Annotated in this window: 54 protein-coding genes and 9 pseudogenes (2 of these 63 running past the window's edge); 39 read left to right on the top strand and 24 right to left on the bottom strand. The window is 58.9% G+C overall.

Annotated features, from left to right (window positions below; translation table 11 throughout):
• The 5 genes from DVK06_RS12745 to DVK06_RS18330 all read left to right on the top strand — a co-directional run.
• A protein-coding gene (locus DVK06_RS12745) for a PQQ-binding-like beta-propeller repeat protein (protein ID WP_121600532.1) crosses the window boundary here: on the top strand, positions 1-663 show its 3' portion. Its footprint begins 513 nt before the window's first position; 663 of the gene's 1176 nt are visible here — the last part of the coding sequence; its start codon lies off the left edge, out of view; it ends in the stop codon at positions 661-663.
• Positions 664-827: 164 nt separating this feature from the next.
• Positions 828-1256 carry a hypothetical protein gene (locus DVK06_RS12750; protein ID WP_121600533.1) on the top strand — a complete coding sequence of 143 codons (429 nt, stop codon included), beginning with the start codon at positions 828-830 and terminating at the stop codon, positions 1254-1256.
• 206 nt (positions 1257-1462) lie between these two features.
• Positions 1463-1789, top strand: a complete 327-nt coding sequence (locus DVK06_RS12755) for a hypothetical protein (RefSeq protein WP_121600534.1) — start codon at positions 1463-1465, stop codon at positions 1787-1789.
• Positions 1779-2393 (top strand): hypothetical protein, encoded by a 615-nt coding sequence (locus DVK06_RS12760; protein WP_121600535.1) that lies wholly within the window; start codon positions 1779-1781, stop codon positions 2391-2393. Before DVK06_RS12755 ends, DVK06_RS12760 begins: the two co-directional genes overlap by 11 nt.
• A 117-nt stretch (positions 2394-2510) precedes the next feature.
• The gene (locus DVK06_RS18330; protein ID WP_147438082.1) at positions 2511-2909 is read left to right on the top strand and encodes a hypothetical protein; all 399 of its coding nucleotides are present in this window, start codon (positions 2511-2513) and stop codon (positions 2907-2909) included.
• 243 nt (positions 2910-3152) lie between these two features.
• On the opposite strand, the gene DVK06_RS12765 is transcribed toward DVK06_RS18330, so the two are convergent.
• Positions 3153-3803 (bottom strand): VOC family protein, encoded by a 651-nt coding sequence (locus DVK06_RS12765; RefSeq protein WP_121600536.1) that lies wholly within the window; start codon positions 3801-3803, stop codon positions 3153-3155.
• A gap of 146 nt (positions 3804-3949) precedes the next feature.
• Entirely contained in the window at positions 3950-4336 is a 387-nt protein-coding gene (locus tag DVK06_RS12770) for a helix-turn-helix transcriptional regulator (protein WP_121600537.1), read from the bottom strand.
• 174 nt (positions 4337-4510) lie between these two features.
• Between DVK06_RS12770 and DVK06_RS12775 the strand changes: the two are divergent.
• The 5 genes and pseudogenes from DVK06_RS12775 to DVK06_RS12795 all read left to right on the top strand — a co-directional run.
• A pseudogene (locus DVK06_RS12775) lies at positions 4511-4615 on the top strand (6-carboxy-5,6,7,8-tetrahydropterin synthase); the annotation flags it as partial.
• The gene (locus DVK06_RS12780; protein ID WP_121600538.1) at positions 4615-5391 is read left to right on the top strand and encodes a 7-carboxy-7-deazaguanine synthase QueE; all 777 of its coding nucleotides are present in this window, start codon (positions 4615-4617) and stop codon (positions 5389-5391) included. The pseudogene DVK06_RS12775 and the gene DVK06_RS12780, both read left to right, overlap by 1 nt.
• Positions 5392-5485: 94 nt before the next feature.
• Positions 5486-6175: pseudogene (gene queC / locus DVK06_RS12785) on the top strand (7-cyano-7-deazaguanine synthase QueC).
• Between the two features lie 69 nt (positions 6176-6244).
• Entirely contained in the window at positions 6245-6784 is a 540-nt protein-coding gene (locus DVK06_RS12790; protein ID WP_121600539.1) for a hypothetical protein, read from the top strand.
• Between the two features lie 3 nt (positions 6785-6787).
• Positions 6788-7243: a hypothetical protein gene (locus DVK06_RS12795; protein ID WP_121600540.1), complete on the top strand. Its 456-nt coding sequence runs from the start codon at positions 6788-6790 to the stop codon at positions 7241-7243.
• Positions 7244-7317: 74 nt separating this feature from the next.
• Here the strand turns inward: DVK06_RS12795 and DVK06_RS12800 are convergent.
• The 4 genes and pseudogenes from DVK06_RS12800 to DVK06_RS12815 form a co-directional block, all read right to left on the bottom strand.
• Positions 7318-8231, bottom strand: a pseudogene (locus tag DVK06_RS12800) (RNA-guided endonuclease InsQ/TnpB family protein); the annotation flags it as partial.
• Positions 8232-8236: 5 nt separating this feature from the next.
• Positions 8237-8536, bottom strand: a complete 300-nt coding sequence (locus DVK06_RS12805; protein WP_121600541.1) for a DUF6360 family protein — start codon at positions 8534-8536, stop codon at positions 8237-8239.
• Positions 8537-8538: 2 nt separating this feature from the next.
• Positions 8539-10329 carry a nitrite/sulfite reductase gene (locus DVK06_RS12810; protein ID WP_121600542.1) on the bottom strand — a complete coding sequence of 597 codons (1791 nt, stop codon included), beginning with the start codon at positions 10327-10329 and terminating at the stop codon, positions 8539-8541.
• A 92-nt stretch (positions 10330-10421) separates the two neighbouring features.
• A complete protein-coding gene (locus DVK06_RS12815) occupies positions 10422-10727 on the bottom strand; it encodes a hypothetical protein (protein WP_199718683.1) in 306 nt (101 codons plus the stop codon).
• Between the two features lie 215 nt (positions 10728-10942).
• Here DVK06_RS12815 and DVK06_RS19610 point away from each other — a divergent pair, with 215 nt between their 5' ends.
• Together DVK06_RS19610 and DVK06_RS19025 are read left to right on the top strand one after the other, a co-directional pair.
• Positions 10943-11068, top strand: coding sequence for a hypothetical protein (locus tag DVK06_RS19610; protein WP_255410369.1), 126 nt, complete (start codon positions 10943-10945; stop codon positions 11066-11068).
• Positions 11065-11238 (top strand): hypothetical protein, encoded by a 174-nt coding sequence (locus DVK06_RS19025; protein ID WP_199241437.1) that lies wholly within the window; start codon positions 11065-11067, stop codon positions 11236-11238. Before DVK06_RS19610 ends, DVK06_RS19025 begins: the two co-directional genes overlap by 4 nt.
• A 12-nt stretch (positions 11239-11250) precedes the next feature.
• Here the strand turns inward: DVK06_RS19025 and DVK06_RS12820 are convergent.
• Positions 11251-11697: pseudogene (locus DVK06_RS12820) on the bottom strand (CBS domain-containing protein); the annotation flags it as partial.
• A 486-nt stretch (positions 11698-12183) separates the two neighbouring features.
• Here DVK06_RS12820 and tenA point away from each other — a divergent pair.
• The 6 genes from tenA to DVK06_RS12845 all read left to right on the top strand — a co-directional run bounded on the left by tenA (position 12184) and on the right by DVK06_RS12845 (position 17149).
• Positions 12184-12849 (top strand): thiaminase II, encoded by a 666-nt coding sequence (gene tenA, locus DVK06_RS12825; RefSeq protein WP_121600543.1) that lies wholly within the window; start codon positions 12184-12186, stop codon positions 12847-12849.
• Positions 12846-13589 (top strand): TenA family protein, encoded by a 744-nt coding sequence (locus tag DVK06_RS12830; RefSeq protein WP_233561712.1) that lies wholly within the window; start codon positions 12846-12848, stop codon positions 13587-13589. Before tenA ends, DVK06_RS12830 begins: the two co-directional genes overlap by 4 nt.
• Positions 13583-15118, top strand: a complete 1536-nt coding sequence (locus DVK06_RS12835; protein ID WP_121600545.1) for a sodium:proline symporter — start codon at positions 13583-13585, stop codon at positions 15116-15118. Before DVK06_RS12830 ends, DVK06_RS12835 begins: the two co-directional genes overlap by 7 nt.
• Positions 15115-15279: a hypothetical protein gene (locus DVK06_RS18710; protein WP_158600086.1), complete on the top strand. Its 165-nt coding sequence runs from the start codon at positions 15115-15117 to the stop codon at positions 15277-15279. The genes DVK06_RS12835 and DVK06_RS18710 overlap by 4 nt, the downstream gene beginning before the upstream one ends.
• A 62-nt stretch (positions 15280-15341) precedes the next feature.
• Positions 15342-16598 (top strand): NRAMP family divalent metal transporter, encoded by a 1257-nt coding sequence (locus DVK06_RS12840; RefSeq protein WP_121600546.1) that lies wholly within the window; start codon positions 15342-15344, stop codon positions 16596-16598.
• Positions 16595-17149 carry a hypothetical protein gene (locus DVK06_RS12845; protein ID WP_121600547.1) on the top strand — a complete coding sequence of 185 codons (555 nt, stop codon included), beginning with the start codon at positions 16595-16597 and terminating at the stop codon, positions 17147-17149. The genes DVK06_RS12840 and DVK06_RS12845 overlap by 4 nt, the downstream gene beginning before the upstream one ends.
• Positions 17150-17268: 119 nt before the next feature.
• On the opposite strand, the pseudogene DVK06_RS12850 reads toward DVK06_RS12845, so the two are convergent.
• Positions 17269-17712 (bottom strand): annotated as a pseudogene (locus DVK06_RS12850) (zinc ribbon domain-containing protein); the annotation flags it as partial.
• 15 nt (positions 17713-17727) lie between these two features.
• Positions 17728-18348, bottom strand: a complete 621-nt coding sequence (locus DVK06_RS12855; RefSeq protein ID WP_077152443.1) for an archaellin/type IV pilin N-terminal domain-containing protein — start codon at positions 18346-18348, stop codon at positions 17728-17730.
• A 252-nt stretch (positions 18349-18600) separates the two neighbouring features.
• Between DVK06_RS12855 and DVK06_RS12860 the strand changes: the two genes are divergently transcribed.
• The 5 genes from DVK06_RS12860 to DVK06_RS12885 all read left to right on the top strand — a co-directional run bounded on the left by DVK06_RS12860 (position 18601) and on the right by DVK06_RS12885 (position 24520).
• The gene (locus DVK06_RS12860) at positions 18601-18807 is read left to right on the top strand and encodes a hypothetical protein (protein ID WP_121600549.1); all 207 of its coding nucleotides are present in this window, start codon (positions 18601-18603) and stop codon (positions 18805-18807) included.
• A 936-nt stretch (positions 18808-19743) separates the two neighbouring features.
• Positions 19744-20925 (top strand): PQQ-binding-like beta-propeller repeat protein, encoded by a 1182-nt coding sequence (locus tag DVK06_RS12870; RefSeq protein WP_342764965.1) that lies wholly within the window; start codon positions 19744-19746, stop codon positions 20923-20925.
• Positions 20926-21030: 105 nt separating this feature from the next.
• Entirely contained in the window at positions 21031-22419 is a 1389-nt protein-coding gene (locus DVK06_RS12875) for an ATP-binding protein (RefSeq protein WP_121600552.1), read from the top strand.
• A 271-nt stretch (positions 22420-22690) separates the two neighbouring features.
• Positions 22691-23935: an ethylbenzene dehydrogenase-related protein gene (locus DVK06_RS12880; RefSeq protein ID WP_121600553.1), complete on the top strand. Its 1245-nt coding sequence runs from the start codon at positions 22691-22693 to the stop codon at positions 23933-23935.
• A 165-nt stretch (positions 23936-24100) separates the two neighbouring features.
• Positions 24101-24520, top strand: coding sequence for a hypothetical protein (locus DVK06_RS12885; protein ID WP_233561715.1), 420 nt, complete (start codon positions 24101-24103; stop codon positions 24518-24520).
• A 318-nt stretch (positions 24521-24838) separates the two neighbouring features.
• Here the strand turns inward: DVK06_RS12885 and DVK06_RS12890 are convergent, their stop codons facing one another.
• Both DVK06_RS12890 and DVK06_RS12895 read right to left on the bottom strand, forming a co-directional pair.
• On the bottom strand, positions 24839-25075 hold the full coding sequence (locus DVK06_RS12890; protein WP_121600554.1) for a hypothetical protein: 237 nt from the start codon (positions 25073-25075) through the stop codon (positions 24839-24841).
• Positions 25076-25121: 46 nt separating this feature from the next.
• Entirely contained in the window at positions 25122-25304 is a 183-nt protein-coding gene (locus DVK06_RS12895) for a hypothetical protein (protein WP_121600555.1), read from the bottom strand.
• 711 nt (positions 25305-26015) lie between these two features.
• Between DVK06_RS12895 and DVK06_RS12905 the strand changes: the two genes are divergently transcribed.
• The 4 genes from DVK06_RS12905 (at position 26016) to DVK06_RS12920 (ending at position 31891) form a co-directional block, all read left to right on the top strand.
• Positions 26016-26423 (top strand): hypothetical protein, encoded by a 408-nt coding sequence (locus DVK06_RS12905; RefSeq protein ID WP_233561717.1) that lies wholly within the window; start codon positions 26016-26018, stop codon positions 26421-26423.
• 663 nt (positions 26424-27086) lie between these two features.
• Positions 27087-28190, top strand: a complete 1104-nt coding sequence (locus tag DVK06_RS12910; RefSeq protein WP_158600087.1) for an FIST signal transduction protein — start codon at positions 27087-27089, stop codon at positions 28188-28190.
• Entirely contained in the window at positions 28187-30670 is a 2484-nt protein-coding gene (locus tag DVK06_RS12915; RefSeq protein WP_121600557.1) for a GAF domain-containing protein, read from the top strand. Before DVK06_RS12910 ends, DVK06_RS12915 begins: the two co-directional genes overlap by 4 nt.
• Positions 30671-31015: 345 nt before the next feature.
• Positions 31016-31891 (top strand): MarR family transcriptional regulator, encoded by an 876-nt coding sequence (locus DVK06_RS12920; RefSeq protein WP_121600558.1) that lies wholly within the window; start codon positions 31016-31018, stop codon positions 31889-31891.
• 85 nt (positions 31892-31976) lie between these two features.
• On the opposite strand, the gene DVK06_RS12925 is transcribed toward DVK06_RS12920, so the two are convergent.
• The 4 genes and pseudogenes from DVK06_RS12925 to DVK06_RS12940 form a co-directional block, all read right to left on the bottom strand.
• Positions 31977-32411: a PIN domain-containing protein gene (locus DVK06_RS12925; protein WP_121600559.1), complete on the bottom strand. Its 435-nt coding sequence runs from the start codon at positions 32409-32411 to the stop codon at positions 31977-31979.
• Positions 32412-32663: an AbrB/MazE/SpoVT family DNA-binding domain-containing protein gene (locus DVK06_RS12930; protein WP_053772389.1), complete on the bottom strand. Its 252-nt coding sequence runs from the start codon at positions 32661-32663 to the stop codon at positions 32412-32414.
• Between the two features lie 91 nt (positions 32664-32754).
• Positions 32755-32985, bottom strand: a pseudogene (locus DVK06_RS19320) (hypothetical protein); the annotation flags it as partial.
• 80 nt (positions 32986-33065) lie between these two features.
• On the bottom strand, positions 33066-33425 hold the full coding sequence (locus DVK06_RS12940; RefSeq protein ID WP_121600560.1) for a universal stress protein: 360 nt from the start codon (positions 33423-33425) through the stop codon (positions 33066-33068).
• A gap of 12 nt (positions 33426-33437) precedes the next feature.
• Here DVK06_RS12940 and DVK06_RS12945 point away from each other — a divergent pair.
• The 6 genes and pseudogenes from DVK06_RS12945 to DVK06_RS12970 form a co-directional block, all read left to right on the top strand.
• Positions 33438-34094, top strand: a pseudogene (locus DVK06_RS12945) (arsenic resistance protein); the annotation flags it as partial.
• 142 nt (positions 34095-34236) lie between these two features.
• Positions 34237-36306 carry an assimilatory nitrate reductase NasA gene (gene nasA / locus DVK06_RS12950; RefSeq protein WP_121600561.1) on the top strand — a complete coding sequence of 690 codons (2070 nt, stop codon included), beginning with the start codon at positions 34237-34239 and terminating at the stop codon, positions 36304-36306.
• Positions 36307-36822: 516 nt separating this feature from the next.
• Positions 36823-38121: an MFS transporter gene (locus DVK06_RS12955; RefSeq protein WP_121600562.1), complete on the top strand. Its 1299-nt coding sequence runs from the start codon at positions 36823-36825 to the stop codon at positions 38119-38121.
• 449 nt (positions 38122-38570) lie between these two features.
• A complete protein-coding gene (tnpA, locus tag DVK06_RS12960) occupies positions 38571-38960 on the top strand; it encodes an IS200/IS605 family transposase (protein ID WP_121600563.1) in 390 nt (129 codons plus the stop codon).
• Positions 38957-40192, top strand: a complete 1236-nt coding sequence (locus DVK06_RS12965; protein WP_121600564.1) for an RNA-guided endonuclease TnpB family protein — start codon at positions 38957-38959, stop codon at positions 40190-40192. Before tnpA (DVK06_RS12960) ends, DVK06_RS12965 begins: the two co-directional genes overlap by 4 nt.
• Positions 40193-40399: 207 nt before the next feature.
• Positions 40400-40678 (top strand): amphi-Trp domain-containing protein, encoded by a 279-nt coding sequence (locus DVK06_RS12970; protein ID WP_121600565.1) that lies wholly within the window; start codon positions 40400-40402, stop codon positions 40676-40678.
• Between the two features lie 506 nt (positions 40679-41184).
• Here the strand turns inward: DVK06_RS12970 and ppk2 are convergent.
• Positions 41185-42075, bottom strand: coding sequence for a polyphosphate kinase 2 (ppk2, locus tag DVK06_RS12975; protein WP_121600566.1), 891 nt, complete (start codon positions 42073-42075; stop codon positions 41185-41187).
• An 832-nt stretch (positions 42076-42907) separates the two neighbouring features.
• Between ppk2 and DVK06_RS12980 the strand changes: the two genes are divergently transcribed.
• Positions 42908-44377, top strand: coding sequence for an orc1/cdc6 family replication initiation protein (locus DVK06_RS12980; RefSeq protein ID WP_369333404.1), 1470 nt, complete (start codon positions 42908-42910; stop codon positions 44375-44377).
• A gap of 871 nt (positions 44378-45248) precedes the next feature.
• Here the strand turns inward: DVK06_RS12980 and DVK06_RS12990 are convergent.
• The 3 genes and pseudogenes from DVK06_RS12990 to DVK06_RS12995 form a co-directional block, all read right to left on the bottom strand.
• On the bottom strand, positions 45249-45572 hold the full coding sequence (locus DVK06_RS12990; protein WP_121600567.1) for a hypothetical protein: 324 nt from the start codon (positions 45570-45572) through the stop codon (positions 45249-45251).
• A 203-nt stretch (positions 45573-45775) separates the two neighbouring features.
• Positions 45776-46030: pseudogene (locus DVK06_RS19685) on the bottom strand (RNA polymerase subunit sigma-70); the annotation flags it as partial.
• Positions 46031-46191: 161 nt separating this feature from the next.
• Positions 46192-47097, bottom strand: coding sequence for a hypothetical protein (locus tag DVK06_RS12995; protein ID WP_233561719.1), 906 nt, complete (start codon positions 47095-47097; stop codon positions 46192-46194).
• 82 nt (positions 47098-47179) lie between these two features.
• On the opposite strand from DVK06_RS12995, the gene DVK06_RS13000 reads away from it, so the two are divergent.
• The 3 genes and pseudogenes from DVK06_RS13000 to DVK06_RS13010 all read left to right on the top strand — a co-directional run.
• Positions 47180-47572 carry a hypothetical protein gene (locus DVK06_RS13000; RefSeq protein WP_147438083.1) on the top strand — a complete coding sequence of 131 codons (393 nt, stop codon included), beginning with the start codon at positions 47180-47182 and terminating at the stop codon, positions 47570-47572.
• Between the two features lie 166 nt (positions 47573-47738).
• Positions 47739-48131 carry an IS200/IS605 family transposase gene (gene tnpA / locus DVK06_RS13005; RefSeq protein WP_121600569.1) on the top strand — a complete coding sequence of 131 codons (393 nt, stop codon included), beginning with the start codon at positions 47739-47741 and terminating at the stop codon, positions 48129-48131.
• A gap of 2 nt (positions 48132-48133) precedes the next feature.
• Positions 48134-48783, top strand: a pseudogene (locus tag DVK06_RS13010) (RNA-guided endonuclease TnpB family protein); the annotation flags it as partial.
• Positions 48784-48850: 67 nt separating this feature from the next.
• On the opposite strand, the gene DVK06_RS13015 reads toward DVK06_RS13010, so the two are convergent.
• Positions 48851-49651 carry a hypothetical protein gene (locus DVK06_RS13015; RefSeq protein ID WP_121600570.1) on the bottom strand — a complete coding sequence of 267 codons (801 nt, stop codon included), beginning with the start codon at positions 49649-49651 and terminating at the stop codon, positions 48851-48853.
• Positions 49652-49766: 115 nt separating this feature from the next.
• Here DVK06_RS13015 and DVK06_RS13020 point away from each other — a divergent pair, with 115 nt between their 5' ends.
• Complete coding sequence (locus DVK06_RS13020; RefSeq protein WP_121600571.1) at positions 49767-50255, top strand: winged helix-turn-helix domain-containing protein; 489 nt, start codon at positions 49767-49769, stop codon at positions 50253-50255.
• Between the two features lie 242 nt (positions 50256-50497).
• Positions 50498-51070, top strand: coding sequence for a response regulator (locus tag DVK06_RS13025; RefSeq protein WP_121600594.1), 573 nt, complete (start codon positions 50498-50500; stop codon positions 51068-51070).
• A 93-nt stretch (positions 51071-51163) separates the two neighbouring features.
• Here DVK06_RS13025 and DVK06_RS13030 read toward each other — a convergent pair whose 3' ends face one another.
• The 4 genes from DVK06_RS13030 to DVK06_RS13050 form a co-directional block, all read right to left on the bottom strand.
• Positions 51164-52201 carry a HAMP domain-containing sensor histidine kinase gene (locus DVK06_RS13030; protein ID WP_121600572.1) on the bottom strand — a complete coding sequence of 346 codons (1038 nt, stop codon included), beginning with the start codon at positions 52199-52201 and terminating at the stop codon, positions 51164-51166.
• A gap of 593 nt (positions 52202-52794) precedes the next feature.
• Entirely contained in the window at positions 52795-53139 is a 345-nt protein-coding gene (locus DVK06_RS13040; RefSeq protein ID WP_121600574.1) for a winged helix-turn-helix domain-containing protein, read from the bottom strand.
• A gap of 147 nt (positions 53140-53286) precedes the next feature.
• Positions 53287-54831, bottom strand: coding sequence for a bacterio-opsin activator domain-containing protein (locus DVK06_RS13045; RefSeq protein WP_121600575.1), 1545 nt, complete (start codon positions 54829-54831; stop codon positions 53287-53289).
• Between the two features lie 322 nt (positions 54832-55153).
• Positions 55154-56409, bottom strand: partial view of an RNA-guided endonuclease TnpB family protein gene (locus DVK06_RS13050; protein ID WP_121600576.1) — the 3' portion only. It continues 58 nt past the right edge of the window; 1256 of the gene's 1314 nt are visible here — the last part of the coding sequence; its start codon lies beyond the right edge, outside the window; it ends in the stop codon at positions 55154-55156.

The raw sequence follows: 56409 nt of genomic DNA on the forward strand, positions 1-56409 counted from the left end.
TACATCTTCGTTGAGGACGCGACTGGCCCTGCAGTCCACTGCTTGAATATCGAAACTAACGAACTGAACTGGGTTCATGAGTTCGACCAACAGACCCCAACCGGCCTCGCAGTACTCGCGGGGCAGCTGTACGTGACAGTAAGCGACAGCACCGGCAGCACACTGGTGGCAATTGATGTCGAGTCGGGCGAGCGGAGCTTCAGTAGCGACGCTCTCCCTCGAACTGCAGTCCCGCCGGTCGTGTCCGGGGATCGAATCGTCGTTGGCCACCGCAACGGGACCGTCTCCGTGCTGTCTGAGACAGCCGATGTTCAGCAAACCGTTGCGATAGACTCAGACGAGAACGGCATCTTGACCCCGATGGCAGCGGACGCAGAGCGGGTCTTCACCACGAGTGAAAACAGCGGCTCCGTAGGTGCCATCGAAACCCAGACCGGTGAGGTTCAATGGGATGTACCGTTCCCACGGTCGGTCGTACCGCCGATTGTATGTGACGGTTCTGTGTATTTCTTTGCGACGGATGGTCAGGTGACAGAGCACGAAGTTGATACTGGTGAGATATTGTCTCAGGCCGAGATTGGTTCGGATCCGTCCATGGCTGCCTATCTCGGAGACAGTATTCTAGTGGGAACCTGGGATCAATTATCGATTATTAAACCGTGAATAGTTCTGTTGAAATCCTTAATACGCGATATATTTTGACCTCTCTGTAGTCAGTACTACAGGGAACTCACGAATCGCTCAGTACAGATGAACCATAGAAAGTTTAGTATAGATTATAGGTTTATCAGAAATCCTTTGTGTTCCTGTAGATCAGTGAAAAATAAATGTGCGATCCGTCACGCCGGCAATTTCTCAGATCTGGCGGTCTAATCGGCCTCATAGGGCTTGCTGGCTGTACATCAGTACCGTTCGTCGGGACACTTGGATTCCGGCTCCGTAATTATACAGACGAAGCCTACGAAGTTCGAATCGAGATCCGGGTTACCGGGCGGTCGGATTTCGAGAAGAGGTATGACCTGCCGAGTGCAAGCGGAGCAGACCCGTACGTACACACTGAATCAACTGCCATCTCAAACGTGCCGAAGGGAATGTCATATACCGTTTCCCTGTTTCTCGATGGAACCGAGGTAGAGACCCTTACAGCGACTATGGACTGTGTAGGCCGCGATAAACAGCAGATAGAGGAAGAAATTGACATTAATATTGGATTCGGTGGAAACGATACGGTGAAAATGGCTGATTCCCAGTGCTGAATTAGCACTGCCCGTTTCAGACGAGAATATGTCTGAAGAATAGGGTTTCAACAGAGCCGATTAAACCCATCTGCACGGTTCCTAACTCATATCGTACCCCCTTGAGAGAGGGTGACCTGTCTGGTAGTGCTACGTTCTTGGCCACTTGTAATTACAAGTAAGTACGCGTCATAACATATATGTCTCTCCACGTCGAACATCAATGTATGAGCGGATCAAGCTACGACAAGACGATTCAGTTCCGTGTCGGAGCCGAAAAAGAGGCCGCGGAGCTCCTCGATGAGATCCACATCGGTGGCGTCAACGTGAGCGAACTCGCCCGCGTCGGCCTGGTCGAAATGCTCCGACAGTCATTGGATGAACAGGACAAGATTGCGGTGTACGAACGATACAGTCGTGATGAGATCGGCGAGGACGTGGCCCATGTCCTTCTCGGTGAGAAACTCGATAGGATGAAAGAGGAGAAAGAGTCGTTCGAGTCAGCTATGGAACGAGACACGTCTGAATTCTTGACGGGCAGCGATGGCGAGTGAGGCTCGCTATCCGATACTGGCTGATACGAGTTCCTTGATCGCAGTTGCGAACACCACTCAGTGGAAACGACTGAAAGACGCGATTCACCTTACAACGACAAACGTCTGCAAGCACGAACTTCAAAACCACGTCAACTCGAACAAATACCCGCCTGAGGGCAGCCGTGAGTACTACTTGAAACGAGGGAGCCAACGTGTTCTTGAACATCTAGACGAGGATTCGTCGCCGTGGTCGTGTGTCACTGTCGTTCCCCGCCCGCATGGACCAGATGCAGGCGAGCAATCGCTCAAGCAGGAACTTTCTGAACACGGCTCGTCGTATCAAATCGTATCGATTCTTGACTCTGCTGCGAGACGGTCAATTCGGCGTCTCATCGATAACAACGGGTACGACATTGACGTTGTGGGGCCACCGTATCTCCTCTACATCCTGCTTGACAACGACCTCATCGAAAAGCCTGAATTCTGCGAGGCAACCGTGGGGATGATTCAAACGGAAGGGTGGACTGGGTACGAGGTTGTGAAGAACGCGTGGACCAGCATTCCTGTTGATTGTTCCGAAATCCTTGACGACGAATATGATGACGCTCTTCCACCGAAATAACCTGACTTATACTGCCAATCTGATCAGTAAAGATGAAGCACAGATCGCTCAGTACAGGGAAACCGTGTATCAATCCGACCAGAAAAGCTATGATTCTGTCTCTTAGTTTCAAAGATAATGGTTCTGCGAGGATGGTTTCCTGAGAGCCCTCCAACATGGACAGACATTCTGATGGGTCTGCTGATTCTGGTCTGGATACCACTCAACGTAGGATACCTACAGACGATTTATTGGGGCTGGTTACTTTTCGGATTCGTCATCGGATTGGTTTCGGTGGGGCCCCTTGCAAATTCGCCAATTGGAGAGCAGGTCGGAACATGGTTCCGGAAAATCGGAGTCCTCGGCAGGGCCATATCCATTCTTTCCTTTGCCGTCGTTGTTTGGATCATTATCGGGCAAGTTAACATACCAAGTGAAATCGTAACTAGTGTCGTTGGGGGATTCATGGTATCTCTCTTCCTCTATCTTCTCCTGTATCTACTGTATTCGGGCGAGATAAGCGGATGGAAACGATAAGTTAGCAGGCACGTGCTATCGGCTAATTCAGGATCTGTTTTGAGAAAATAACGCAGTCCCCGTGCTGACTACATCCTCTGTATCGGTCACGCTGGTACTGACAGACACTGAGTAGGTGGAGGGAGACCTGCTGAATACAGAGCGCATCTACAGCGCCAACGACGCGACGGAACAACAGTCGAAGCAGCTCTTTGCTGTTTCGAGACAACGGTGGGAGGTACATCAGTGACGGACTGGCTGTGATTAGTACCGTATCGTCAATGGCTCCGTGGGGTGAAGCTCAACTGTCTCTCCCTGTATTCCCTCGTCGAACACGAGAGTCATGTGATGGCTCTCTGCGTTTTCGAGACGAATTAGCCGGTTTATGCTTCGGAGCGCGTCAGAGGGCAGATTACTCGCCGGAGTGTGGACGATAATTTCGGTCAGTGTTCGCATTCCAGCATCGTGGCTGGAGGGGCCGTCCGGCGGTTGTGCCCACGGCAGAAAGAACAAAAACGGTTCTCCGAGGTTCGGGGCGTTGTCAGCGACTTTGATATCGAGGTCAGCCGGTAGGTACGGTGGCTCATAGCCCCACGTCGTGAAGGGTGGTGTCCCGCTGGTCTGTGGTGCTGGCCGGAAGCAGAGTCCGAACGGGGAGCCGCCAGTGTCACGTTGGCGCCATCGCTCGAGTAAGTGCGTCGGCCGGACGAGGTCACTCCCCGCCTCGTCAGTATCGTGGACCCAGAGGAACTCGAACATCACGTTATCGAAAACGAACCGACGGTTCGCCGTCCCTTGGCCAGGATGAACGCGGGAGGCTCCTTCAGTGATCCCCTCGTCCACGAATTCGTCAGCCGCAGGAGCGCCAGGAGTGGTCATGAGGAAGATGTGGTCGATTTCGACAGACGTGGTCATCAGTTCTTAGATGGTGCGGTACTGTAATCAGTCTCACGTGGCACGTACCAGTCTCGACGCGCCATGCTGAACTCATCTTCTGTATCTCGCACACCGATCCTGTCAGTTATTAATGATTTCAACAGAGCCAGTGAAACAGAAGTCTACTATACGGCTTCGGCGCGGGTGCTGATAGCCTCAAATATCTGCGGAACGAACGCCTCAGCGAGCGGCGACAGCTCGTAGACCCGCGTCTGTCCGTCGCGGAATTTACCGACGAGACCCGCATCTTCCAGTGTGTTAAGATGGTGGTACAGGTCGTTCTGGCGTCGATCAAGTAAGTCTGCAAGCTCTCCACTTCCGATCTGTCCCTCCTGAGCCAGTAGATACAGGAGCGTGAATCTGGTCGACTCGCCCATCGCTTTGAATCGCTCCGCCTCACGCTCGAGGTCGAGAGAATTTTTGAGCAGTTCCGATTCGATTCGGTCATATCCCTCTGGACGGGCTTCAACGGCCTCTTCTCGCTCATCTCTTACTCGTTCACGTTCACTCATACGTACTCGTTGAGCGGCGAGACTAATATACTTAATCGTTGTTAAGACATCTGGGAAACAGTATTGATATGATGAGAGGGCTTCGAGACGATGATAACGTAATGTCTGATCTCGAGACGTACGAAGGAACACCGGTTCGAGACGTCATCATTGAATCCATCCCGTGGGCAGATGATGAGTGTCCTCCTCGAGCAACGCATGCTCGATGCGTTCCCGGACACTGTCTCGGACGTGTCGGTGTCGGTGAGTGAAACCGGCGAACTCTGTGCGACCTACTGATGCCGGTCGCACACGATATCGAGGAACCCGCAACGGACGCTGACGGGACTGGTGAGGGCCTCCCGATCAACGAGGTGTTCTACTCGGTACAGGGCGAGGGAACGCTCGCAGGCGTCCCCTCCGTGTTTGTGCGGACCTCTGGGTGTAACCTCCGGTGTTGGTTCTGTGACTCGTACCATACGTCGTGGGAGCCGACCGGGGCGTGGCGCGATGTCGATTCGATCGTCGAGGAAGTGAAGTCCCACGAACGGGCTGGCCACGTCGTGCTCACAGGTGGGGAGCCACTCATCCACGAGGAGTCAGTCGAACTCCTCGAGCGACTCGCCGCAGAGGGGTATCACACGACGGTGGAGACGAACGGGACGATCTACCGGGACGCGCCGATCGACCTAGCAAGTATCAGCCCAAAGCTGGCGAGCAGCACGCCGACACCGGAGCGTGACCCGAAGGGAGAGGGCGAATGGGAAGAGAAACACGAACAGAATCGGATCGATATGGATGCGTTGTCCCAGCTGGTCGACGACTACGAGACCCAACTCAAGTTCGTCGTGACCGACGAGTCGGACCTCCCGGAGATCACGGACCTGGTTGACCGAGTACGAGAAGCGACGGCGACGACCGTCGCCGATGATGACGTCCTGTTGATGCCGGAAGGCATGACACGGGAGCAACTCGATGGGACGCGAAGCGAGGTCGCCGAGTTAGCGATGGAGTACGGGTACCAGTACACGCCGCGACTCCACGTCGATCTGTGGAACGACGCACCGGGGACATGAGTACATCACTCTCAGAGGCCGGTCGGAAGAGCGCGGTGCCGCGAGTGTGGTGTGGTGTACAGAACGACAATCGATTCGACGAGACTGACAATTCATGAGTAACAAGAGCGCGGTGATTCTGGTGTCCGGCGGGATGGATAGTGCGACGGCTGTCTACGAGGCGATGGAGCAAGGGTACGAGCCGTACTTCCTCCACACGTCGTACGGGCAGCGCACCGAAGATAAGGAGTACGAGTGCGCGCAGGCGCTTGCTGAGGAGGTTGATGCGGCGGACTTTCTCCACATCGAAACGGGGCATCTCTCCCAAATCGGGGCGTCGAGTTTGACGGACGACGAGATGGAGGTGGCCGACGCGGATATGGAGAGTGATGAGATTCCGACGTCGTACGTTCCCTTCCGAAACGCGAATCTGTTGTCGATGGCGACGTCGTACGCGGAGGCGACTGATTCAGAGGCGCTGTTTATCGGCGCGCACTCGGAGGACTTCTCCGGGTACCCTGACTGTCGCCCGGCGTTCTTCGATGCGTTTCAGAACGTGATCGACGTCGGAACGAAACCAGAGACAGAGATTGAGTTGTAAGCACCGTTCGTCGAGTGGTCGAAAACGGAGATCGCGGAGCGCGGGTTGGAGCTCGGGGTGCCGTACGACATCACATGGTCGTGTTACCGGGACGAAGAGCCGGCGTGCGGAACGTGCGATGCCTGTGCATTCCGGTTAGAAGCGTTCCGGAACGCTGGGTCACGCGACCCGATTACGTACGCTGAGCGGCCGGAGTTCTCATAACCTATGAGTTAATTCGATATAGGACTAATAGTCTCAACTTATATTAAGGTACAGTCCGAACGATGTGGTATGACCGGAGACGAATCGGACTCCAAGAGCCTGATGAAACGCCAAACCACGGGTGAAGATCGGGTTCGGATGACCGCCAGACAGCTGTCGGAGCCGCGGACGGCTAACTGGATCGCCTCCGAAGCGGACTGGTCACACGAGCCAACCAAACGCGTGCTTGAACGCCTCGTCAACGATGGTATTCTCCATCGTGACGAAAGCGGCACCCACACGACGTACTACCCTGATTATCGCCGCCAAGCGATGCAGGAGGCGATGCGGCTTCGAGACAGCGGGCACACTGTCGAAGAACTCACCGACCGTCTCGCCGAGATGAAGACGCAGATCCGTGACTGGGAGGGCGAATTCGGCGTTGAGTCACCGAACCAGCTTCGCGGAACGCTCGCTGACGAGTCCCTTGATGCTGACGAGGAAGACCGTCGCCGCGAGATCGCCCGTGAGTGGGAGCAGCTTCAGCGGCGTATCCAGATTGTCGGCTTCGCCATCCGTGAATGGGACTTCCTCGCTCCGACGACAGAGTCTGCTAAGGCCAACAGCTAACGGATGTCTGTCCCGCATCCCGGTGGTGACCCGAACGCGAACCTCTATGCGCAACTGAAGCGAGACGTCCTTGATCGCGTACCACAGATTTCGACGGTTGAGTTCGTTCCGGATGATATCGAGGCCACGCAGCTGCGAGCAATTTTCGATCCGGCTCGTCTTGATCCCCCGACAGGCCCTGAGTCACCAGCACTAACCGTCAAGTGGTATCGACAGGACCCAGACGATTGGTTCCGTGTCAACTACACGGACCCAAACACGGGCTTTCACGCCGGCTGGCACCAAGACGAGGATCATCCCGATCTCGGACAGGCGCATGTCCAGTACTCAACCGCCACTACTGAGGACCGATGGAGGATCACATTCGAACACGAAACTCCCTCTCTGATCCTCTGGGAAATCGTCGAGGAACTTCTCGAAGGTGTCCGTCCCACCTACCAATACGCGAACGACGATTGACCTCCTCCCGCGCCTAAAGACGCGGGAATCCCACCACGGGATTTCAGGCCGAGCGTCTGCCTGACCCTACGGTTTCAAGACGCATTCGTTCCACGCGTCCCTTGCTGGGTTTCAGCATCGGCGTGGGTGTCTTGTGGGGCGGTCAAACGCCCCCCATCCTCAGCCGAGTCATCGTCATTCTCGTGTTCTCTGAAACGACTCTCTCCGCTGAGGTAGCGGTCTACGATGTTCGCCGCTCCGTTCACGTCTGCTTGATACTCATCCATCCAGCAGTCGCCGTTTGTACACGTGAACGTCGCCTGTCGTGGGCGGCATCCTACCTCACCGCAAACGTGGCACTCCTTCGACGTGTGACGCGGATTCACCGTCTCGACGGGGATACCCTTCTCGACAGCCTTGTAGCGTATCTGCGCGTGGAGTTTGGCGAACCCCCATCCGTGGAGACGCCGATTCATATACTCGCCGTAGTCCATCGACTCCCGTATGTACGTCAGGTCTTCGAGAACGAGAACGGGATTCTCGACGGATTCGGCGTACACCACGACTTCGCGGGTGACGCGGTGGAACACGTCGTCGATCTGGTTCCACAGGTCGTCACCGAACGATTCAGCGATACGCTCGCTTCCGCGTGTCTGAAGTCGCCTCGTGGCGGTGAAGTAGGTCTTTCTGAGCCGACGAACGGTCTTCCCCTCGTCGGCCCACAGTTCGGGAGCGGTCGGGCAACCGTGGTCGTCGCGGTGACACACCGTGACGAGCGACGCTTCCCCAATGTCGACACCGATGGGCGTCCGTTCTTCAGTGGACACCTCGGAACCATCCTCCACGTCGCGGGTGGCGGTGACGTGGAGATACCACGTTCCACCCCGCTCGAACAGCCGACTTTTACCCATCTCGGCGTCGCCTGCGTTTACGCTTCAAGCCAATCCCGCTGGTCGGGATTGGCGCGTGCCGGTATCCAGAGGTGGTAATCCTCGTGGTGCGGGAGTTTATTTATCATGGGTCGGCGCCGTTACCGCTTTTCGCGGCCTCGACCCGGTCCGCCGTCGACTCCAGGGCCTCGGCCAGCGTTCTCGCTTGCGCGGGCGAGAGGTCGAACTCGTCGGCGTGGGCGGCGAGGTCGTCGATCTCCGTCCCGTCCAGTTCGACCGCCAGCGTGACCTGTTCGGGGTCCTCCCGCGGCGCGGTGACATTCACGACGCCGGGCGCGTCGGTTTCGAACTCGTGGCCGCGGGCGCGCCCGTCGACGAGGTCCAGCGTCGTGTATGCGTTGACGCGGAGCAGGCGATTCGGCATCGTCAGTCGTCCGCCGGCGTCGGCGGCGCGTCCTCCATCGCGTCGTCCTCGGCGTACGGGTACCATGTGCGCTTCGTGTTGTGCATCATCGGGTCCTCGTAGTCGGTCTCCTCCGGCTCTACGAGGGCGTCGAGCTCGTCCTCGTCGTGGCGGGCGACGAACGCCCGGAACGACTCGCCCTCGTCGCGCTTGGCGGCGAACGAGTCGATCAGGTTCGCGATCGCTCCGGGGACCTCGTCGACGGGCACGCGCTGGGTGACCCAGCGGGCGAACCCCGGGTTCTCCCCGAGCCCGCCGCCGAGACCCACGTCGAGCGCCTCGACCGGGTCGCCGCCCTTGCGGGTCTTCATCCCGCGCAGGCTCACGTCGGCGATCTGCGGCTGCGCGCACGAGGCCGTACACCCGGAGAGGTGGACGTGGAACTCGTCGACGCCGTCGGGGAGGTCGACGTTCGACTTCAGCCAGCGCGCGAACCGGACCTGCCGGTTTTTCGTCTCGACGATAGACAGCGAGCAGAACTCCGTGCCGGTACACGCGACTGAGCCGCGCATGAACGGCGACGGGTCGGGCGAGTAGTGGTCTAAGAGCGGCTCGTCGAGTAACCCGCCGAGGGCCTCGTCCGACACGTCGGTGACGATGACGTTCTGCCGCTGGGAGAGCCGGACCTCGCCGGAGCCGTACTCCGCCGCGAGGTCGGCCAGTTCGAGCACGTCGTCGGCCCCCATCCGCCCGACGAGCACGTTCAGCCCGACGAAGTTCCGGCCGTCTTTCTGGTCGTGGACGCCGATCAGGTCGTTGCGCTCGCCCTCGCCGGCGTTGTAGGTGTACTCCTCCCGAACGTCGCGGCCGGCGGTCGCAAGTTCGAAGTCGACGTATTCCTCCTGGAGCGTCTCGCGGACCTCCTCTTGGCCCCACTCGTCGACGAGGAACTTCACGCGGGCGTTGTACCGGTCCTCGCGGTCGCCGTAGTCGCGGAACAGCGCGGAGAGCCCGCCGGCCACGTCTGGGACCCGCTCCGGAGGGACCCACACGTCGATGTCGCGGGCGAACCGCGGCTCGTTGCGCGCGAGCCCGCCCCCGACCCTGACGTTGAAGCCGACCGCGTCCTCGCTTTCGTCGCCGCCGCCCTCTCTCCCGCCTTCACCGCCGTCCCCGCCGACCGCCTTGTACGCCGGCTCGAAGGCGAGGTCGTTGATGTCGCCCTGTCCGGAGCCGTCGGCGGAGCCGGTGACGGACACCTTCCACTTGCGCGGGAGGTTCGTGTGGTCGTCGTTCCCCTTGAACCGCTCGTTGAGGTCGCGGATGACGGGCCACGCGTCGATCACCTCCTGCCCGTCCTTGCCCGCGACAGGGTTCCCGACGATGTTCCGCCACGAGTCCCCGCAGGCCTGCTGGGTCGAGAGCCCGTTCGCCTCCAGCTTCTCGAAGACCGCGGGCACGTCCGACAGCTCGATCCAGTGGAGCTGGATCGACTGACGGGTGGTGAAGTCGGCGTACGCGTCGCCAAAAATCGGGTTCGTGCCGGGACCGCGGGCGTACTCGTCGGCTATCTCCCCGACGACGCGGAGCTGTCCCGGTTCGAGCACGCCGTTCGGGGTCCCGATCCGCAGCATGAAGTACCCCTCCTGTCCGTTCCGCTGGTGGTACAGGCCCCACCACTTGAACCGCTCGAACCACGCGTCCCGCTCGTCGTCGGGGATCGAGTCGTACCCCTCCTCGGCGAACTCGAACAGGCGGTCGCGCACCTCGTTGCCGTACACCTCCGATTTCCAGTTTTCGACGTCCGTCGGCATCGATCCGGCCTACAGCCGACATCCACATAGCTGACGGCGTGGCGTCAACGTTCCCCGGTGCCCCCTCGATGTGGCACGTATTGCCGCTACTTTTACCATCGAACCCGGCGAACGGCGGAGCGGTCGAATTCGACGAAATCGCCCCCGCGTACCCGTCCGATAGGTATCCACCCGGTGATCCCGGTCGCCCCGCACGAGATACACTGGCCATACACCTTCGCCTCCACGGTCGAGCCGTCGACGCCGACCGACTGGAAGTTCTCGACGACCAGATCCGTGAGCGCGCACTGACACAGATCCGGCGTGTCGAGCCGCCACAGTTCGCTGACACTCACTTCCCGGCTGTCGTTGACGGAGATCCACGCACCGTCGTCGAGGACGCGCAAACGAGTGGTCACGCCTTGGGTTCGGCCGCGACGACCCAATGGGTGGCGCTGCTCGCAACCAACGACAGTACCGATGACGGCCGGATATCGGAAAACCGGCAGACTACACCGAGATACATGTAAAATTAGTCTCCGATCTACCGGACATGAAATCCGGTATCCGAGAGTAGTGGTTCGATTTACGCACGTGCCGACGCTTATGACTCCCAGGCGCGCACATCGGTGTAATGACCGATTCAGTTCCTGACACCACCGACGATCGACTCGTCGACCCGCTCGACGGGACACACCGACAGCACGCGTCCGCGGACGTGGCGCCCGAACTCTTCGAGGACGCCTCGGAGCGACGATGACCGAGCGAGGCGATTCCCGAGCGACGAACGACGACGAGCGGAGCGGCGCCAGGGACGGGACCGAGGGAGAGCCGGACGCCGAACCCGACGACGGCCACCTCGACGACGTCGAGGACGGCGCGGGGTGTACGGAGATCTGGGAGCGGCTCTCCGAGCGCCGGGAGGAGTAGTAAGCGCGGGGGTTACGACAGCTGCGCGGCGATGTCGGCCTCGGTGATGATCCCGACCGTCTCGCCGCCGTCGGTGACCATCACGGCCTTGTAGTTGTCGAGGAGGTTCGGACCTCGTCGACGGTTGCGGACGGCGCGACCGTCGGGAACGACTCGCTTATCACCTCGCTGACCGGGTGGTCACCGACGTTCTCGCCCTCGTGGACGATGATCGCCCTGGCTGATCGAGCTGACCGACACGGCGTTCTGGAGAACGGGGAGCAGCGAGTACGCCTCCGCCTCCATCAGGTCGACCGCCTCGCTCACGGCGTCGCCGGGCGCGACGCTGATCACGGTCTCGTTCATCAGGTCCGTCGCGCGCACGACCTCGCCTTCCGCCTCTTGGAGGGCGTTCACGATGCGGCGGAGCGTCGAGAGCCGCGGGTCGATGTCGCCGCCCTCGATCCGCGCGATGAGGGGTGTCTGAGTGTAATTATACGGGCTTTCCGCGTTTCTACATAAACAAAACCCGCCTTACTGCCGGGTATTCGTTGCTACAGATGAGCGTTCTAGCGTTTGGACCCGTCTACACCTCACGAACCACGAAGCGCATCCACTGGTGATTCATTAGCAGCCTTCCATGCGGGATAGATCCCGCTCAGTACCGACTGGGCGTACTCGGCCGCGTTCCAGAGGCCGGCGCGGCCACATCTCAACACGACCACTCCCCATCGTCGGTTTCGACGGCAAACGCTTGATCGTCCGAGACAAGATGCGGCTCAAGACTAGTGTCGGTCTCAATCTTCCCGACAGCGGCGTCTCCGTGGAGACGGAGAATATCTTCTCAACGCAACCGTCTCAAAGTCAAGCGTCATCCGCCAGAAGCGGGAGAGATGTATTGGCCTCCCTCTGCCATTACTTGATTATATTACCAAGTTATAAGTTGACGAACGATGGATATCGGCTATGGTCTTTACCGACGAACTCGACGATGTGGCAGAGGCCACGTGGCAGGCCATCGTCGATCACCCAATGGTCGAAGAGCTCGGTGAAGGGACACTTGACGAGGCCACGTTTCGCTACTGGGTTGAGCAAGATTACTACTATCTGACCCAGTATGCTCGAGTGTTTGCACACGGCGCGACGAAGGCTCCCGATATCGGTCGAATGGGGACGTTCGCCGAACTGCTTGATTCGACGATCAACACGGAGATGGACCTTCACCGTGCGTACGCTGCAGATTTTGGTATCTCGGAGGCGAATCTCGAAGCGGCGACACCGTCCCCCACGACACGAGCGTACACCGATTTTCTCGTCCGCGTGGCCGCGACGAAGACGTTCGGTGACCTCGTCGCAGCGTTACTCCCCTGTATGTGGGGATTCAACGAGACCGGGAAACGACTCGCCGATAGGGGACTTCCCGACGACGAACGGTACGCGGAGTGGATCCAGACGTACGCCGGCGAGGAGTTCACCGAACTCACGACGTGGTGTAAAGAACTCCTCAACGACGTGGCAGCCGACGCCGATACCGAGACGCGAGAGCGGTTTCGCAAACTGTTCCACACCTCGGCCCGCTACGAATACCGGTTTTGGGACGCCGCATGGCGACAGGAGGAGTGGGCAATATGAGCGCCGGCGACGAGACCACGGGCGCGCCGGACTCGTTCGACACCTACGCCGCGAACCGTGACGACCCCTCGTTCACTAACTGGCTCCGCAGACGTGCTGAACCCGACTGGACCGATACAGTGACGCACCAGTTCGTGCGAGAACTCGGGAGCGGTGAGCTTGCCGACGACGCGTTCCGACGATACCTTGTTCGGGACTACGCATTCGTGGAAACGCTCGTCGGAACGGTCGGTCGCGCGGTCGGTGACGCACCCACGATGGAGGCGAAGTCGTCACTTACCGAATTCTTGACCGTACTCACGGATGACGAGAGCGATTACTTCGAACGGGCCTTCGAGGCGCTCGATGTCCCCGAGGCGACGAACGCGGATCCGGAACTCACCGCCAGCAGCAGAGCGTTTGTGGACTTGCTCGAACGGGCCGGCCGTGAAGGCGGTTACCCCGAAACACTCGCCGTGCTGGTTCCTGCCGAGTGGATCTATCTCGAATGGGCCACGGACATGCCTCCTGAGCGGCCTGACCGCTTCTATCTCGACGAGTGGATCGACCTCCACAACAACGACTCGTTCGGTGACTTCGTGACGTGGCTCCGAGGAGAACTCGACCGCGAGGGTGCTATGGTCTCGCCACAGCGACAACGCGGCCTCGAGCGGTTGTTCCGGCGGACTGTTGAGCTGGAGTTCGCCTTCTTCGCGGCAGCGTACGATCAGGAGATGTCGGAGGCTGGTCGGCGATGGTGACGACTGAGACAGTGCTCGGACTCACCATCGCGACGCTCGTCGCATTCACCGCGATGGGGGTCTACACCTCCCGTGGGGGGTTTGATTCGGCCGAGGACCTCATTACCGCCCGCAACTCGGCCGGTGGGGGACAGCTGACCGCCACGCTGATCGCCTCCGTGATGGGCGTCTGGATCCTACTGTCGGCGCCCGAAGCAGGGGCCTCCTTCGGTATCGCGGCGGTCGTCGGCTACGCGGTCGGTGAGGCGCTTCCCATGTTGGCGTATTCGAAGATCGGACCTCGGGTTCGCGACGTAATTCCCGACGGGCACTCACTCACGGAGTACGCGTACGCTCGATATGGAAGCGCGATGTACACGTTCATTCTCTTCGTGAGCGTGTTCTATATGTTCATCTTTCTCGCCGCTGAACTCACTGGGATCGCGTTAGCCCTCGCGCTCGTCGCCGACGTGCCACAGTGGTTGACGGCGGTCCTCGTCGGCGGGTTCGTCTTGGCCTACACGGGGTACGGTGGACTCCGCGCGAGCATTCTCACCGACACGGTCCAGACCGCACTGGTTCTCCCGCTGTTGGTCGTCGCCTTCACCGGCGCGATCGTTACCCTCGGCGGAACGGGAGCAGTCTACGATGGGATCGTCGCGACCGACCCGTCTCTGCTCGACCCACTGAACTCGGACGGGATCCGGTTCGGGATCGCTATCGCGCTCGCGATATTCGGAGCCGAGCTAATCAATCAGACGTGGTGGCAGCGGATATACGCGGGCTCTGACGCGAAGACGGTTGCGCGAGGGTTCCGAACCGCGACCGTTGCTAACGGAATGATAGTCTTACTCGCCGCTTTATTCGGCGTTGTCGCCGTCGGCAACGCATCCGTCGAGAACCCTTCGACAGCGTTCTTTGCGCTTCTGGGTGAGACGTTCCCGGAGTGGGCCGTGGTCGCGGTCACACTTCTCGCACTCCTGCTCGTGATGAGTTCGGTCGACACGCTGTTCAACGCGCTTTCGAGCGTTGTCACGGCAGACCTCCCGCGATTACTCGACGACCCCGACGACCGGACGCTCTCGCTCAGCGCCCGAGTGCTCACAATCGTCGTCGCCGTCGCGGCAATCTACGTCAGCCAAACGGCGCAGAGTGTGTTGGCGCTCTTCTTGTTTGCCGACCTCTTGGGCGCAGCCGTCGCGGTCCCGTTCCTGTACGGACTGTTCTCGGACAGACTCACCGGGACGGGCGCACTGATAAGTAGTGTCGGTGGCCTCGCGGTCGGTGCGGCGGTCTTCCCGTTTCCGCTTGGGATCGCCGACGCTCTCCGTGCGATCCCACTCGTCGGTGCGATGTTGCCGTCACCTGACGGGCTTTATCTCACGTCGTTCGCCGGTGCCTTCGTGACCGCAACTGTGTGTACGCTAGCGTTTGCCAAGCGCTCGTCACACCGATATGATTTCGACGAGCTCGCGAGCGAGATCCGACGGCTGGACGACCTACAACCCGACGGCGGACAACTGGAGGACCGGGAGGTGGACGACCAATGACCCCGGTTGGGTCGACCGAATTCGCGATATTACTCTGGGGGACAGTCTCGGCCGTTTCCGCCGTGTTCCTGTATGAGGTGTATGTGATCGCCGCTGAGTTCGGCTGGATCGGTGGCAACGGGGGCCACACGGGCACGTCCAAGCCCGGTGACGAGTTGTGAGCAATCACCGATCCGAACGTCTGTCCACGGGTGGCAGTACAGTGCGTGCATACCTCAGCGAGATGGGTCCGTCGTGGGTAGCCGGTGCCATCGCCGCCGGGCCGGCGACGATGGCCAGCCTGATCGCCGCCGGTGCGAGCTTCGACTACACGTTCCTCTGGGTTGTTATTTTATCCGCGGCCGCGGGTGCGGTCGCGCAGTTTCTCGCGATGCGGCTCGGGCTACTCACCGAACGCGGTATCGTAGGCGTCGTGGAGGACCACGTCGGTGAGGGGTGGGCGGTCGTTCTCGTTGTCGACGTTGTTGTCGTCGCGGGCGCGGCGCAGTTCGTCATCATGAACACTGCCGCGTCTGTTTCGGCGTCGTTGACCGGTGTCAATGCCCGGATTTGGGGATTGGTCTGGGGGATAGTTCTCGCGGCCGGGCTTGCCGGTCGAGGCTACCGGTTCATTGAATTCCTCTCTAAGGCGCTGGTGACGGTCGTCGTGCTCGCGTTCGTCGCGTCGCTGTGGGTCGTCCCCGTCGACTACGAGGCCGCTGTGACCGGTCTCGTGCCGTCTTTACCCGCGGGTAGCGGGCTGATCGCAGCTGGCATCCTCGGCGGCGCGGTTCACATCACGCTGATAACGATGCAGTCGTATACGATGCGAGCCCGGGACTGGACCGTCCGAGACTACGACCTCGCCGCACTGGACATCAGCGTCTCGATGCTGGGGGCGTTCGGCGTCTACAGTGTCGCCGTTTTCCTCGTGGCAGCGAGCGTGCTGTCCGATCCGGAACTGACCGCGATCGGTGCCGGAAAGACGCTAGGTCCGCTGGTCGGTGACAGCGCCGGGACGCTGTTTCTTCTGGGCCTAGGTGGCGCTGCCGTCTCCACCCTCGGTGGAAACACCGTTGTCCCGCCGTTTCTCGTCGCAGACAAGCTCGGCTGGGGGACATCGGTTTCGGACACGCGATATCGAGTCCTGCTCGCGGGGTTCGCACTGGTGTCCGCTGCTGGCGCGTTCATCGGCGGGGAGGTTATCAGTCAACTCGTGCTCGTCCTCGCATTGGGAACAGTGGGGACGCCGTTCGCCATCGCGATCGTACTCTACCTGCTTAACAGCGATGCGGTGTCCGAGCCGCCTTCCACGCTGGCAAACGCCGGAGGACTTGGCCTACTGGTCGTCTCCGGAACGCTCGCAGTGAATTTTCTCCGAGAGCAGGCCGGAAGCGGTATTGACGTCCTTTCCGGGACCGTCCTCGCGTTTGCCCTCCTACTCGGCGTGGCGACGGTCGTCTCGGGTATTAAATACGTCCGTGAGGAGGTGTTGGTGTGACAGAGACACAGATCCCGCTGACTGGACGGACACTGATCGTCGGGTCATCTGGGGTCGGGAAGACGAGTCTCACCGCACGGACACTCACGAATTGGCTTGAATACGGTCGGACACAGGAGACGGTTGTCTTCGAGTTCGGCCCCGAGCTGGGTCGAACCGACCGCGTCGTCGGCCGCCGGTTGTGCCGGTTCGTGGAGATTCCCGACCAAGTCTGGATCGACCCCGTCGAAGCAAACGCCCCGCGCTCACAGGGCAGTGAGACGGCAGACGTGCTCAAATTAGCCCGTGAAAATGCCGAACGAGCCAATCGCCGGTTCAACGACGCACCGTCCGATCCTGCCGCCGTCTTCGTCAACGACGCCACCATCGGATTCCAACATGAGGCGGGAGACCTAGACAAGTTCATCGAGTACTGTAGCCAAGCTGACTGCGTCGTCGTCAACGCCTACGAGGGAGACGAGTTCGGGAGCGATGATCCCGTCTCGCGGCGTGAACAGACGGTTTTACGCCGCCTGAGGAGCTGGACTGATCGAACAATCGAACTCAGTTAACCCTCCCTAAGGAGCTCCCTATTTGACCGCCGCAAAAGGTTGGCCGGCGCGGCCGGGACGTGACGCATCCCCTACGCCGTGTTCACAGCGGAGGAGTCAACTACCCCACCCTACTTCGCTCACCCTGAGGGGTTCGCTCGTGGAGGGTGGGGCTTGTCAATGAACTCGGCCTCGAACCCGTCCGGGTAGGCGGTGAATCCGCCACTCGGCGTCACTGTTCCAGACTTGAGGGCAAACTGACTGTTGCCCGTCCGCCGAGACGACTGTTGGCCTCGACGGACGTACCGCATCCTGATGTTCTTCGCCGCATTGTAGTCCGCGTTCGCTTCTGACTCACACTTTACGCATCGGAAATCGTTGCGAGTCGCGCGATTCTCCTCAGCTGTGAATCCACACTCGGCACACCGCTGTGACGTGTACGCCGACCCGACTTGCTTCACCGAGACGCCGACCGCTTCGGCTCTGTATTCTACCTGCTCGTACAGCGTGCGGAACGCCCACTTGTGGCCCCACGACGCACCCGTTCGGTCGCGGATATCCGTCAAGTCCTCGAACGCAATTAGAACCGATGCTATTGGCTACTCGTCGGGCCTTGCATCAGTCAGGAACTGCGTTCGCTGTAGGACAAACTCGTCAGCAAGAACCGATTCGTCACCCTCAGTATACACCCACACTGTAATATTTTTCAATTCAGCATCAGCCTTGAAATACTCACACTGGCCGCGGTATTCTCCCCACGTCACCTCCCAGATGGCGAGGTGATTTTTGGGTCCACCGTCGGCGTGCTGGACGCCAACCCATGCCCGTCCGCCACTCTGTTCGTCAAGACGAGATTCCGCACACAGACGGTACTCCGCATCGGGTCTCAACACCGTGTCAAGATTTTGTTCAACGTAGTCTTGCTGCCCGCTGACACTCTGGAGTCGCACCGCATTCGAGCCGTCTATCCCGCCTCCCTCGACAATTTTCGCGGCAGAGGTTGTGTTTCCAGTGCCGTCTTCCCAGCTGTTGTTTCCGCGTTCAAATCCGGGATTCTGGATCAGGTTATCCCCGTAGGTTACAGGGGCCGTCAGATCTCGAAGATCGTCGCTGTATCCCATCGCCGTCATCCCGACAGCGACACCGATGACTACGACGATCGCGACCATGAGTATAGTACCAATAACTGGGGATGCGCCACGATCGTCGATCGATGTCATGGAGTGATTTGCGCGGTTCTCATACTAAACGTTTCATCGGTAGCTATCAGTATCGAAATTACAAGTGCACGGCTCCGTTGAAATCCTTATCCCGTAATATGTTCTCGGAGCCTTGCTGAATACAGAGCGCGAATGTAGCATGTTTGTGGGCGGAGATTGAGACGAGATCAGTCGGCCAGAGGGAGCAGGCAACTGATTCGGTGCCTTACTCTCCACCGAACGTTGATATTCCGCTGAAAAAGTTACTTAGGTATGAGCACTTCGGAAGATTCCGACCGTTCAAGCGCGATTGGCGCAGGAATGGGTATTGGGGTCGGGATAGGTGCTGGGTGGGGAATCGTGATGGCCCTTATTATGGATGGCGAGTTGGCGACCGGAATCACAATCGGTGCAGGTGCTGGGTTAGTGATTGCACTCATGTCCAGTGCCGCTGTCTATCACACCGCAACGGCTGAATAATTGGTCCGCTGCTCGTTTAACCAGTTCATCCACCTGATCAGCGGCACATTGAATGCAGGATAGTTGCTGAACTCAGCCTCTGTATCGGGCACGTCGGTGGTGACGGACACCGAGCAAGTAGAAGAGGCACTGCTGAATACAGGGCGCGAATCTGTCAGGACTTGTTCAGAGAGAACCAAGGGACACCACTTTTATTCGACTCACGCTATAGCACCGAGATGTGAAATCAACTGTCCTCATGCTGGTATCAGCCATTGTGGCTCTCTTTCTCGGGTTCGCAGTTTCCTTTGTCGTTTCCCCCGACCCAACAGGCGTTCTCCCGTTAGCTGTAGGGGTCGTTCTGACAGTTGTATTGACCCCCGCTATCTATCTTGGAATCCAGCGGCTATTAGCTCCAAACAAGAGTTTGACGTGACCGACTCAACCTCTGAATCTCGCACACCTCTCCTGAAAACATCTGAGTACGTTTCAGTGACTGCTGAATACAGGGCGCATATCGGTCAAAGGAGTGGTAGAACATCGTTGGATCAGGCATGGCATCAGAGCATAGGTCGAGTCGCTCGCACACACCAGGCATGAGGCTCAGCCGATCAACCAGCTCACCGTAGCAGTGTTCTTTTTTCCTCCGGACACAGTGGGAGAGGATATGTGTGTGCGGGGAAGACCGCCTGAATCGGGATTCCCCGCGTGGCTTCCCAACGCTTGTCTGGCTACACGAAGTGTATTCTCAACGAGGGTGAGCAAGAGCATAATCGCCTGACACCAGTGGCTTATCGAACTGGCTTTCAGAGGGGCGCTACGGCCACACAACAGGAGAAAACGTGTTGTCAAGACAAATCGGGGACTGTTTCGGCCACAGAAGTACGTTGGAACAATTAATTTCGAGCCTGGTTAGGTCGGGATATGAGCTGGACTCGTCGTGGAGTGCTCGCGTCCATGGCTGGTGTATGTGGGGCCTCCGGATGTCTTGCCTCCCCTGACCGATCACTGCCGACAGCACCAACCAGTGGATGGAACCAGTCACGATGTAATGCCCAGAAGACGGCTACGTCCGATGTTACAGTCCCTGAGCGCGGAAATCTAGCGTGGGGCGGTGGTAGTGGTCGGATGCTGTCGGTAGTGGCTGATCAAACCGTGTATACTGTTGACGGCAACGATGGCCTTACCGCACTCAATGCCCAAACCGGCGAGCACAGGTGGCAAACAGCCCTCGATCGTGATCTCGACGATACGGAACCGGTTGGTGTCTCAGGAGGCATCATCAACGATCAGTTGTTGGTTGCGACCCGAGAGAGACTCTACTCGTTCAGTACTGCCGACGGCAGTGAGCGGTGGCAACGAAAGCTTCCGGGGCATGTATCTTCGATATCGGCGACGGTCGTCCCAGATCGACAGATCGGACTGATTGATTTTATACATCGTCAGAAGTACTACGTTATGGCCGTCACGACCGAGTCGGGCGATATCAAATGGCAAGATTCTGCACTGCGAGGCGACGGACGTGGACTATCAGTATTTGACGATCACGTATATATTACTGGAACATCTAAAAAAGGTGAAGAAGTTCTACGCTGTCTTGAAATAGACACTGGGGAGTTGATCTGGCAGCGAGGAATCGCAGATACTGACCGGTATTCAGCGCATGTCTGTGTAACGAATGGTGTCCTAATCGGTGAGGGAGCCGATATTACTGTCTATGATCATAGCGACGGAAAGCAGAGAACATCTATAGAACTTCCGCACGGACGGGTTCGCAGTATCGCCGTTGACGATAGTACCGCATTCGTGCTGTCCGAATCCGGTCTCACAGCGGTATCGGTGCCAGACGGCGGCAGGCAGTGGTCTCTGTCGAAAAATCCGACCCGACATTTTGTCCGCGGCCCACTCGCAGTTGGGCGCGAAAGCGTCGTCGCACCAGTGTTCATGGAATCGCTTGGTTGTCCGGCAATCGTTGCGTTTGAGAGGATCGATGGAACACCGCGTTGGCACTATACTCTCGGTAACGACTTGGCGTGTGGAACGATCTGGTCTCAACCAGTCCTCGCCGACGGGGCAGTATTTATCGATACCAGCCCGCATACTGTGACTGCTCTTGGAGATCTTTCCCAGCAGGACTGACTTTCTGTGGCTCTGTTGAATCCTCAATCGATGATATCTCTAGATATGATATTGCAGAATATGATTATTCAGAATATTTTTATTCCGCACCACTAATTCAGCGCCATGACAGGCTTCGTGAACCGCTCAGAGGAGTTGGCTCGGCTCCACGGGCTTTTCGACTCGGAAAACGCGAATCTCGCCGTCGTGTACGGCCGACGACGGCTCGGGAAGACGAGACTCGTCAAGAAGGCGCTTGAGGGACGGGAGAACGCGGTCTTCTATCAGGCACGACAAAAGACACGAGAGCTCCAACTGGAACAGTTCGTCGAAACTGCGGCCGATACGGTTCCTAGTATCGAAGACATTCGTCCCGATTGGGAGCGGCTGTTCCGATATCTAGCCGACCAGAACGCGATTGTCGTCCTTGACGAGTTTCCGTACCTGATTGAACAGGACGAGAGCCTCCCGTCGGTGTTACAGGCCCTGTTCGACCACGAGTTCGACGAGTCGGAGACGACGTTCGTGCTGGTCGGGTCGTCGATCAGTATGATGGAGGAAGCAACGCTGCTCGGAGACAGCCCGCTGTACGGGCGGACATCCTTAACGCTCGACATCCGTGAACTCTCGTTCGACGCCGCGACGGAGTTTTTCCCGGACGATGCGACGGCGGACGAGGCTGTTCGCGCGTGGAGCGTGTTCGGAGGCGTTCCCTACTACCTCGAGGAACTCGACGCGGATCGGTCCCTCGGCGAGAACATCCAGCAGACGGTGTTAACTCGCCACGGATCGCTCCGTAACGAGCCGGAGTACGTTCTCCGGATGGAACTAACGGAGCCGACGCGCTACTTCTCGATCCTCGAAGCGATCGCCGGCGGGGCAACAGGCCGCAACGAGATTGCCGGCGTGACAGGTATCGACTACAACCAGCTATCGACGTATCTGGATCGGCTCTCCCGGCTCCGACTCATTGAACGGCATGTGCCCGTGACTGAGAAACCTGAACGATCCAAGCGGAGTCAGTACCGACTTCGGGATCCCCTGTTCCGATTCTGGTTCCGATTCTTGTACGGGAGTGCGGATCGGTACGACCAGTTCGGTGAGGAGGCCTACGACCGACTTGTCGACCCCGAGCTGGCCGATTTCGTCGCTCCTGCTTTCGAGCAACTGTGCTGTGAGGCCCTGTGGACCCTGTACGACGAGACGCCGATCGTCGATGTTGGGCAGTGGTGGTATCAGGACCACGAGATCGATGTCGTCGGGCTCACTGACGAAGACACGCTCGTCGTCGGCGAGTGTAAGTATCAGGCATCGCCGCTTGACTACGGCGCCCTGGCATCGCTGGAGACGCACGTCGAGGAACTCCGGTGGCAGCCGTCGGGCGGTGGCTCGCGAACCGTCGAATACGCGCTGTTCTCCCGGAGTGGATTTGCCGACAGTGTCCAAGGCGCCGCCCGCGAGCGCGACGATGTCCGTCTCTATACGATCGACGACGTCGTCGCCGCGCTTGGATAGTAACGGCTGGTTGGCACAGCTTGGAGTCTTCCTGTCCGACCACGAGAGCAGGTCGTTCAACCGAAGCGGTAGCGCGGGTCGGTACGGCTCCGAGCAGTAATCTGGAGAGCCTCGTAGCGACATATAAGATGTGAACCGTGCTGAGCGGTTCAACCCGATCAAGCCGGAAGATGACTGTCTGCGAGGAACACGCCCGATATATTTTGTATGCTAACATACTACAATGTAGTACGAGCCAAGTGGGCTGCCCACCGTACGATGAGTTGAGTCGATGACCGACAACTGGATGCCAGCCGAACAAGAGAAACAGCTTCGAACGCGGGTGGCACACGACCGAGAGCGATTGCATTTTCAGTTTCGGTGGGATCAACCCGACCCCGGCGGCTGGATCCACGATATGCTGGTCTACCACGAAGGCGAGTGGCAACAGTTTGCCGACCCGTCACCGTGGGTGAACGACAACGACGAGCACACCGGCTTCTACGAGGACCGTCTGAGCTTCTTCCTCGACGATGGGAGCGTCCGCGGGTTCGAAGAGTTCGCCGGATGGCTCACGGCTCACGAGGGGATGCGCTCGCTGCCGAGTGCAGCGTCTGTAGCCGACGTCGAGTCTCACTCCCACTACGGCGACCGTCTCGGGAAGTCCGATATCCGGAAGTTCCTTCCACAGGCATGTGCCGGCGAGTGGTGGGAAGGCGACTGGCGAGAGGTGCGTTCCCCCGGCGAGCTACGGGCGATGAAGGCCCGCGGCGAGTTTCTCGACCTGCCGATGTGGCGCGCACACCGGTCCGACCCGGTCGGATACGGGACTGATGCTCATGTCCTCGACTATCGGCATGCCGATGACGGCCGTCGAACCTACACGAGCCAAGAGTGGACATCGGACGGGGGGCCAGAGTTGATGTTTGATCCGGATGTCGTAGACGGGGGCGCACTCGATTACCACGCCATCTCGGCCGGCGAGTTCCCCGCACAGGGTTCGGGAACGTACGCGCTTACACCGGACGTGACCGTTTCGTTCGACCCCAGTGTGGCCGAGTGGGAGGGGGCGATGATTCCACGCCGCCCCGTCCGCAAGCCCGCCGGAAGTGCCGCCGACTGGACCGCCTCGGGCACGTGGACTGGAGACGAGTGGGTCGTCACGATGTCACGTCCGTTGGTAACCGACGACCCCTCGGACACCACGCAGCTGTCTCCGGGCGAGACCTACCTGTGGGCACCCGCGATTCACCACGGCGCCGGGAAGCGCTGGCACTGGGCTGGCTACACCCACCGGCTTGGTCTCGGGGTGACTCCTGAACGGACGGCAGACCTCCCGCCGCCCTTGGTGGCTCACGAGGTCGAGTCCGCGGCTACTGCGGCCGATGTCGACTGGGCGAGACTCCCTGTGCACACGACGCCGCTCATATTCCCGGGGATTGAGTCTTGGACAGACCTCGTGAACGGGCAACACGCTACGGCCATCCGGAACCTGGAGACTACGATGTGGAAGCTCCACGGACGAGCGGACGAGTGAACACGGCGGCGAACACCGTTCCGGGCCCGCTGCAAGTGCTGTGTGTTCAACAAGGTCTCGGAAAGCTACTCGGTGACTGTCAGTGTCGATGTGCGAGAGACAAAGGATACAGTTGTCACCGACCGGTTGCGCTTAGTTATATTCCCACGCAGCGTCCAAAGCCGTATGATCACGTGGCAGCAATGCTCGGTGACGTGGTGGCGGGATATGGGTGCCGGGGTCGTCGCGGCGGCGGTGGCACTCGCCGCCTCTCTCCTCTATCTGCTCGTGGCGATGGTGGCTCCATTGCGCCTGTCGCCAGACGCGCAGTACTGGGTCGGATACGCGCCTCAGTTCGCGTTTGTCTCAGGGTTCGTCCTAGGCGCTGTCGTGTGGCGACGAGTCGCGTCTCGGGTGTCGACTCCGAAACAGGGAGCGTTCGTGGGTAGTGCGATGGGCCTCGGCATCGTGACACTCGTCCCGACACTGGCAGGAGTGTACGTACTACTGTTTCCGCTCCTCCTCAGTGTCGTTACCGGGCAGGGGTTACAGTACGCAGTCCAACTCTATCCGGAACCGTTGTGGACTGCTGTCGACGTTACCTGAACCGTCGCTACTGCGTGGAGCCCGCTGGTCGGTGCCTTGCTCGTCCCCCTCGGAGCGGTCGCAGGGTGGGCGTCCCAGCGTCGCCGTCTGCTCAGCGGTCACTGACTGTTCCGACTCGTGAGCGGCCCGGTGTCAGCGGACACGTTTGCTACCCACCTGACCGACTCGAGCTCTCTATTCAGCATAGCCTCTCCAAACTATCAGCAGCTGAGGATTTCAACAGATCCTCTACTTTCACTTGATCGTCTCGACGCCTTTAATTACTGTTAATCATAGTAGGTACAAAGCTGAGATCTCGACTTCTGGACGACGAAGAAATTAAGCGTCCAGCTCGTCCAGCTTCTGGCGGATCTCTTCGAGTTTGAAGTAGGATGCCACGGCGAGGATCGTCGTAGGCCAGAGGCCAACAAACTGTCCACGTTGCTTGTCCCCGCGGACGTAGTAGAAGTACAGGGCCAGCGCAACGGAGCCAATCGACGCGATCACCGCAGTACCTAGTCCATCGGCGTCGATATCCTCTGCGACATCAGCCACCGCATCGTCTGTATCAACCATATATTGAATTGAAACTATAGCCGTAAAGATGTTTGCCCCAGCCCATTCATCCTTCTGACGCCGGTGAATTCTGGTTTTGTTCTCCGGCCCTCGCTGTCACGTCGGGTTCGTCCTCAGTGCGCTCGGTTCGTCGTGTCTTTTTCCACGTCTTGTAAATGTCCATGAACGCGAGGGTGCTGAGTAGCACCCCGGCGATGACCATCATTTTGTCTGCGTCGATTGTCGCCATACCGCATTCTATGGTCTCAACGCGTAAATGATCCACCGACGATAATGAGAGGTTTTGAGCGAAAGCCACTCTCAGGTGCGTTCGTGCCGCTTGATCTTGACGTCTTGGTGAACGCAGGTGTCGTCTTGCGTCAAGTGGGCCTCCCAAACCTGACCCTCCCGTATGGCGGTATCGCGATCGACTACTCCTTTCAGGCGTACCCAACTGCGTAGTGCGCTGTGATCCTTTCTACTCCGGCTTTACAACCTTCTCACAGGACGGGCACTCCGCGAAGATGCCTGTGTCCCCGTCTGCTTGGTCGTACTCGATGAGCTTCCACGCAGCTGAGATCTCGCGTTCGCAGCTTGGACAGTGTCCAAGTGGCGGCGGGCTGTCGGTCATTAGAGGGGAAGGAGGAGCGTGTGACTCTCCTTCCATCCAGTCATTTAGCTTCATTTAGCATAAACACTGGGAGATGGGCGGTACACCAGAACCCTCTCGAATTCTGCCCCTCTCTATTCACTCGCCACGGATGTCGCAGATCCAAGCCCCACCAGAGTAAGCGGCTTCGAAGCGGCGAAGACGAGTGCTCACGCCGAGCAGCTCACGGGGGCGCTCCTCAACGCGACCGCAACGGACAAGTGTACTCGGCGGTCGCTCCCTGAGTCGGTCCTTCTCGACGGGGCGATCGGACTCGTACACTCACTCAGATACGCGACGGATGCGGAATCGATGGGAGCGCCGGACTACATCCGAACCGTTGAGGAGACGCTCGTCGATGGCTGCGGTGACTGCGAGGACCTCACGTATCTGCTGGTTGGGATACTTTCCCAACCGGCGTTCGGCTACCGGACCGCGATGGTGATTCTTCCCGGTCATATGCTGGCGGGCGTTCACAGGGACGACCTCCCGGCGGCGTACGCCGACGCGCCCACCCTCCCGGGAGGAACGCACGTCGCAATAGAGTGTACCACGCCTCGCCCAATTGGTGAGTTCAAACACGAACCCGTGCTAGCGGTGTACGGCGACAACGTCAAATACATCGACCAGTCGGCGATCGCCGACATGGGCGGAGATCTGCTTCAAGACCCGACGCAGTTTCAGACGATCGCCGACGCGTCGGCGAAGCGGCCACATTAAGCAGCTTGTGTGAACGACTGGAAGTGGCAGTCCACGGTAAAAGTGCTTAGAAAGTCGATTCGTGTTCCCATTCAGCTACCGACGATTGTATCGACACTCTCCTACAAAAGAGTGAACCTGTTATGTCAGCCAGTGACCCTAGCCGCGTCGTCGGGTTCAACAGCGGAGAGACTTCTCAAAAGCGATAACTTGGCGAGAGCGATTAAGTAGAAGGTCGCGTAATAACGATTTACGTGTCTGACAGACACAGAATCGCCACTTCAGCAGTACGTAGAGAACACGCCGAAGGGCACAAAATTCCTGACGAGACCTACCGGCATCGCCGCACGGTGGGCGACGACCAAATCGCGATCACGAACTGACAAAACACTTCACAACCAAGATGTTGACCCAACGTCGCTTGTACCAGGATAAGATATCGCTCGCTTGGTTCCGTCACGAGCTCATTGGACCGTGGCGTGACCGAGGCGTCGGCAGTCTCGTCCACGTGCTGCCCGCGAGTTCGAATGATAAGGACCACTGCCTCGCTTCGGCACATTTCGACTATGTCGTTGAGTTCGCGACTAAACGCCAGACAGTTGTGACCCGGATTCTGGGGAAGTACAACGTGCAACCGACATGCCGCCCCCTCGGTGCGTCTGGGGTCATGGGGGAAATTGGGGCATGAATTACAGGTACGCTGACACGCCCGAATCGATACGCGTGGCGGTGCATGAGGTGGCGTCGCGAGACGGTGTCGAGGGGATCCTGCTGTGTGCCGCTCCGGACGACGGGCTCGACGAGTGGCTCAACCCGTTCCTTCGGGAACTCGACGTGAGCGTCTTCGGTGGCGTCTTCCCCGAAGTAATTCACGACGGTGAGAATAAGGAGAGCGGAGCGGTCATCTGCGGACTCTCATCGGAACCACATGTGACGACGATCCGCGGGCTGAGCGGCGCGGACCCGGACTACACATCAGTCTTGGACGCCGACCTTCCGCTCGACGGGTACGAGACGGCGTTCGTATTTGTGGACGCGTACGCAACGAACATCGAGGAGTTCATCGAATCGCTGTTCAGAACGTACAGCGTTGAGCTCAACTTTATCGGCGGTGGGGCCGGCACGCTCGAAGCGGAACAGCGCCCTTGTTTGTTCACTAACGAGGGGATCATCGGGGATGGCGCCGTGATGGCTGCGGTGGAGTCACCGGTAACCCTCGGCGTCGAGCACGGGTGGCACGAAATTGCTGGTCCGTTCCGGGTGACCGACTCGGACGGGGGCACACTACACAGTCTAGACGGCCAGCCGGCGTTTTCGGTGTATAAATCCGCCGTGGACGAACATGCTGAGAGCGAACTCACGGCCGATGACTTCTTCGAGACGGCGAAGGCGTACCCCTTCGGAATCGCTCGGATGGACGGAGAGCAAATCGTTCGCGACCCCTTCGAGGTGACCGAAGAGGGCGGTCTCGACTGCTTCGGGGCGGTACCCGAAGGCGAATTCGTTCACGTCCTTGAGGGGGAACCGGAGTCACTAATCGACGCTGCACGTCGCGCAAAGACGGAGGCGTGGGAGTCAGATGCGCCCGTAGAAGGGCTGTTTTTCTTTGATTGTATTTCACGGGTGCTGTACCTCGAAGACAAGTTCGAGCGCGAACTCTCCGCCGTCAAGACGGACGACACGCCGATGATCGGCGCCCTCACGATCGGCGAAATCGCCAACGACGGTTACGGACACCTCGACTACTACAACAAGACCGCGGTCGTCGGCGCGGCAGAGGAGGTATGACTTCGCGACAGCGGCGCGTCCAGACCCTCTACGAGATTTCGCTCGCCATCGAGACCCGTGGGAGCATCGAAGAGACAGCTGACCAAGCGCTCGCCGCGTATCTTCAGAAACTGAACTGTTCCGTCGGCGGTGTATTCGAAATCTCCGCGTCGTCGGACGGGGCGGAACCGACACTCGTGACATCTATCCCCGCGAACCCGATTCGGAACAAGCTGTTCCGCAGCGCCCGAGAACACCTCGTAGAGATCGCTGCCGGCGCTCGGAGCGGCGTCTCGGGGGGAACCGACCGGACGGCCGAGTCCGCAGCCGTGGCGTCGAAGTCGACGACAGTTCGGCGGTTCGCCGACTCCCTGCCCGCTACCGGCACGGTCGACGGCTCAGGCATGTACTATCTCTTCGACCTCCCAGGGTTTGGCGTCATGATCCTCGGCAAACAAGGGGGATCGCTCGACGTTGAAACCGTCTCAGCGTTGGACCCGTTGAATAGTCGGTTGGCACAGGCATGTCGGTCGAACCGAAGGGAGCGAGCGCTACGCAGGCAACGCGACCGCTTCGAAGCCATCTTCGCCGCGGCCGCTGAACCGACCGTCGAGGTTGTCGTCACAGAAGACGGAACAGAGCGGATTCATCGCGCAAACGACGCATTCAGATCGACGTTCGGATATCCCAACGACTCACTCCGCGGGCAAAGTCTCAACGAACTGATTACGCCCGAGGATCAGCCCGTAGAGACCGACTCGCTCGTCAAGACGCTCGAGACGGGAGAACCGTTTCGGCAGGAGGTGCAGCGAGAAACAGCTGATGGGGTCGGGTACTTCCTCTTTACGGCCGTTCCGGTGACTGCGACTGAGCGGACCGAGTACTTCGGTGTGTACGTCGATATTACCGACCAACGCGAGCGCGAACTGACGCTACAGGAACTCTACGTTGCCGCACAGGATATCCTCACAGAGGGCTCTCGTCATCGGATCTGCCAGACGGTCGTTCGGACCGTAGAATCTGTTCTTGGACACTCGAGCGTCGGCGTTCACTTGTACGACCGGGACTCGGGAGCACTCGAACCGATAGTCACGAGCGCGGCGGTTCGAGAGCGGCTGAGCGAGGGATCGATAACCTATACCGACAGGGACTCCGTAGTCTGGGAGGCGTACGAGCGAGAAGAGCTGATCCGGATCGATGACATCGCCGCGTTCGACGGACGCCTTCCAAACGAGGAGACTCCTGTCGGAAGCGTGCTCATCGTCCCCATCGGCAGCCACGGCGTCGTCGTGACCTCGGCTCCCGAGCGGAACAGCTTCGACGACGAGGACGTGTACTTTCTACAGGTGCTGAGCCAGCTCACGGCGATCGGACTCGACAGGCAGTTGAGCGAAGAGGGTCTCCGGACGACCCAAGAGACGGCCCGTCGCGCGCTTCGGGAACGCTCTCACGAGGAGATGGTCGAATCCGTCCTCACAGACATCCCCGAGGCACTGAACATGCCGCTGATGGGCATCTGGAAGCATCGCCCCGCGCAACAACGGCTTGAACCGGTTGCGGCGACCGACCACTCCAAACGCCTGCTCGGAGACTTGCCGTCATTCTTGAATGGAGACAGCCTCGCGTGGCAGTCGTTCGAAAACGACACTACGCTCGTCGCCGCCGATGTCGCCACGGACCCGGACGCCTACAATCCGGAGACGCCCATCGAGGAGGAGGTGATCGTTCCGATCGGTGACTTCGGGGTGCTGATCGCCGGCTCGGCGTACGCCGAGAGCTTCAGCGAGCTCGACGCCGAGATACTCGACTCTCTCGGGACAAATCTTGAAGCGATCACCGAGGTGATTGACAGTCGCCGGGACATCGACCTCCTCAATCAGGTGATCGCAAGGATCCTCAGACACAACGTCCGGAACAAGCTCACCGCGATAATGGGGTACACGTCTCAGATAGAGGCGAAGGCTGAGGAGCCGATACGCGGGTACGCGAAGCGAGTCTTGGAGAATTGCCGCGACCTAGAGAAGACCTCGAAGCACGCCAAGGAGATGCGTAAGGTCGTAAACAGTCGGGACGAGATCACTACCGTCGCGCTTGAGCAGGAGGTCCGGTCCGCCGCATCGACCGTCGACGGAGAGTTCCCGGACGGCGAACTCGAAGTCGATGTCTGCGACGCGGCGACGGTGACGGCTCACCCAGAGCTGGAAGCCGCGCTCGCTCACCTCATCCGGAACGGATTCGAACACAACGACAGCGACGCCCCCGTGGTCGAGGTTGCCGTCCGCCGGAGTGACGAGGATGTGCGAATCGAGATCAGTGATAACGGTCCCGGAATCGATCCGTATGAGCTTGACGTGATCGATCAGCACGGTGAGTCCGCGCTGGAACATGGGAGCGGAGCGGGGTTGTGGATTGTGGATCGCGTGGTCCGATACTCGGAGGCTGCGTTCGAGATCGACAATGAGGATGGGACGACAGCGACGATCGCGTTTCCCGGTCACTGACGACCGACCGCACCCCGAACTGAACGCTCGGTTCGGCGCGCTTGCCAAGGACAGCGCCTACGGTGCCGCACCGTATACTGTATCGTCGGACTTGTCTCGAACGGCTACAGTTCGGTTGACAACCAGACGAACGCACCAGTCACCGTCGCGACGGACCAGTTCGTTGGCCCGAATGTCGCCTCCACAGACGGTGTCCTCGTAGTTGGATCTGCTGACAAGTCTTAACCAACAGCGGCTGCGAATCCGTGGTTTTGTTGGTTAAGACGGTGGGGACGGCTCCCGTACTCGCTGGCTGTAACGCTACTTGAAACTTCTTTATAAAATAATTTCGTACTGTGTTACACCGTGCTCCGGCGTATCGAACTTGAGGTCCTCGCCACGGTTGACCGCGGCGACACGATCTCCGAACTCGCGACGAAGCTCGACCACAGCGAGAGCTACCTCTCCCGTGCCGTCGCCGACCTCGTCGAGAAGGGACTCGTCTACACGGAACGCGACGGCCGTCGAAAACGCGTCGTCCCGTCGGATGCTCGCGCCGTCGAGCTCTATCAGGACCTCGTCCGCCAGCACTCCCACATCGAGTTCCCCGAGCTGCTGACCGGCAAGGCACTCGAGGTGCTGTACTACCTCGACCAGCCGCGAACTGTCTCCGAAATCGCTGACCGGAGCGACAACTACCGCAACACGGTCAACCGAGTCCTCAAGCGGTTTCGCGACCGGGGTCTCGTCGGGACAGCCGACGGCCACTACGAGTTCAACGCCGACTTCGACCGTCTCCACGAGTTCGCCCGGGAACTCGCACATCATCTACATCGACAGCGCCTCGAAGCCGCTGCCCCGAAGGGGACGATTCTCTGGGAGGACTACGACGAATTCCTCGCGCAGGCAGAGACGGAGATCGACGCAGAGGGGTTCCACGAAACCGGCCTTGCTCGGTTCGCAGCTTTCAACCTCCAGTTCCTGCTCACCGGCCATCGCTACTACGTCTACTCCGAGGACCTCGACGCAGTCTCGCCGGCAGAACTTTGCTGTCACACACTACTGATCGACGACGGCAGCCGCCACCGCTCGTATTGTCTCCTCCTGCTCAGCCACGTCGACGTCGACGAGGCGGACCTCCGAGCGCAGGCGGCGAAGTATGGCCTCGAAGACGAAATCGACACCCTGCTCCGTTACCTCGAGACGCACGGCGAGGTCGATGACGAGCAGCTCCCGGCGTGAGACGAGTTCCAGGAGCTGGCGGCTGACTATGGGGTGCCACTATCCTGAGACAGAACCTCGTCACCAGCTGTAGCGTCAGCCGGCGTCAGTTTGGATCGTAGGGATTCGTTGCTGTATCGAGTCGGTAGACATCCTCGACAGCGTCAAAATCGTCGTCAAACGCATACAGGTAACCGAGCCCCTCGGTTTGCATATACGCGACAATGCAGGCGTCGACGAACGAGAGGGGTTCGTGTTGGCGAAAGAGGGCCTTCCCTGTCGCGAGGGCGTCGGTGGTGAGTGAGTCGATGTGGAAGCGGGCGTTTTCTTCGATGCGATCGAGGAGATCGACGGCTGCGTCGTGGCCGGCGTGGGTCGTGAGGCCGTTGAGCGTTTCAGCGAGTACGTAGTCGAGCACGACAGCCTCCGGAAGTGTTCCATTGTCGATGCCCTGGAGCACGGGAAGCGCGGCATCGTGGGAACTATCCCGCCGGTATGCGGCGGCAAAGAGGACTGTCGTATCGATGAGTGCACGAGGCATTTACTCGACGTCGACGCCCCAGGCGTCATGCTCGCTCGTTACATCGGTCGACTCCTCACCAGCGTAGCCGTCGAAGTCGGCGAACGTGCCCGTTTGCTGTTGGACCACTTGGACCCGAATGCTCCCATCGTCTTCGAGATGCCAACGGAGCTGATCGCCATCGTCGATATCGAGTTCACGCCGGATCCGGGCCGGAATGTTCGCCTGATTGCCAGACACCTTGCTTTCGGCGTCAATTCTGTCGCTGCTCATGTCTCCCGATATGTGACGGGCCGTGAAAAGCCTAGTGTGCCGCCACACTACTCAGTACCAGAAGAACGATTCCGGCGGAGAGGATGGTGATCTACCATGGGGTCGTTGGGAGCCGGCTGTCTGGGCGGGGAACGCGGCCCCGTTTGATCTCGTGATCGACGCGGCGCAGGTGCTTGCAGCCGCCCTCGGGTGAGCGCTGCTGCCAGTCGGGACAGGTACACGATTCGTCGATAACGTCGACTTCGTACCGGTTCCCGGACGCAGACTGTACCTCGTAGCGGCCACCCTTCGAGAGGAGTAAGGCGTCCATCGCTTCGGCGACGACACCCCGGGCGGACCCACAATCGCGGGGTCAACGGCACAAGTGACGGGGGGTCGACAGTCGATAAGCCGACGACTCCGTCACCGGACGACGGTCACGGGAACGGACGACCGACGAACTATTTTTTCCGCGATGCTCCCGAGCAGGAGACGCGAGACGCCCTCACGGCCGTGGCTCCCGACGACGACGTGGTCCACGTCGTCGCGGGCTCCGTGGTCAACGACGGTCCGGGCGGGGTGACCGACCTCGTGGACCGTCCGAACCGTCGTGTCCGACGCTCTGGGCACCTCGAAAGACGTGAACACCTCCTCGGCGCGTTCAGCGGCCAGTTCTGTGAGTTCTGTGTCCGTGCCGAAGGGGTCGGGTGCCTCGTAGCCCGCCTCTCCCGGGTCGTAGACGAACAGGACCGTCACCACGTCGGGGTTGAAGCGGTCGAACACGACCTCCCGAGGATGACCGCCGCGTGGACCGGGCTCGCCGACGGCGACCTTGAGGCCGCGCTGGTCGCGATGGACGTGAACCTGCTTGCGGCCGTCGCCATCCTGCCGGCGTACCTCTCGATGCTCGTGCCTGCCTCGGTCGCGTTGCACCCGACGGCGCTGTACCACCAGCTGGCACAGGTCGTCGTGCTCCCGATGGTCGCCGGGAACCTCACGCGCCGCGTGCTGCTCCGACAGTACGGCTCCGACGGGTTCAAGCGACTCAAGCCGACGTTCGGCGGCCTGAGCTCCGTTGGCGTGATGTTCATCGTCTTCAGCGCGATGACGATGCGCTCACAGAGTATCCTCGCGGACCCCGTCGCCTCTGCCAGCACTATCGTCCCGCTCGTGTTCTTCTACGCCGTTCTCCTCGCAGTCGGCGCGGGACTCGGGCGGGCGCTGCTCGACACCGAGCGCGGCATCGCGCTGGTGTACGCGACGAGCATGCGCAACCTCTCCATCGCGGTGGCCATCGTCGTCGCGGCCGGGTCGGTGCCTGCCGAGGCCGTCCTCCCCATCGCGCTGGCGTACATCCTCCAGCGGCCGCTCGGCGCGGTGTACATGCACTACCGCCGGGACATCGTCGGGGAGGGGCTGAGTCTCCGGGAGGCGGTCGCGGAGATCGTCTGACGACGCGCGATCCTGACGGCTTTCGACGGGTTCAGGACGCACGACCTACGAAGGATAGTGTGCCCAGTATGCGACGTCGACCGCGGTGCGGACCCCGTCCTGTGGCTACTGTCGTGGCGATGGCGGAGGGTGATCCGGACGGATGAGCGAGTGGACGACGACGACCTGTCTCCGGTGTGCGGTCGGTTGCGGTCTTCAGCAGCACGGCGAGGACGACCGCGGCCTCGTCGCTGTCCGCGGCGACCCCACACATCCCGTCACACGGGGCCAAGCCTGCCGGCGTGGAATCGACGAGACGGTCTCGGGTGGCGAGCGCGTGACGCGCCCGCTTGTCCGCGAGGGCGGTGACCTCGTCGCCACCGACTGGGACACCGTGCTGGACATCATAGCCGAACGCTTCGAAACCGCACTGCGGGCGAGCCGCGACGGCGTGGCCGTGCTCGGTAGCGGCCAACAGACGAACGAGGCGGCGTACGCCCTCGGCAAGCTCGCCCGCGGTGGTTTCAGAACGCGCTACTACGACGCGAATACGACGCTCTGCATGGCCTCGGCGGTCACGGCCTACCACCAGACGTTCGGGAGTGATGCGCCGCCACCGACGTACGACGACATCCCAGCGGCGCGTACACACCTGATCTGGGGAGCGAATCCGGCTGTCGCCCACCCGGTCCTGTACCGGTGGATCGCGGAGAGCGCCACCGACCCGGACAGTCGGCTCATCGTCGTCGACCCAGTCGACAGCGAGACGGCTGAGGACGCTGACCGACACGTGCGGCCCGAGCCAGGGACGGACTTGGCCCTCGCGCGGGCCGTCCTAGCGGCTCTCGTCGAGGCCGACGCCGTGGACGAGGAGTTCGTCGGGCGAGTGACGACCGGCTTCGACGCGCTGGCGGCGCGCCTCCCGTCGGTGAGGGCGGCCGCTGACACCGCCGGCGTGACTGTCGAGACGGTCGCGGCTCTGGCCGAGGCGTTCGCCGACCCGACGCTCGTCTACTGGGGAATGGGCGTCAACCAGAACGTCCAGGGGACCGCGACGGCGCGAGCGTTGATCGACCTCTGTCTCGCGACGGGCAACCTCGGGCCGGGGAGCGGTCCGTTCTCGCTGACGGGGCAGGCGAACTCGATGGGCGCGCGCGTCTGCTCCGCGAAGGGCACCTGGCCCGGACACCGTCCGTTCGAGGACTCCGACCACCGTGACGCGGTCGCGGAGACGTGGGGCGTCACGGCCGCCCATCTGCCGGCCGACCCCGGACCCGGTCCGGTCGGCGTTGTCGACGCACTCCGGCACGGGCCGGTCGACGCCTGCTGGACGGTCGCCACGAACCCCGTCGCCGGGATGCCGGACGCGTCGGTCGTCCGGGCGGCGCTCAAGGACACGTTTCTCGTCGTGCAAGATGCCTTCCGGACCGAGACGACCGACCTCGCCGACGTCGTCCTCCCAGCGGCGACGTGGGGAGAGTCAGAGGGGACTGTCACGAACATGGAGCGGACTGTTTCACGGGTTCGGGCAGCGACGGCGCCGCCGGGGGCCGCCCGACAGGACATCAGTATCATCGCACAGATTGCCAATCGGATGGGGCTGTCACTCTTCGAGCACACGACTCCAGATCCCGAGGCGGTCTTCACAGAACTGGCAGCGCTGACGGCCGGGACGTCTGCCGACCTGTCTGGTATCACCTACGAGCGTCTGGACACCGACGGGGCCGTCCGGTGGCCGGCGCCGGATGGAGAGACACAGGGGGGCTACCGCTACCTGACCGACGGGGACTGGTCGTTTCCGACGCCATCGAATCTGGCACACTTCTCGAGAGGAACACACGACGACCTCGCAGAACCGACAGACGAGTCATACCCCCTCACCCTCACGACTGCCCGCCGGGCCGACGCGTACAACACCGGCGTGCGAACCCGAGCGGACGAGGCCGACCCCCCGGTCGCACGGATCCACCCGAAGACGATCCGGGCACACGTCCCGTCGCTTGAGTCGAATCGGGCAGTGGTCGAATCACGCCGGGGGGCTGTCGAGAGCCGAGTCGAGCGAGACGACGCCATCCCGCCGGGGATGGTCTGGCTTCCGATCCACCATCCGGCGGTGAACAAACTCACGCTCCCGGTTGTCGATCCCGAGTCGGCCGAGCCGAACCTCAAACAATGTGCCGTCGCTGTCTCGCCGCTCGAGTCCCGTGCGGACGACAGCTCACGGTCGTCGTGAGACGCTCCGAGCCACCGATTCGACCGTCAGGTTGTCTCTCGCCAGACGGACACGTTACCGTCTCCGACGCAGAGAAGCGAGCCGAATGTCGTCTGGCTGGCTGGACGGACACACACGTGTCGGAGCGAGCGCCGGGACCCACGTGAGACTGGCGCCGACGAGTCGGAGAAGTGACCGGACAGCGGGACGTGACTGGAGGTGGCCGACACACTGGTCGCAGTTCCGTCCGGTTTTAGTCTCGCTAGCACTTCAGACAGTCCTGTACTGGAGAAGGTACTCGCATTCCGATTGTAGGGGTGTCGCCACCGAAACCGAACCGCACACGCACGGCGTTGCACACACGATGTCGGACATCGAACGGGACCGAACGACGAGACGTATCGAACGAGAGACGACGCGACAGGTCGATGCGGTCGACCCGACTAGCGAATGTGCGACGGCACGGCGTCGACGGCCAGCAGGTCCATCTGACCGCAGCGCGGCAGGGGGTGACCAGCAGTGAAGAGTCCGATACGGATGACGAAGTACCGGACCCTCTTGCTGGCGACTGTCGGGTTCAATTTCTCGTTTCTCATCTGGTTCTCCTTCGCACCGTTCACCGGACCGATAGCCGAGGAGTTCGGCCTCACGGTCACCGAAATCGGCGTATTAGCGAGTGCAGCAATCTGGTTGGCGCCGTTCGGTCGAATCCTGACTGGCTGGCTTTCGGACAGGTTCGGTGCACCGGTCGTGTTCGCGATCGTCCTCGCGTACGTCGGCGTCTTCTCGATTTGGAGTGCGTTCGCAGCGTCGTACGCGGTGTTCTTCGGCACGCGACTGATCGTCGCAACGGCCGGCATCACGTTCGTTATCGGCATCCAGCACGTTTCCGAGTGGTTCGCCGAGTCGGAGCTCGGTACCGCAGAAGGGGTCTACGCAGGTATCGGGAACGCCGGGGCCGCAGCAGGTGCACTGGTTTTGCCCCGCGTGTTCACCGCCGGCTGGAACGGCCCGCTGTTCAGTGCAAACTGGCGGGCGGCGTTCTTCTACACTGGCGTCGTCTCGATCTTCCTTGCGGGCGTCTACTACGTCTTCGGCGAGGCGGCTCGGTCAACCGAGAAACGGAGGGCGACGAAGCAGGGAGCGACGCTCCGAGAGTGGATTTTCACTGCCACGCGATACGGCACTGTCGTGCTGGCGCTCGCCTACGTTATGACGTTCGGGCTCGAACTGTCGATGAACGGCTGGCTGGCGACCTACTACCGGGAGGGATTCGACACGCAAAATCTTGTGATCGCATCGACGTTCGCGGCGACCTTCTCCATTGCGGCTGGCCTACTCCGCCCCATCGGCGGCTACGTCAGTGACCGACTGGCGCGGGCAGAACGGAACATCCTCCCGGTGTTCACCGGTCGCTACCGGGAGCAGTGGACGTTCTTCTCGCTGTGTCTTGTCGTCTGCACGATGCTCGCGATGACGCTTGCAGGGCTACGTGGGACGATCCTGCTCGCCGTTGGCGTCGGCTTTCTCGTCGGGATGGCCTGTGCGTTCGCCGAGGGAGCGATCTTCGCGCAGGTGCCGGCGATGTTCCCGAACAGCTCTGGCGCCGTCGCCGGCGTGGTGGGCGGGGTCGGGACAGTCGGCGGCATCGTCTACCCGCTCGTGTACGCCGCACCGGTGCTGCCGAACCTCCATGTCGGCTACGCACTCGTCGCCATCTCGATGGTGCCCATTGTCGCCCTGACCGCGTGGGTGTTCCAACCGGACGTCGCCGAACGCGCGAACGAGGACGGCCTCGTCGGCCGGCGTGACGCGCCTCGTGTCACTGACGATTGAGGAGTTCATCTCGCACCCTGCATCACCACGGATTCACAGCCGTACGCTGGCGTCGATCAGGGAGACGAGAGTGAGTCGTCTGCCTCTTCCACGCTCTCGTCTCCGTCGTCTCCAGTCTCGACCGCTTCGATGACGTAGCCTGCGATGCCGGCTGCGGCCAGCCCGACTCCGAGTGCGCGTATCTGGCGGAGATACGAGTAACGAAATCGACCGAACCCGGCGCACCAATCTCGGAGTCAGGCCGGCTGTGACTCCAGTTTCTTGTAGTCGACGTAGTCCGCACCCCGGAGGTGTTCAAGGAGGTTGATAGAGATACGAGCGCATACCCCCGTCTTTAGGCGGGGGTCAAGCGGACAATAGCGTACACTTCCAACGACGACGCCACCGCTGGATTTCCCACCGAGTCACCGCCAGTATTAAGATCTTGTGGCCTTATAGTGTACAACCGGATGAAGACCACACGGCACGCGACTTACAACCTCAAATATCACATAGTGTGGTTGCCGAAGTACCGCAACTCGGTACTCGTCAACGAGGTCGCAGACCGTGTGCGGACCATCCTCCACGAAATAGCCGACGACAAAGGCGTCGAAATTCTCGACCTTACCGTACAACCCGACCACGTTCACCTGTTCGTCAGTAGTCCGCCCAAGAACGAACCGGCGCTCCTCGCCAACTGGTTCAAGGGTATCTCCTCGCGCAAGTACAACCACCGATACGCCGACCACGACGGCGAGAAAATCGGATGGGTGCGAGGATACTACGCAGGGACTGCCGGGCACGTTTCGAGTGAGACAGTCAAGAACTACATCCAGCAACACAAGGAGGGCGATTCGTGATCGAACTCACGAAGACGCTCGAACTCAAACTGGTAGAGCCGAACGCCCACAAGCGGAGAAAACTCCGTGAGACGCGAGAGGCGTACCAGCACGCCCTCCAAGATGCCTTCGACGCCCGATGTACCACGCAGACCGAAGCGAACGACGTGGTGGTCAACTACGACCTGAGTGGGTACGCGAAGAACGCGCTCAAGAAGTACGTCCCGCAACTCACGACGACCTACAGCGCGGGCGAACTTCACGACGACCACCCTGTTCGCTTCACGAACGAAGGGTTACGGCTCGACCACAAGCCCGAGAACGCAATCGAATGGTACGTCAAAATCCCGCACCACGAGGACTACCACCTTTGGATGCCAGCACAACCGAATCCCGAACAGCGGGACTGGTTGGAAGCGTTGAACGCGGGAGACGCCACGATGGGCGAGAGTCGGCTATTTGAGCGGGACGGAACGTGGTATCTCCACGTCACCGTGACCCGCGACGTAGAGGATGGTTCCGAGGCGTCCGCCGAAGAACGGACGCCCATCGGTGTCGATATTGGAGAAGCGTCGCTCGTCACGGTGTGTCACCGCGACGACCACGGTTGCCCGACCGCTCCCGAACTGTGGGCCGACGAGGGCAAAACCGTTCGTCGGCTACGCAAGACCTACTTCACCGCCACGAGGCGACTTCAGACGCGCGGAAGCGAGCGTATCGCTGAATCGTTCGGTGACGACCTGTGGAACCAGATCGACGACGTGTTCCACCGGGTCACCCGCGAAGTCGTGGAGTACGCTGAGTCCGTCGAGAATCCCGTTCTTGTTCTGGAAGACCTGACGTACATACGGGAGTCGATGGACTACGGCGAGTACATGAACCGGCGTCTCCACGGATGGGGATTCGCCAAACTCCACGCGCAGATACGGTACAAGGCCGTCGAGAAGGGTATCCCTGTCGAAACGGTGAACCCGCGCAACACCTCGAAAGATTGCCATGCGTGCGGTGAGGTAGGATACCGCCCACGACAGGCGACGTTCAAGTGTACGAACGATGCGTGTTGGATGGGTGAGTACCAAGCGGACGTGAACGGAGCGGTGAACATAGCAGACCGCTACCTCAGCGGAGAGAGTCGTTTCAGAGAACACGAGAACGACGATGACTCGGCTGAGGATGGGGGGCGTTTGACCGCCCCACAAGACAGCCAAGCCGATGCTACCAAGCAAGGGACGCTTGGAACGTATACGTCTTGAAACCGTAGGGCCACGCTCGGCCTGAAATCCCGTGGTGGGATTCCCGCGTCTTCAGGCGCGAGGAGGTCAATGCAGCGGAATGGGCGCTGGAAGCACAGCCAGCCTGCTCCAGCATCGACCTCCTCCCGCGCTTAGAGAGATGCGTCAACTGTGGCATGGGTTACACAGATACTCACACTCAATACCCTGTCCATCGTAGCTTAAGGAATGGCCGAAGAAGCACTGTTCGAATTCGAACGGAACATGGACACAAGTGAAGTTGCACAGTACCTTCGAACGGTCGCAGACCACTTGGAGTCCGGTGATGAATTCACCCTCGAATCCGGTACCGAGTCGGTGACACTCACTCCCCCGAGACGCGTCGAGTTCGAGGTCGAGGTCGAACGCGAAACGTCGAAGTCTGGGGGATCAGCGGAGATAGAACTCGAGTTCGAGTTGGAGTGGGACGAAGACGGAACTGGCACTGGAGATCTCAATATCGGGTGAGGAATCTCTTACAAGCCGAAGTCAATACGATGTTGAACACGTGGCACAGAGCATCGAAACGAGAGGTGGCCTGAACACACTTCGCCTGTATCGGGCGAGGGTTTGACATCCTCTCCGCCCTGAAGGGCGAAGATTCCCACGGCCCCGCGCCGCTGGTTTGGGGTGTTTATGATTTGTAGCTGTCCCGATGACGGCTACTGGCTGTGCCAATCAGCCGTTACTCCTATCCCGGCATGGGATTCAGAGGTACTTCTTATTGTACCCGAACACTACAACAGAAAGGGGTACTTTCTGTGTGTGTGGTCGGGAATCCCGATATTGTCCGATTAAGTGGGCGGATGGACCGCCTCGGATAATTATTAATACGACGACCACTCAGTTAAAACACCCGGCCAGAAGTTCGTGGTTGCTGTAGAGAATTGTCGGATTCATCTCCGCGCTGAAGCGCGAGGCTTTCTCCTTGATTCTCCGTAAAGTAGCAACCACACGACACGAGACCCGCGCGATCAGGACTGTTCGACGTCGACTGCCGATGGGTTTGACCCATACAGTGCAGGCACCCAGTTCTGGCCGTCGATCGCCGGGCGTTCGTAGTTGGGATCCTGCTGACGGTCCGGCAACTCAGTCGGCCCAGGCATGGTGTCCTCGTACTCGATCTGTGAGAGGAGGTGACTGATACAGTTGAGCCGGGCATGTTTCTTGATATCGGCGTTGATCACGTGCCACGGCGAGTTACTCGTATCCGTGTGGGTGAACATCGCGTCTTTTGCCCGCGAGTACTCGACCCACCGCTCTCTGGCTTCGAGGTCGATCGGGCTGAGCTTCCAGCGGCGTTTCGGGTCGTTACTGCGCTTCTGGAAACGTCGTTCCTGTTCCTCATCGCTGATCGAGAACCAGTACTTGATGAGAATGATCCCCGAGCGCATGAGCATCCGCTCGAACTCGGGGGCTGACCGGAGGAACTCCTGGTACTCTTCGTCGGTACAGAAGTCCATCACGCGCTCGACAGTCGCACGGTTGTACCAGCTCCGATCGAACAGCACCATCTCACCGGCCGCCGGAAGGTGCGCTACGTAGCGCTGGAAGTACCACTGACTCTGCTCTCGTTCGGTGGGCTTGCCGAGCGCGACGACTTTCACCACCCGGGAACTCGTCCGGCGAGTGATTCGGTGGATCGTTCCGCCTTTACCGGCCGCGTCTCGACCGTCGAAGAGCACGACGACCCGGAGTCCCTGCTCTTTGACCCACATCTGGAGCCTGACGAGTTCTTCTTGAAGCCGCTCGAGTTCTCGCTTGTAGTGTTTTTTCTTAATCTTGCCACTTTTCTTGTAGAGATTCTCCTCGTTGACGGTGGTCAGCACGGATTCCTCGGCCGGTAACACCGGGTGCTCGGTCATGGGAGCTGCCGCTCCTCGTCCCCGCCACCGATCGTTGATGCGTACATGTAAGAGTATCAATGGTAGTAATAAATAAACCCCTACCCCCACGAAACGCAGGTCGCTTGGCCGACTGTGCGGTGTTCAGAGTTGTTTTATTTCGTATTGACTCAATCGCACGGTCTAAGATGAGCGGCTCGATCTGATAATAGAAGACCAGACGAGGGACTGTCTTCACCTCACCGGACGGCAAGGCGGACATCTTTCGACGAGCTCGACACGATGAGACACACACCCCTCTATCGATGTGTTCTAACTGAGTAGGCCAAATGGCGAAGAAGCTTGATTCTCTGCTACAAACCTCGTGTTCCGCAAATAATGTCGATAGCGTCTCTCTATCCCTGGATGATCGTGTTCAAGCCGAGTGTACTCCTGTCGGTGTTCTGGCGACACATTGTCGCTGGCCGAAACACATCGAACACATCGATAGAGGGGTGTGTGTGTGTGTGTTTGTGTTGTTAAAAGAAGAGAAGAGAAGAACCGACTCAAAATGAGTGATTATGAGACAACGAGAACGTCCCTTCTATGTTCTAAGCCGATACGAGGGCTGTATCGTCCGGTTAGCTCAGACAAGGTCTCGTCACACCCCCACCCCGTGAAGACTTCGAACACATCGATAGAGGGGTGTGTGTCTTCGACCGCGTGTTGCAAAACACATCGTCATCGGCTACGGCCAGTTAACCCATTCTCACGGATATCATGCGGTTAACCGCGTATTACAGGTTTCAAACGGCTAATCACACTTCGATAGAGGTGGGGAACCTTTTTCATACAGGCGCGTATCAATTGGCCTATGGGTACTGACGACTCCGATGATCCCGCAGAGGATCCGGGACCGTCGGAGGACGAGATGACGGCTCAAGCTGACCTGTCGAGTATGCCGCAGCCGGCGTCATCGCGACAGGCGTCATCGTCTCACGTCACTAACGGTGATTCACAGCCTGACGAAGGAGCAGATTCCGAGGGGTCAACACAGTCGATCGAAGATATGCTCCTCGAGTTTGACGATCAGGAGGGGCTAATTCGGGACCGAGAGCTACTCGATCCGAATTACGTTGTTGAAGAGGACCGCATCGTGGGCCGTGATGAGCAACTCCAGGAAGTCACCAAGATGCTTCGGGTTGCGCTCGGGGATAACCGACCGCCAAACCTGTTCCTCTACGGCCCGTCTGGAACAGGGAAATCGCTAATTACGAAGGCAGTTTGCCATAATATCAGCCATATCTGTGAGAGCCGCGATATTCGGTTTGGCACTGTTGAAGTGAACTGCCAGGATCTAGACACGCTTGGTATCGCCGTGTATGAACTCGTTCAGCAGGCTGCTGATGCGGCAGGTGTCCCTGTTGAGGTGCCAAAACACGGCGTGGCAACGAAAGAGAAGTGGGATGAGCTCTACCGAATTGTCAACGAGCACTTCGACTCTGTTGTGTTTGTCCTCGATGAACTGGACATGCTCGTTGGCCGGCGAGACAAACAAGAACCTGCGTTTTCACGGCTCCTGTATCAGCTCTCCCGGGCAGGGGCAAACGACGAACTGGACGCGTACATCTCCGTCGTTGCTATTTCAAACGACACGAAAATGATGGAATCTGTTGGGAGTCGCGCTGTCAGTTCGTTCACCCCAGAAGATGTCCATTTCGACGACTACGACGCAAACCAACTCCAAGCAATTCTTCGACGGCGTCAGGATGCGTTCCATGACGACGTCGTCGACGATGATGTGATTCCACTCGCAGCGGCATTCGCGGCACAGACGCATGGTGACGCGAGGAAGGCGATCGATCTCATGCGGGTTGCCGGCGAGCTGGCTGAGCGTGAAGGCGACAACCGCGTTAGCGAAAAACACGTCCGTACCGCACAGGAGAAAGTCGAGAAGAATCGGGTGTTAGAGGTCGTTCGTGGTATCAGTACACAAAAGAAGCTCTGTCTGTACGCAACCGCGGCCGTTGCGTCCCAAACTGACGGCGGGAGCGCCAGGAGTACAACCGGCTATCGTGTGTATCAATACCTGACTGACGCCATTGACGCGGATCAGTACCACCAAGAAACGTACGTCAATAAGATGAAAGAACTCACGACGTACTCACTGGTCGACTTCGAGCGACGGAGCCATGGACCTAGCTCGGGGATGTTCCTTGAGTTCCAGTTTGGCGAAAGTCCAGGGACAATTCTCGAGACACTCCGTGAAGATTCGCGTATTGAGGCGATTTCTGAAGAGGAGGTCACCTCTGTGGTAAAAGCACAGATCCGGAACCAGACGTAAACATTTCAGTTATTGATGTGGCCTTTTGTGGCCCCGGTGTCCCCTGTTTTATACCCATTTTCCATTGTTTCTGATAGACACCCCTCTATCGATGTGTTCTATGTGTTGGTTATCGGAGCCCTTCGCCCCGGGTATGAAACTTTTCCATGATTTCCGATATACACCCCTCTATCGATGTGTTCGTCGTGTCGGCTATCGCACTCCCACAACCCGGTTATGAGGCTTTTCCATTGTTTCTGATAGACACCCCTCTATCGATGTGTTCGATGTGTCGGCTATCGTGCTCCCGCACCCCAGTCAAGAGACTTTTCCATTATATCTGATAGACACCCCTCTATCGATGTGTATTCGGAGTTTGTTATCAGGCCTCACTTGATAACTGAGTAACTCATCTACGGGCGTTTAGCTATTTTCCATTGTTTCCGATATACACCCCTCTATCGATGTGTGATTCGTTGTTAGAGCAGTTGAAAAAGACATATTCGGGAGATAAGCTTCAGCCGATAATTGGCCCTTCCCACTCCTGTTGATTTGAGTGATCAATATCTCCAACTGCTTACCCTGGAGCTATATCACTGCGTTCGCTAAGGCCAGATCCCACCAACACCCCTCTATCGATGTGTTTGATGGAGGTACTGTTGAAACACTCTCACTGGTCCCGCAGTAGTCACATGCAAGAGCGATTCTGCTGTCGTGTTGTTCGCTACGCCAGTTCCCATAGCACCCACGACCACAGAAATGATGTTCTGAACGTTCAACTACTGAGGGAGATTTTGAAACCGTCTCCCCACAGAAGTCACAATCAACATCAATGGGCATGATTTGAGCTTTCGCCAATAATATTCCCCACGATCACTAATAGATACCGAGGCTATTCGTTCGGGTTGACTGGCCCTTTATATTGAGAGCGGATTTTTTGGCCATCCCGCCACTGCCAGTAGTAGTAGCGGTTGTCGTTGATCTCCTTGATTGTAATCGTGGCCTTCGAGGGGACGTCATCCGGGAAGTCGTCGGGTTGCTCGTCCCTTTCGGCATCATCGGACTCTTCATCGACGTCGACTCCACGAGCCTTGTGCGATGCCAACGCCTCAGCGTAGTGTGCGACGTACCGGAGCTGTTCAGGCGAGTAGCTGTTGAGTGTATCGACCATCTCTGGTGAGAGGTCAGTTGGTGGCGTCGGTGGCTTGTAGGACATCAGTAATCGCCTCGTGTTAACCAACAAAGCGCGTATCGGCTTAGATTTGTTGGTTAATCAGATATCGGCTCGTCACGGGCTGAAGAGTATGAATAGCAAACTATTCAAAAATAGCAACCCGGGAACGCTGTCGATGTCAAACCAACGGCAATCATTTAAACCTCACCGTGGAGGAGGTCGATATTCAATTGCTGCTGTGAAACTCATGAGCATTCTCTTTCTGACTCACGGTAGGAAACGTCGAGATCGAGATCGTCGTACATGCGATCGAGCATAGCGAGTGCTGACTGAAACGTCGCATAATGCTTCCGCATGAACTCTATCGTCTCGCGCCGAGAGATGACTGGATATCCTTCGACGTGGTCGGGGTTGAGCATCGAACGCTCGTTGAGGACGACTTGGAGAGGATCTTCAAACGAGTCCTCCGGTTGTCGCTCAAATTCTGTCGGGATTCCAAATCGTGCGAGACTTTATCCGTCGGCAGAGCCAAGATTTGCCTGACCAATGAGTCTGGACGACGCGGTTGAGGAGGCTCTCGCAACATACGGGATGTCACGGAGCGAAGAGGCCGAAGAAACCGGCCGCACGGTCGCGACGCTCCAAGACTAGCGCACGCCGCTTACTCGAGAGTCCGAATTTTCTCTGCGAACTCCGCCTTCGATAGCCCAGGGGCCTCCATCAGCTCGGGGTTGTCGGTGCGTTCAACCGCCTCTTCGACGAATTCGATCCAGAGCTCCTCGTGCGCTGTTGCGTAGACTGTTTTCGCTTCTGCGGGATACATATCCAGCTCGTATGCCGTCAGGTCAATTTGGACCTCGTGTTTCCGCTCAAGCGCTGTCGCTCCGAAATCAGAGAGATGTTTGAGGAGCACATTCTTCCGACGAACCGTCAAGAGACGCTTTGAATCGTTAATATATTCGTTTACCCACTCCCGCCAGTCGTATGTCTCTGAGTCGATTTCCACGGAGGTCTCTGGCATCGAGAAATCGGGAGCAATCCGACGGAGGTAGAACTGAACCAGGGCAACAGCAGTCCGATGGTTCGCATTCGGAAGCGCGTGTTTGAGAATGAGATTTGAGGCGAGACGGCCTGCAACATCAGTCGCGTTACCCTCCCACGACACCCGGTTGAGCGCGCCTGGGAGTGCATCGATGTCGATGTTCTTGTACGCTTCAACAGGAACTCCTTCTTCTTCCTCGTTCTGGGCTATGAGCGCTTGATAGATCTCGAGGAGCCGGGCAACGATAGTACCGTTGTCAGCACCCATCTCTGAGAGTGGCTCGTCAAGATCGAATTCGAGATCGCCGACGTCCCCACCACCGACGCGGGAGGTATAGATACCGAAGAACTCGCTGTCAAGATCGTACTTGCGAACCTTCACCGCCACGTCATCGTCGTACTCGACAATCCTGGCAACGATCTCTGATGGAGCCTCGTGGACAAAATCAAGAGAGAACTGATTGTCGCCCGGATGGTGATAATAGACGTGACCCATCTCCCTGATTCGCTGTACTTGGAGGAGCATCTTAATTCACGCTACCTTTCGGACCCGCCTGGCATCAGGATTCCATCGAATCGAGTCTCTCCCAGCCGACGTTGATTCGGAGATGATACTCACTGTCGTAGCTTCCCTGTTCGGTCGCATTGGGTCGAGGAGCGGACACCCGCTCGTGAATGACTTGAGGAGCGTCTCACGCGCTGAGAGGTCAATGCCGAGCTGGTCGGCGATAGACGATCAGCTTGGTCGCAGCGCTGTTGTCGGGTCGCTGGAGGCACTCAACGACCGTCGCCCACGAATAGTCTCGATCCTCCGCGACGACTATCGCCTGTACGAGTTCTCGGATACCACCACAGAGTTCGAGATGGTCGGTACAGTCAACCGTCGTCTTTTCCACATCTGTGACGTTCACCGCGGTGTCCTCGATGAGCCTCGACTTGTAGCCGAAGAATTTGATCTTGAGCGGAGCGGCTACGTCCGTGAAGTCGGTCAGTCAGGCTAACCTCCGGGAATAACGGCAGACTATCTTTTTCCAAGGCGAGAATCCCGCCGTTCACGGCGGGCGTGAAGCCGACAACTGTCTCACGTTCCACCGTCGGTTGCAGACCGAACACCCTATGACTGCGAACCCTTATTAGAATTGGGTATATAGAAATTTATACAACCAAATTAAGTACAACCTCGAAAAAGGGTCGCACACGGTCTACGCGCTCCAATATCACTTTGTGACCGTCACAAAGTACCGCGCGGACATCCTCACCGACGAGATAGCCGAACGCATCGGTGAGATTGCCAGCGACATCTCCGAGGACTTCGGCGTGAGTATCCAGAACGTCAACGGCGGTTCCGACCACGTTCATATCCTGTTCACGGCGAAGCCAACGACCGACCTCACCAAGTTCATCAACTCGCTCAAGGGCGTCACGTCCCGCAAAATCCGCGACGAGAACCCCGAAGTTCGGCAGGCACTCGACAAGGCGTTCTGGCAACCGGGGTACTTTCTCGCCACCACCGGCCAAGTGAGCATTGACGTACTCATGAAGTACGTGGAGGAACAGTAGCGATGTCCACGACCGTCACGAAGACGTTGCAGGCGACGTTCGCGCCACCCACCGCGCACGAGCAGTCGAAACTCAACGACCTGCTCGAAACCTACCGTGACGGTCTGCAAGAGGCGTTCGACTCCGGGGCAAGTACCATGTCGGCGGTGAGCGACATCGTGACGCCCTACGACCTGCCGTATCAAGTGAAGGCTGCCCTCTGCAACTACGTCCCGAAACTCCACAAGACGTACAACGCCAAGGAGTTGGACGACAGCCACCCGATACGGCTCACGAATCAGGCTGCAAAGTTCGACCACTCCGAAGAACGCGACTACGAGTTCACGTGGTGGGTTCCCCGTCCCGGCAGGGGAACGAACTTCTGGATACCGCTCCGTATCAACCCTGAACAGGAAGATCTCTGGCACGACCTCGTATCGGAGGACGCGAAGGCGGGCGAGATACGGCTTCAACAGCATCGGAAGAACTGGGTACTGCACGTCACCGTCGAGTACCCGGTCGAAGAACCAGCGACGGACGGTGACGCCACGCACATCGGCTTAGACATCGGAGAAACCGCCCTCTTCACGGCTGTGCCCTCAAGGATGGTTCTCCGACTGACCCGTTCGTGTGTAGCGGAAACAAAGCGAAGCATCTCCGTAAAGTAGTTTACCAGAGAGTAAACTACCGAGCCGACTCACTCTGATGAGTGTACCGCCAAGCGAGTAGGACAGGATAATTCACTGGTCCTCACGCTCTTCCCACTCCGGACGTGGTGTCGGGGACGGGAGTTCGTCAACCTTAGTTCGAAGTTCGTCCTCTGTCGTCCACGGGAAGCACCGTTCGTGGAGTTCGAATTTGCGGAACTTGTTGAGATGGACCCAGCTGTATGTTACTGGCTCTCCGCCCTCATTTGTCCGGTCGTCGATCACATCCCACACCTCTTGTTCGTCGATGTCGAGACCGCTCTCTTGGGCGCGATCAACGAGCGACTCGACTTTTGCTTGGACGTCATCCGCCGCCAAATCGTCTGCGAACGCACTCTCAAGGGCGGCCTGAACGACGTGCTGTTTCGAGTCAAGGTTCTCGTCAGTCACCCACGCGTAATCACGTGGGAACACGTACGACTTGTCGAAATACGGTGGGTCATCAATCTCGCCCAATTCAGGCGCCTCCCCACCACTCTCCTTCTCAAAGACCCCAACGATGTAGTCGCTGTACGTCGCGAGCAACGAAAACATGATATCGAACGTATTGAGGCGGTCAGTCGGAAGTTCGAGGAGATCACCCATGATGAACGGATAGGCACCGAGCTGCTTCGTGAGTTCGTTCTGGACGGCGCGAAGCCGGCGGATATAGGGGTCGCGATAGCTCCCCAAGATGAAATACGATGTCCGCTGACTCCAGAGATACGGCAATTCACGCTGGGCGAACCGCCAGATTTCCCGATTCTCTGCAGGCTCAAGTTCGATGCCCCCGATGGCCTCGTGAACAACGGTCATAATCTCCCCAGCGTCCGGCGGCGGGCTTGGGTCGGTCATTAGCTGCTGATTCAAACCACACCAGCTTATCGCTTCTGAATCACTTTGATATTTTCTGAATTAACCAACTTGGTTGACCCTAACTGTTATAGCGTCCTCTCTCGTACCAGCACGTATGAGCGAAACCGACACTGGTGCGGCCGATGCAGGGCCGTTCGCGGAACAGCAGCGGCTGTTCAAGCTGCTGTCCCAGGATACGCGCCATCTCATCATCCAAGAGCTGCTGGGCCATCCCGCCCATCTAATGTCGCTCGCCGAACTCGAGTATATGACCGGGAAGAGCCAGGCGGCCATCAAAGACCAGTTGGAGACGTTGATCGACGCCGGGCTCCTCGCACGCTACACGTACGACCCAAGCGAGGGGACACGTGACCTCCCCTCCCAGTTCTACGGATTCACGGAGCGGGGCGTCGAGGTCCTCCACGACTACAAGTATCTCCGTGGGCTTCCGGTCGCACGCGCGCTCTACGAAAACACGCGCAAGACCGAGAAAATCGAGCGCCACGAATCGGCCCCTCGCCCAGAGCTTCCTGACGCTGTCGCGAACGCACTCGAGTTCGACGAGCCCGATCTCGACGCCGTCGATGGTGGCACAAATTCATAGTTCGTCGTCGAACAGTATCGTTCTCAACGCTGGAGACTAAGGGTCCCGGGGCGTGACGAGGGGAAACCCCCTCGCCTCCGTCTCGCCCCCCGGTCGGTGACACGTAGCCAGTTAATTGTCAGCCCTTCGGGTTGGGGAGAAACCAAGCAGACTGTCGTTCGGCGTGTACACCCACTAGAAACTGTCTCAGAAGCCGGGTTATTAAATGCTGTAGTGAGTACTAACACTACGTGACGGCCGATATGTATGTTGACAGGCCGCGGGTGCTGCTCGTTGACGATGAGAAGGAGGTCGCCGACGCGTACGCCCTCCGGCTGGACGCAGTGGCTGATGTCACGGTCACTTACAGCGGTCCTGAGGCGTTGTCTGCGGTCGATGAGTCTGACCCGCCGGATGTAATTCTCCTCGATCGGCACATGCCGGATCGATCTGGTGACGACATCCTCCGTGAGCTACGAGAGTACGACATTCACACCCGGGTTATCATGGTGACCGCTATCGACCCGGGACTGGAACTTCTCGACCTACCGTTCGACGACTATCTCTGTAAACCGGTCGACCGTGAAGACATCAGGGCTGCTGTCGACCAGCAGTGTCAGGTCCTCGCATACAAACTCCTCGGCCAGTATTTCGGAGTCGAATCGAAGCGAGCGGTTATCGCCGCTGAGTTGCCACAGGACCGTCTCGAAGACCACGACCAGTTCTCGTCGCTTGATGAGCAGGCCAACAGTTTACGGGACCGCATTTGTCGGCTTCTCCCCGACGCAGACGAGCTGTTAGATCAGTTCACCGGTATTGAGCGCGAAGGGTACTGATCTCCGACAAGAGACGCGACCCGGGCTGAATGTTGACCCGACTCGTCTCCCGACTACACTAGTCAAGGAGGCCTCTGGTGCTTTTCCCGCTAACTAAAAGGTGATTTCAAACCGCGCACCGCCGTCATCCGCTGCTGTGAGCGTCAGATCCCAGCCGTGTGCTTTGACGATTCGGTCGACGATCGCTAGGCCAAGTCCGGTCCCACCACTCTGCGTTGAATACCCGGGAGTGAATACGACGTCACGCTTCGCGGGTGGGATCCCCGGTCCGTCGTCTGCGATATAAAACCCCCCTTCGACTGGGTGAACAACTACCGTCGTGCTCTCAGCTGTCTGATCGCCTTGGGCGCCCGAATGGCCTTTTGGTGGTGACTCTGTGGTTTGTTCGCTACCCGTTTCATCGGTTGAGACACCGTGTTCAACGCTATTTCGGAACACGTTTTCAAACAACCGTTGGAGCCGATCGGAGTCCGCGATAACCGTCGGCAGCGACTCCGAAACCGTCAGCTCGACTTGTTCGGTATCGATCGACTCCCATGCGTCTCTCGCAGCGGTTTCGATTGCGACTTCCTCTGTGGGTTGAACGACAGCATCATCGCGCGTCAGCGTTAGGACATCACGGATGATCTGTTCCATCCGATCGTGTGCGTCTGCGACCGACTCGAAGTGTTCGTGGTCACCGGTCTCCTCTGCTGCCTGTAGGTGGGCCTTCGCGACGTCGAGCGGGTTCCGAAGGTCGTGGCTGATAACGCTGCTCACTTGATCAACACCCGGTGAATAGCCTTCGTCGGGACACTCACGAAGGTCAGAAAACACGAGGTATCCGGTGTCGTCATCTGACGGGATTACGCGAGCAAAGAACGGGCCTCGGTTGCCGTATCCGTCCAGACGGATGCCGATCCGATCGCCGCGGACGAGATGTGAGACTGGCTCTCGATCACCGGTCGTATCGCAGCTGTTGAACCGGTCGAATATCGTCGACACGCGTCCGCCCACCAGATCCTGTTCGAACTGCTTCTTGAAGACATCGTTCGTGGCAGTCACGCGAGCATCGTCACCGTCGACGGTGTATGCGAGCGCAGGGTCTGGAAACTCACGTAACGGAATTGCCGTGTGACGATCGTCACTCATCGGTTGCTCACATCTCTATTTGGTATTGTTACCGCGCCCGCTTCTCCGTGCGAGTACGCATAGTAACTGGTCGGACCACCACCCGATACAACACCTGTCATCACTTTGGCCCGGCTACCTGTTTAACATTATTTCTTGCTTCTATGTCAGAAACACTCTTTTTTATAATAGATTTTATATCTAAATGAAACTATCTATATTGGGAACCAGCTATGCGCTCCGAGCAGCGCGTTTCAGTATCTGTGGCGTGACAAGGAAGTCAGCGACAGCAACCCCCACCATCGCTAATCTAAGTGTCTGATCTTCAACAACGAGGAACGCGATAGCTACGATAATCGTGGCCGTCATAGCGGGTATCCCCCAACGGACGACCGGACTGCGGAATACATTCGCTGATTGCGACATACCAGACCATCAGTATACGATCATATATTGATGTTGGCGTGTTTCTGAACCAGAATAATACCCGGTAGAACCATTACCGCTGTCACAACCACGCGCACTGCCGCCCCGCTGATCGAGACCTCAGACCCGATACGACTGACTGGCCGCAAGCGTGTGCTCATGTGGGCAGACCAAGCGTTCCTTCAGTCCTAGAAACTCAGACTGACCGACGCCTCAATATCGCCACCGTCGAGCGACACGGAAAGGTGCTGTGCGGAGGCGCTGAACTGCTCCCGGTGGTGGCCGTCGGGTGCGACGTAACACTCGCTCGTGACCAATCCGGCGTCCCGAAGTTCATTGAGACGCCGGTAAGCCGTCGGCCGAGAGACGTCGGCGGCCTGCGCGACAGCGCGCCCGCCGCGAGGCTGTTCGGAGACCGCCTCGAACACTCGCCGGGTGTATTCGTCTCCGAAGAGGTCGAGCAGCTCTTCCGTCGATAGCTCGTCGGTCGGTTCCTCAGTCCGGTCGCCGCGCGACTTGTGTCGCACTGCCATGTGACGATGATGTAACGGAACACCCTTGATGGAATATGCTCAGTATTCAGAGTCTCCGCAGCGAGGATATCTAACTATCCAGACTCGTCTTCGTGTGAGAGCAATCGGCTGCACGCCGATTGGCTACGACCCGGCGAATTGCGACCGCTATCCGCTACTGTCGTCGTGTTCGTCGTAGAATGCGTCCAACAGCTTTCGCTGGCTCGCCCGGAGATGGTGGAGCAGCGTCGATCCGGTAATCCCGAGCGATGTCGCAACCTCCTCGGCCGTACTTCCACGCGGGGAAGTAAAGTAGTCCGCGAGATACGCCGTTCGCAAGACGGTTGCCTGTCGGTCAGTAAGCCGTTCATTGAGTTCGTTCCGGAACTCCCGCGCGGTCGTCGGTGAGCGGGTTTTGTCCTGCCGTGCGAGAACGGGTGCCGGTCCGTCATCGCCGAGCACGTTTGCCAGCCGACGCACGTTTGCGTCGGGAGACAGTTCGACGATCAGCTGGCTGTTATCACCATTGAACATCCCCCCCTGTATTGTCGCACCACGGTTGATTGCTGTAATGAGCGGAACCTCCTCACCTAGCGTCACCTGGATCCGGCCGCGCTCTGCGTCCGATTGACGGATCACACGACCATCCTGAGCACTCGGAAGCGCTTCGAGGGTCTTGGCGACAGTGTCCGGATTGGCACCCGATACCGACAGGAAACACGTGAGACCCGTATCACTCGCCATTACCGTCCCCTCAAGTGTGAGTTCCGCATCGCAAGTATCGCTCACACGTACCAGCGGAGAGTTCTCTGTGAGTCCGAACGTAACCTCGGTGAGGGTGTCGGAAAGCAACAGCTTCCGATTCTGTGTTGCGTTGATCGCGTACCCGGCAAGTTCGCCGAGTGTCTCAAAACTGGCCTGTACGTGATCGCTGAATGCGGTTTCGGTTCCAGCATAGACACCGACGACGCCGTACACGCTAGAGCTGTACACCAGCGGGAGCGCAAACACCGACTGAACTCCGTCTGCGAATCCGGCGGCCCGAACTGCGTCCGGGACTGATGGGTTCTCGCTCAACGACTGAACCAGCGTTGGGTGTTGCTGTGTGACCGCTCGCCGTTCTGGAGTAGCCTCTCCCTGTTTTATCGCCTCGCGAACGGCTGGAAATAGCTCTCCTTGTTCACCCGCAACGCCGGTGATGACGAGTTCGTCACTGCTGACTGCGTACTCGCCAGTCCATACGAATCGATACTGGTCCGATGTCCCCAGTTGGTTCCGGATTGTCTCCATGATCGCGTCTTGGGACGTAGCTCCGACCAACCCCTCAAGCACGTCGGCGATCAGCGTATCGACCATCTCGGCCCGCTCGGACTCCGAACGAAGCCGTTCGATCGTTTGCCTGTTGGTGCGTTTTTCAGTGATGTCGGTGACGTAGACAGTTGCTGCATCGCCGTCAGGAACAACTGACACGGACAGCCAGCGGTCAACTTCTGGATAGTACTCTTCGAATGCTACATCAGATACCGATGTCCCTTCGAACGCCTTGGTGAGAGACCCTTTGACAGACTGGGGAAACACCTCAGCAATTGGCTCATCGTCGGGTGTGTCAGTTGTAAGAATATCGGCTGCCCTATCATTCCACGCGCGCACCATCCCATCTCGGACGGTGATAACTCCCATCGGTGCTTCTGCGAGACGATGTTCCAACTCCATTCACGTGGGGACCTCCTCGTTGTATCAGTGTTTTCCCGTCGGCCAGTATATACGTGTCGTCCGGTTGATCCGCGGTTCACGAGCGTATATCCTAGTCACTAACACCGGTGTTGTTCTGTCACTGTTTCAGAGTGAGCAACCCAAGAAGTGGATTATAGGTATAGTTGTAGAATACAGCATATGCCCTTGAACACCCAAGACCGTCTAATTTCTCAAGTCTGGCACGTTGTGATTCTCGGAACTATAGCCTCACTACCCGCAACTGCTGTATTGACATCCTCCTCCGCGTGAACACGGAGGAATCCCGACCGCAGTTGGGATATTAGGGTTTGCAGTCCACCACCTCTCGTTGCGGTTGGAATCCGCAGGAGAGGTCATACAGGTGGACTGCTGGCTGTGCCAACCAGCCGGTACTCTTATCTCCACCCAAATCGGGCGCAGACTCGGAGTTACTTTCGTTGATGTCGAGACGGATGTTCTCCGCCCCATTCACGTCCGCATTATACGCAGCATCACAGTCCTCACACACATACAGGCCGCGTTCGACACGCTGACTCTCGTCTTCTCTCCCACAAACGCAACACGTCTTACTCGTGTCGCGCTCGGACACTTCCACGACTTCGATTCCCTTGACCTTCGCCTTGTATTCGAGAATCGAGGTGAAGCGGTCAAACGCCCACCCGTGCAAATCGAGGTTGCCATGTTTGCCCCAGTTCTTCGAGTTGCCGTTCTCGTTCTCGCGTACACCTTCCAAGTCCCCGATGTTGATGCGACCCACACCACGCCCGATACATTTCTCCACGATGTGTTTGGCGAGACTGTGGAAGAGATGGGTACGGCGTTCCGACCACTTGTGATGGAGTCGCGTGGCCCTGTCGCCACTGCTGTCGTCGCAGTTGGCGATCTCCTTCGGGAAGTAGTAGCCGTCCTGCTTCAGGCGGTTGCCGGGGTAGAGGTCAGCGTCCTCGGTGCTGTATGCGACGGCGGCGAAGTTGCTGATGCCGAGGTCAATACCCGCTGTCTCGTTGCCGGGAGCGTCGGGGGTCTCGATCTCGTCCTTACAGACGAGGTGTAACTCCCATCGCTCCTTCGATTGGTCGTAGACAGCGCGAACTTGTTGTAGGTTCTCAACCGTGACGCCGGGGCGTGTCTCGTACTCGACGAGGATGTATTCCCGCGCTCGGGGGTGTTCTTTGTGATTCGCGCCTTTTGACAGGCGAACGCGGTTGTTCTTGGTGTCGTGACGGATGCCATACTGTTTCCACGTCACCGTCGAACGGGGGTGTTCTTCGTGGACGCGGCGACCCTCGTCGTCGTAGTAGTTTTCTTTTCGGTAGCCGGGCGGATTGTCTCGTTCATCGTCGGAGCCGCACCACGAGTTGAAGGCTTCAGCGAGTTCCTCCAGAACGCGCTGACTGGACTGGCTGTGTAGTCCTTTGTAGTTGGGATGGGTCTTCAACTCGTCTTTCAACTCGTCGTGGTCGGGAATCTCGCCCGTCTCCTCCCACACGCTGCGGGAGTGGTAGTTGGCGACGTTCCAGAGTTTGCTGGCACTCCACCCGTGCTGGTCGAGCGACT

This window comes from Halorubrum sp. Atlit-28R, from assembly GCF_003665955.1.
In the GTDB taxonomy this organism is placed as follows: domain Archaea; phylum Halobacteriota; class Halobacteria; order Halobacteriales; family Haloferacaceae; genus Halorubrum; species Halorubrum tropicale.

What these genes read in the sequence shown, in the direction of transcription:
- DVK06_RS12840 (WP_121600546.1), top strand. Translation starts at nt 15,342, where the DNA reads ATGGGTCCGTCGTGGGTAGCCGGTGCCATCGCCGCCGGGCCGGCGACG.
- DVK06_RS12955 (WP_121600562.1), top strand. Translation starts at nt 36,823, where the DNA reads ATGACGAAGTACCGGACCCTCTTGCTGGCGACTGTCGGGTTCAATTTC.
- DVK06_RS13000 (WP_147438083.1), top strand. Translation starts at nt 47,180, where the DNA reads ATGATACTCACTGTCGTAGCTTCCCTGTTCGGTCGCATTGGGTCGAGG.
- DVK06_RS12995 (WP_233561719.1), bottom strand. Translation starts at nt 47,097, where the DNA reads ATGCTCCTCCAAGTACAGCGAATCAGGGAGATGGGTCACGTCTATTAT.
- DVK06_RS12810 (WP_121600542.1), bottom strand. Translation starts at nt 10,329, where the DNA reads ATGCCGACGGACGTCGAAAACTGGAAATCGGAGGTGTACGGCAACGAG.
- ppk2 (WP_121600566.1), bottom strand. Translation starts at nt 42,075, where the DNA reads ATGACCGAGCACCCGGTGTTACCGGCCGAGGAATCCGTGCTGACCACC.
- nasA (WP_121600561.1), top strand. Translation starts at nt 34,237, where the DNA reads ATGAGCGAGTGGACGACGACGACCTGTCTCCGGTGTGCGGTCGGTTGC.
- DVK06_RS19610 (WP_255410369.1), top strand. Translation starts at nt 10,943, where the DNA reads ATGACCGATTCAGTTCCTGACACCACCGACGATCGACTCGTCGACCCG.
- DVK06_RS13030 (WP_121600572.1), bottom strand. Translation starts at nt 52,201, where the DNA reads ATGAGTGACGATCGTCACACGGCAATTCCGTTACGTGAGTTTCCAGAC.
- DVK06_RS12795 (WP_121600540.1), top strand. Translation starts at nt 6,788, where the DNA reads ATGTCTGTCCCGCATCCCGGTGGTGACCCGAACGCGAACCTCTATGCG.
- DVK06_RS12970 (WP_121600565.1), top strand. Translation starts at nt 40,400, where the DNA reads ATGGCCGAAGAAGCACTGTTCGAATTCGAACGGAACATGGACACAAGT.
- DVK06_RS13045 (WP_121600575.1), bottom strand. Translation starts at nt 54,831, where the DNA reads ATGGAGTTGGAACATCGTCTCGCAGAAGCACCGATGGGAGTTATCACC.
- DVK06_RS19025 (WP_199241437.1), top strand. Translation starts at nt 11,065, where the DNA reads ATGACCGAGCGAGGCGATTCCCGAGCGACGAACGACGACGAGCGGAGC.
- DVK06_RS12790 (WP_121600539.1), top strand. Translation starts at nt 6,245, where the DNA reads ATGACCGGAGACGAATCGGACTCCAAGAGCCTGATGAAACGCCAAACC.
- DVK06_RS12780 (WP_121600538.1), top strand. Translation starts at nt 4,615, where the DNA reads ATGCCGGTCGCACACGATATCGAGGAACCCGCAACGGACGCTGACGGG.
- DVK06_RS12770 (WP_121600537.1), bottom strand. Translation starts at nt 4,336, where the DNA reads ATGAGTGAACGTGAACGAGTAAGAGATGAGCGAGAAGAGGCCGTTGAA.
- DVK06_RS12835 (WP_121600545.1), top strand. Translation starts at nt 13,583, where the DNA reads ATGGTGACGACTGAGACAGTGCTCGGACTCACCATCGCGACGCTCGTC.
- DVK06_RS12915 (WP_121600557.1), top strand. Translation starts at nt 28,187, where the DNA reads ATGACTTCGCGACAGCGGCGCGTCCAGACCCTCTACGAGATTTCGCTC.
- DVK06_RS12875 (WP_121600552.1), top strand. Translation starts at nt 21,031, where the DNA reads ATGACAGGCTTCGTGAACCGCTCAGAGGAGTTGGCTCGGCTCCACGGG.
- DVK06_RS13040 (WP_121600574.1), bottom strand. Translation starts at nt 53,139, where the DNA reads ATGGCAGTGCGACACAAGTCGCGCGGCGACCGGACTGAGGAACCGACC.
- DVK06_RS12855 (WP_077152443.1), bottom strand. Translation starts at nt 18,348, where the DNA reads ATGACATCGATCGACGATCGTGGCGCATCCCCAGTTATTGGTACTATA.
- DVK06_RS12750 (WP_121600533.1), top strand. Translation starts at nt 828, where the DNA reads ATGTGCGATCCGTCACGCCGGCAATTTCTCAGATCTGGCGGTCTAATC.
- DVK06_RS12980 (WP_369333404.1), top strand. Translation starts at nt 42,908, where the DNA reads ATGGGTACTGACGACTCCGATGATCCCGCAGAGGATCCGGGACCGTCG.
- DVK06_RS13025 (WP_121600594.1), top strand. Translation starts at nt 50,498, where the DNA reads ATGTATGTTGACAGGCCGCGGGTGCTGCTCGTTGACGATGAGAAGGAG.
- DVK06_RS12860 (WP_121600549.1), top strand. Translation starts at nt 18,601, where the DNA reads ATGAGCACTTCGGAAGATTCCGACCGTTCAAGCGCGATTGGCGCAGGA.
- DVK06_RS12885 (WP_233561715.1), top strand. Translation starts at nt 24,101, where the DNA reads ATGATCACGTGGCAGCAATGCTCGGTGACGTGGTGGCGGGATATGGGT.
- DVK06_RS12755 (WP_121600534.1), top strand. Translation starts at nt 1,463, where the DNA reads ATGAGCGGATCAAGCTACGACAAGACGATTCAGTTCCGTGTCGGAGCC.
- DVK06_RS12890 (WP_121600554.1), bottom strand. Translation starts at nt 25,075, where the DNA reads ATGGTTGATACAGACGATGCGGTGGCTGATGTCGCAGAGGATATCGAC.
- DVK06_RS13020 (WP_121600571.1), top strand. Translation starts at nt 49,767, where the DNA reads ATGAGCGAAACCGACACTGGTGCGGCCGATGCAGGGCCGTTCGCGGAA.
- DVK06_RS12990 (WP_121600567.1), bottom strand. Translation starts at nt 45,572, where the DNA reads ATGTCCTACAAGCCACCGACGCCACCAACTGACCTCTCACCAGAGATG.
- DVK06_RS18710 (WP_158600086.1), top strand. Translation starts at nt 15,115, where the DNA reads ATGACCCCGGTTGGGTCGACCGAATTCGCGATATTACTCTGGGGGACA.
- DVK06_RS12880 (WP_121600553.1), top strand. Translation starts at nt 22,691, where the DNA reads ATGACCGACAACTGGATGCCAGCCGAACAAGAGAAACAGCTTCGAACG.
- DVK06_RS12760 (WP_121600535.1), top strand. Translation starts at nt 1,779, where the DNA reads ATGGCGAGTGAGGCTCGCTATCCGATACTGGCTGATACGAGTTCCTTG.
- DVK06_RS12765 (WP_121600536.1), bottom strand. Translation starts at nt 3,803, where the DNA reads ATGACCACGTCTGTCGAAATCGACCACATCTTCCTCATGACCACTCCT.
- DVK06_RS12925 (WP_121600559.1), bottom strand. Translation starts at nt 32,411, where the DNA reads ATGCCTCGTGCACTCATCGATACGACAGTCCTCTTTGCCGCCGCATAC.
- tenA (WP_121600543.1), top strand. Translation starts at nt 12,184, where the DNA reads ATGGTCTTTACCGACGAACTCGACGATGTGGCAGAGGCCACGTGGCAG.
- DVK06_RS12830 (WP_233561712.1), top strand. Translation starts at nt 12,846, where the DNA reads ATGAGCGCCGGCGACGAGACCACGGGCGCGCCGGACTCGTTCGACACC.
- tnpA (WP_121600563.1), top strand. Translation starts at nt 38,571, where the DNA reads ATGAAGACCACACGGCACGCGACTTACAACCTCAAATATCACATAGTG.
- DVK06_RS12895 (WP_121600555.1), bottom strand. Translation starts at nt 25,304, where the DNA reads ATGGCGACAATCGACGCAGACAAAATGATGGTCATCGCCGGGGTGCTA.
- DVK06_RS12805 (WP_121600541.1), bottom strand. Translation starts at nt 8,536, where the DNA reads ATGCCGAATCGCCTGCTCCGCGTCAACGCATACACGACGCTGGACCTC.
- DVK06_RS12930 (WP_053772389.1), bottom strand. Translation starts at nt 32,663, where the DNA reads ATGAGCAGCGACAGAATTGACGCCGAAAGCAAGGTGTCTGGCAATCAG.
- DVK06_RS13015 (WP_121600570.1), bottom strand. Translation starts at nt 49,651, where the DNA reads ATGACCGACCCAAGCCCGCCGCCGGACGCTGGGGAGATTATGACCGTT.
- DVK06_RS12870 (WP_342764965.1), top strand. Translation starts at nt 19,744, where the DNA reads ATGGCTGGTGTATGTGGGGCCTCCGGATGTCTTGCCTCCCCTGACCGA.
- DVK06_RS12905 (WP_233561717.1), top strand. Translation starts at nt 26,016, where the DNA reads ATGGGAGCGCCGGACTACATCCGAACCGTTGAGGAGACGCTCGTCGAT.
- DVK06_RS12910 (WP_158600087.1), top strand. Translation starts at nt 27,087, where the DNA reads ATGAATTACAGGTACGCTGACACGCCCGAATCGATACGCGTGGCGGTG.
- DVK06_RS18330 (WP_147438082.1), top strand. Translation starts at nt 2,511, where the DNA reads ATGGTTCTGCGAGGATGGTTTCCTGAGAGCCCTCCAACATGGACAGAC.